Annotated in this window: 41 protein-coding genes; 10 read left to right on the top strand and 31 right to left on the bottom strand. The window is 69.0% G+C overall.

All coding sequences use genetic code 11. The features are described 5' to 3' along the window. Nucleotides 1–112 precede the first annotated feature (112 nt). The gene (glpK, locus tag AB4Y80_RS13845; RefSeq protein WP_442214911.1) at nucleotides 113–1,627 is read right to left on the bottom strand and encodes a glycerol kinase GlpK; all 1,515 of its coding nucleotides are present in this window, start codon (nucleotides 1,625–1,627) and stop codon (nucleotides 113–115) included. 51 nt (nucleotides 1,628–1,678) lie between these two features. Beyond that, nucleotides 1,679–2,419: an MIP/aquaporin family protein gene (locus tag AB4Y80_RS13840; protein ID WP_442214909.1), complete on the bottom strand. Its 741-nt coding sequence runs from the start codon at nucleotides 2,417–2,419 to the stop codon at nucleotides 1,679–1,681. A 291-nt stretch (nucleotides 2,420–2,710) separates the two neighbouring features. Here AB4Y80_RS13840 and AB4Y80_RS13835 point away from each other — a divergent pair, with 291 nt between their 5' ends. The 4 genes from AB4Y80_RS13835 to AB4Y80_RS13820 are packed head-to-tail and all read left to right on the top strand — an operon-like array spanning nucleotide 2,711 to nucleotide 6,700. Next, nucleotides 2,711–3,721 (top strand): sugar-binding transcriptional regulator, encoded by a 1,011-nt coding sequence (locus AB4Y80_RS13835; RefSeq protein WP_442214907.1) that lies wholly within the window; start codon nucleotides 2,711–2,713, stop codon nucleotides 3,719–3,721. A 47-nt stretch (nucleotides 3,722–3,768) separates the two neighbouring features. Beyond that, the gene (locus AB4Y80_RS13830; protein WP_442214905.1) at nucleotides 3,769–4,602 is read left to right on the top strand and encodes an aldo/keto reductase; all 834 of its coding nucleotides are present in this window, start codon (nucleotides 3,769–3,771) and stop codon (nucleotides 4,600–4,602) included. A gap of 53 nt (nucleotides 4,603–4,655) precedes the next feature. Then, nucleotides 4,656–5,606: an alpha/beta fold hydrolase gene (locus tag AB4Y80_RS13825; RefSeq protein ID WP_442214903.1), complete on the top strand. Its 951-nt coding sequence runs from the start codon at nucleotides 4,656–4,658 to the stop codon at nucleotides 5,604–5,606. A gap of 32 nt (nucleotides 5,607–5,638) precedes the next feature. Beyond that, the gene (locus tag AB4Y80_RS13820; RefSeq protein ID WP_442214901.1) at nucleotides 5,639–6,700 is read left to right on the top strand and encodes a glycosyltransferase family 4 protein; all 1,062 of its coding nucleotides are present in this window, start codon (nucleotides 5,639–5,641) and stop codon (nucleotides 6,698–6,700) included. On the opposite strand, the gene AB4Y80_RS13815 is transcribed toward AB4Y80_RS13820, so the two are convergent. From AB4Y80_RS13815 to pyrR, 13 genes are all read right to left on the bottom strand, one after another. Then, entirely contained in the window at nucleotides 6,693–8,837 is a 2,145-nt protein-coding gene (locus tag AB4Y80_RS13815) for a primosomal protein N' (RefSeq protein ID WP_442214899.1), read from the bottom strand. The genes AB4Y80_RS13820 and AB4Y80_RS13815 overlap by 8 nt on opposite strands. A 124-nt stretch (nucleotides 8,838–8,961) precedes the next feature. Then, the gene (metK, locus tag AB4Y80_RS13810; RefSeq protein ID WP_442214897.1) at nucleotides 8,962–10,164 is read right to left on the bottom strand and encodes a methionine adenosyltransferase; all 1,203 of its coding nucleotides are present in this window, start codon (nucleotides 10,162–10,164) and stop codon (nucleotides 8,962–8,964) included. A gap of 67 nt (nucleotides 10,165–10,231) precedes the next feature. Beyond that, the gene (locus AB4Y80_RS13805; RefSeq protein WP_442215019.1) at nucleotides 10,232–11,539 is read right to left on the bottom strand and encodes a bifunctional phosphopantothenoylcysteine decarboxylase/phosphopantothenate synthase; all 1,308 of its coding nucleotides are present in this window, start codon (nucleotides 11,537–11,539) and stop codon (nucleotides 10,232–10,234) included. 33 nt (nucleotides 11,540–11,572) lie between these two features. Beyond that, the gene (gene rpoZ / locus AB4Y80_RS13800; RefSeq protein WP_442214895.1) at nucleotides 11,573–11,830 is read right to left on the bottom strand and encodes a DNA-directed RNA polymerase subunit omega; all 258 of its coding nucleotides are present in this window, start codon (nucleotides 11,828–11,830) and stop codon (nucleotides 11,573–11,575) included. 33 nt (nucleotides 11,831–11,863) lie between these two features. After that, nucleotides 11,864–12,481, bottom strand: coding sequence for a guanylate kinase (gmk, locus tag AB4Y80_RS13795; RefSeq protein ID WP_442214893.1), 618 nt, complete (start codon nucleotides 12,479–12,481; stop codon nucleotides 11,864–11,866). Then, entirely contained in the window at nucleotides 12,478–12,798 is a 321-nt protein-coding gene (gene mihF / locus AB4Y80_RS13790; RefSeq protein WP_442214891.1) for an integration host factor, actinobacterial type, read from the bottom strand. The genes gmk and mihF overlap by 4 nt, the downstream gene beginning before the upstream one ends. Nucleotides 12,799–12,906: 108 nt before the next feature. Then, nucleotides 12,907–13,755: an orotidine-5'-phosphate decarboxylase gene (pyrF, locus tag AB4Y80_RS13785; RefSeq protein WP_442214889.1), complete on the bottom strand. Its 849-nt coding sequence runs from the start codon at nucleotides 13,753–13,755 to the stop codon at nucleotides 12,907–12,909. Further along, on the bottom strand, nucleotides 13,748–17,056 hold the full coding sequence (carB, locus tag AB4Y80_RS13780) for a carbamoyl-phosphate synthase large subunit (protein ID WP_442214887.1): 3,309 nt from the start codon (nucleotides 17,054–17,056) through the stop codon (nucleotides 13,748–13,750). The genes pyrF and carB overlap by 8 nt, the downstream gene beginning before the upstream one ends. Then, entirely contained in the window at nucleotides 17,056–18,291 is a 1,236-nt protein-coding gene (gene carA / locus AB4Y80_RS13775) for a glutamine-hydrolyzing carbamoyl-phosphate synthase small subunit (protein WP_442214885.1), read from the bottom strand. Before carA ends, carB begins: the two co-directional genes overlap by 1 nt. Nucleotides 18,292–18,293: 2 nt before the next feature. Beyond that, a complete protein-coding gene (locus AB4Y80_RS13770) occupies nucleotides 18,294–18,833 on the bottom strand; it encodes a PH-like domain-containing protein (protein WP_442214884.1) in 540 nt (179 codons plus the stop codon). Further along, nucleotides 18,833–20,161 carry a dihydroorotase gene (locus tag AB4Y80_RS13765; protein ID WP_442214882.1) on the bottom strand — a complete coding sequence of 443 codons (1,329 nt, stop codon included), beginning with the start codon at nucleotides 20,159–20,161 and terminating at the stop codon, nucleotides 18,833–18,835. Before AB4Y80_RS13765 ends, AB4Y80_RS13770 begins: the two co-directional genes overlap by 1 nt. After that, the gene (locus AB4Y80_RS13760) at nucleotides 20,158–21,177 is read right to left on the bottom strand and encodes an aspartate carbamoyltransferase catalytic subunit (RefSeq protein WP_442214880.1); all 1,020 of its coding nucleotides are present in this window, start codon (nucleotides 21,175–21,177) and stop codon (nucleotides 20,158–20,160) included. Before AB4Y80_RS13760 ends, AB4Y80_RS13765 begins: the two co-directional genes overlap by 4 nt. Continuing rightward, nucleotides 21,174–21,788, bottom strand: coding sequence for a bifunctional pyr operon transcriptional regulator/uracil phosphoribosyltransferase PyrR (gene pyrR / locus AB4Y80_RS13755; protein ID WP_442214878.1), 615 nt, complete (start codon nucleotides 21,786–21,788; stop codon nucleotides 21,174–21,176). The genes AB4Y80_RS13760 and pyrR overlap by 4 nt, the downstream gene beginning before the upstream one ends. Nucleotides 21,789–21,982: 194 nt before the next feature. On the opposite strand from pyrR, the gene AB4Y80_RS13750 reads away from it, so the two are divergent. Beyond that, complete coding sequence (locus tag AB4Y80_RS13750) at nucleotides 21,983–23,245, top strand: PrsW family intramembrane metalloprotease (protein WP_442214876.1); 1,263 nt, start codon at nucleotides 21,983–21,985, stop codon at nucleotides 23,243–23,245. Nucleotides 23,246–23,316: 71 nt separating this feature from the next. Here the strand turns inward: AB4Y80_RS13750 and nusB are convergent, their stop codons facing one another. The 14 genes from nusB to AB4Y80_RS13680 all read right to left on the bottom strand — a co-directional run bounded on the left by nusB (nucleotide 23,317) and on the right by AB4Y80_RS13680 (nucleotide 36,671). Beyond that, nucleotides 23,317–23,763 carry a transcription antitermination factor NusB gene (gene nusB / locus AB4Y80_RS13745; RefSeq protein WP_442214875.1) on the bottom strand — a complete coding sequence of 149 codons (447 nt, stop codon included), beginning with the start codon at nucleotides 23,761–23,763 and terminating at the stop codon, nucleotides 23,317–23,319. Then, on the bottom strand, nucleotides 23,763–24,326 hold the full coding sequence (gene efp / locus AB4Y80_RS13740) for an elongation factor P (protein WP_442214873.1): 564 nt from the start codon (nucleotides 24,324–24,326) through the stop codon (nucleotides 23,763–23,765). The genes nusB and efp overlap by 1 nt, the downstream gene beginning before the upstream one ends. 222 nt (nucleotides 24,327–24,548) lie before the next feature. After that, on the bottom strand, nucleotides 24,549–25,049 hold the full coding sequence (locus AB4Y80_RS13735) for a tetratricopeptide repeat protein (RefSeq protein ID WP_442214871.1): 501 nt from the start codon (nucleotides 25,047–25,049) through the stop codon (nucleotides 24,549–24,551). Nucleotides 25,050–25,051: 2 nt separating this feature from the next. Then, nucleotides 25,052–26,152, bottom strand: coding sequence for a 3-dehydroquinate synthase (gene aroB / locus AB4Y80_RS13730; RefSeq protein ID WP_442214869.1), 1,101 nt, complete (start codon nucleotides 26,150–26,152; stop codon nucleotides 25,052–25,054). Beyond that, on the bottom strand, nucleotides 26,149–26,727 hold the full coding sequence (locus AB4Y80_RS13725; protein ID WP_442214867.1) for a shikimate kinase: 579 nt from the start codon (nucleotides 26,725–26,727) through the stop codon (nucleotides 26,149–26,151). The genes aroB and AB4Y80_RS13725 overlap by 4 nt, the downstream gene beginning before the upstream one ends. Continuing rightward, on the bottom strand, nucleotides 26,727–27,926 hold the full coding sequence (gene aroC / locus AB4Y80_RS13720) for a chorismate synthase (protein WP_442214865.1): 1,200 nt from the start codon (nucleotides 27,924–27,926) through the stop codon (nucleotides 26,727–26,729). Before aroC ends, AB4Y80_RS13725 begins: the two co-directional genes overlap by 1 nt. Before the next feature lie 20 nt (nucleotides 27,927–27,946). After that, nucleotides 27,947–28,891 carry a shikimate dehydrogenase gene (locus AB4Y80_RS13715; protein ID WP_442214863.1) on the bottom strand — a complete coding sequence of 315 codons (945 nt, stop codon included), beginning with the start codon at nucleotides 28,889–28,891 and terminating at the stop codon, nucleotides 27,947–27,949. After that, nucleotides 28,892–30,100, bottom strand: a complete 1,209-nt coding sequence (mltG, locus tag AB4Y80_RS13710) for an endolytic transglycosylase MltG (RefSeq protein ID WP_442214861.1) — start codon at nucleotides 30,098–30,100, stop codon at nucleotides 28,892–28,894. Beyond that, nucleotides 30,097–30,705, bottom strand: a complete 609-nt coding sequence (gene ruvX / locus AB4Y80_RS13705; protein ID WP_442214859.1) for a Holliday junction resolvase RuvX — start codon at nucleotides 30,703–30,705, stop codon at nucleotides 30,097–30,099. Before ruvX ends, mltG begins: the two co-directional genes overlap by 4 nt. 10 nt (nucleotides 30,706–30,715) lie before the next feature. Continuing rightward, nucleotides 30,716–33,394 carry an alanine--tRNA ligase gene (gene alaS / locus AB4Y80_RS13700; protein ID WP_442214858.1) on the bottom strand — a complete coding sequence of 893 codons (2,679 nt, stop codon included), beginning with the start codon at nucleotides 33,392–33,394 and terminating at the stop codon, nucleotides 30,716–30,718. Nucleotides 33,395–33,436: 42 nt separating this feature from the next. Next, a complete protein-coding gene (locus AB4Y80_RS13695) occupies nucleotides 33,437–33,673 on the bottom strand; it encodes a hypothetical protein (RefSeq protein WP_442214856.1) in 237 nt (78 codons plus the stop codon). Between the two features lie 73 nt (nucleotides 33,674–33,746). Beyond that, the gene (locus AB4Y80_RS13690; protein WP_442214855.1) at nucleotides 33,747–34,121 is read right to left on the bottom strand and encodes a DUF948 domain-containing protein; all 375 of its coding nucleotides are present in this window, start codon (nucleotides 34,119–34,121) and stop codon (nucleotides 33,747–33,749) included. A gap of 135 nt (nucleotides 34,122–34,256) precedes the next feature. Beyond that, nucleotides 34,257–34,883, bottom strand: coding sequence for a 30S ribosomal protein S4 (rpsD, locus tag AB4Y80_RS13685; RefSeq protein WP_442214853.1), 627 nt, complete (start codon nucleotides 34,881–34,883; stop codon nucleotides 34,257–34,259). Nucleotides 34,884–35,111: 228 nt separating this feature from the next. Continuing rightward, nucleotides 35,112–36,671, bottom strand: a complete 1,560-nt coding sequence (locus AB4Y80_RS13680) for an AAA family ATPase (protein WP_442214851.1) — start codon at nucleotides 36,669–36,671, stop codon at nucleotides 35,112–35,114. Between the two features lie 30 nt (nucleotides 36,672–36,701). On the opposite strand from AB4Y80_RS13680, the gene AB4Y80_RS13675 reads away from it, so the two are divergent. Next, nucleotides 36,702–37,355 carry an acVLRF1 family peptidyl-tRNA hydrolase gene (locus AB4Y80_RS13675; protein ID WP_442214849.1) on the top strand — a complete coding sequence of 218 codons (654 nt, stop codon included), beginning with the start codon at nucleotides 36,702–36,704 and terminating at the stop codon, nucleotides 37,353–37,355. Between the two features lie 66 nt (nucleotides 37,356–37,421). Here the strand turns inward: AB4Y80_RS13675 and aspS are convergent, their stop codons facing one another. Then, on the bottom strand, nucleotides 37,422–39,191 hold the full coding sequence (aspS, locus tag AB4Y80_RS13670; RefSeq protein WP_442214847.1) for an aspartate--tRNA ligase: 1,770 nt from the start codon (nucleotides 39,189–39,191) through the stop codon (nucleotides 37,422–37,424). Between the two features lie 81 nt (nucleotides 39,192–39,272). Continuing rightward, on the bottom strand, nucleotides 39,273–40,625 hold the full coding sequence (hisS, locus tag AB4Y80_RS13665; RefSeq protein ID WP_442214845.1) for a histidine--tRNA ligase: 1,353 nt from the start codon (nucleotides 40,623–40,625) through the stop codon (nucleotides 39,273–39,275). A 238-nt stretch (nucleotides 40,626–40,863) separates the two neighbouring features. Here hisS and AB4Y80_RS13660 point away from each other — a divergent pair, with 238 nt between their 5' ends. The 4 genes from AB4Y80_RS13660 to AB4Y80_RS13645 all read left to right on the top strand — a co-directional run bounded on the left by AB4Y80_RS13660 (nucleotide 40,864) and on the right by AB4Y80_RS13645 (nucleotide 45,296). Next, nucleotides 40,864–41,646 carry a peptidylprolyl isomerase gene (locus AB4Y80_RS13660; RefSeq protein ID WP_442214843.1) on the top strand — a complete coding sequence of 261 codons (783 nt, stop codon included), beginning with the start codon at nucleotides 40,864–40,866 and terminating at the stop codon, nucleotides 41,644–41,646. Between the two features lie 119 nt (nucleotides 41,647–41,765). Then, the gene (locus AB4Y80_RS13655) at nucleotides 41,766–43,358 is read left to right on the top strand and encodes a DUF349 domain-containing protein (RefSeq protein WP_442214841.1); all 1,593 of its coding nucleotides are present in this window, start codon (nucleotides 41,766–41,768) and stop codon (nucleotides 43,356–43,358) included. A 103-nt stretch (nucleotides 43,359–43,461) separates the two neighbouring features. Continuing rightward, entirely contained in the window at nucleotides 43,462–43,869 is a 408-nt protein-coding gene (locus tag AB4Y80_RS13650) for a hypothetical protein (RefSeq protein ID WP_442214840.1), read from the top strand. Between the two features lie 305 nt (nucleotides 43,870–44,174). After that, nucleotides 44,175–45,296: an IS110 family transposase gene (locus AB4Y80_RS13645; RefSeq protein WP_442214838.1), complete on the top strand. Its 1,122-nt coding sequence runs from the start codon at nucleotides 44,175–44,177 to the stop codon at nucleotides 45,294–45,296. Nucleotides 45,297–45,597: the final 301 nt, after the last annotated feature.

Genomic DNA, 45,597 nt, shown 5'->3' with positions numbered 1-45,597 from the left:
GGGCAACCGTCGTCGAGAAGGGGCCCGGGGGCGGCTTCTCGACGACGGTTGCCCCGGCGAGCGGCGGGACCCCTTCTCGATGGCGGTTGCCAGGGCAGATCCGCAGCGGTTGCTACTTCACGTCGTCATCGACCCAGTCCATGGACTTGGTGACGGCCTTCTTCCACAGGCGCATCTGGCGGTCGCGTTCGGCGGCGTCCATGGTCGGCAGCCAGCGCTTGTCCTCGGACCAGTTCGCGGACAGCTCCCCCAGGTCCTTCCAGAAGCCGACGGCCAGGCCGGCGGCATAGGCGGCGCCGAGGGCGGTGGTCTCGACCACCTTCGGGCGAATGACGGGGACGCCAAGGATGTCGGCCTGGAACTGCATCAGGGCGTCGTTGGCGACCATGCCGCCGTCGACCTTCAGTTCGGTCAGGTCCACGCCGGAGTCGGCGTTGACCGCGTCGAGCACCTCCCGGGTCTGGAACGCGGTGGCCTCCAGCGCGGCCCGGGCGATGTGGTTCTTGTTCACGAACCGGGTCAGGCCCACGATGGCGCCGCGGGCGTCGGAGCGCCAGTAGGGGGCGAACAGTCCGGAGAAGGCCGGCACGATGTAGACGCCGCCGTTGTCCTCCACCGCGGCGGCCAGTTCCTCCACCTCGGGCGCGGACTTGATCATGCCCACGTTGTCGCGCAGCCACTGGATGAGGGATCCGGTGACGGCGATGGAGCCTTCCAGCGCGTAGTGCGGTGCCGCGTCGCCCAGCTTGTAGCCGAGCGTGGTCAGCAGCCCGTTCTTGGAGTGGACGATCTCCTCTCCGGTGTTGAAGATCAGGAAGCAGCCGGTGCCGTACGTGTTCTTGGCCTCGCCGGTCTCAAAGGCGGCCTGGCCAAAGGTGGCGGCCTGCTGGTCGCCGAGGATGCCGGCCACGGGGACCTCACGCAGCAGCTGGCTGCCGTGCACGGTGCCGTAGACCTCCGAGGAGGACTTGATGGCGGGCATCATGGACTTCGGCACGCCGAAGGCGGCCAGGATCTCCTCATCCCAGGAAAGCGTCTCCAGGTCCATGAACAGGGTGCGCGAGGCGTTGGTGACGTCGGTGATGTGGACGCCGCCGTCCACCCCGCCGGTCAGGTTCCAGGTGACCCAGCTGTCCGTGTTGCCAAAGAGCAGGTCCCCGGCCTCCGCCTTTTCCCGCGCGCCCTCCACATTGTCCAGGATCCACTTGATCTTGGTGCCGGAGAAGTAGGTGGCCAGCGGCAGGCCGACCTTCTGCTTGAACCGCTCGACGCCGCCGTCGGCCGCCAGCTCGTCGACGATGCCCTGGGTGCGGGTGTCCTGCCACACGATGGCGTTGTACACGGGCACGCCGGTGTTCTTGTCCCAGACGACGGCGGTCTCCCGCTGGTTGGTGATGCCGACACCGACGATGTCGTGCCGGGTCAGGTTGGCCTGGGCCAGCGCCGTGCCGATGACCTCGCGGGTGTTGTTCCAGATTTCGACGGCATCGTGCTCGACCCAGCCCGGCTTCGGGAAGATCTGCTCGTGCTCGAGCTGGCCGCTGGAAACAATGTTGCCGTCATGGTCGAAGACGATGGCACGGCTACTCGTAGTTCCCTGATCGATAGCGATTACATACTTGGACATCATTGCTTCCTTTGTTTGTAGAATCTGCTATTTATCTGCCGTAGGTTGTGGTCACTTCACCACGAGCGGCAGCCACTGGGCCATCAGTCCGCCGAGGGCGCCGCCAACCAGCGGTCCAACGATCGGAACCCAGGAGTAGCTCCAGTCGCTGGAGCCCTTGCCCTTGATGGGCAGCAGTGCATGGGCGATGCGCGGGCCCAGGTCACGGGCCGGGTTGATGGCGTAGCCGGTGGGCCCGCCAAGGGAGGCGCCAATGCCAACCACCAACAGGGCCACCGGCAACGGGCCGAGCCCGGTCACGCCGCCGCCGAAGTGGAGGATGACGAACACCAGCACGAAGGTGCCGATGACCTCGGTGACCACGTTCCAGCCGTAGCTGCGGATGGCCGGGCCGGTGGAGAACACGCCCAGCTTGGCGGCGGCATCTTGTTCGCCGTCAAAGTGCTGCTTGTACGCCACCCAGCAAAACACCGCGCCGAGGAATGCGCCGAGCATTTCCCCGCCAAAGTAGGTCAGCGTGGACCCAAACGTAATCGGAACCTCCGGGGCGTAGTTGGAGGCGCCGCTGGAGAGGATGCCCACGGTGACGGCCGGGTTCAGGTGCGCGCCGGACTTCGCGGCAACAAACACGCCGCACATCACGGCCAGGCCCCATCCCCAGTTGACCAGGAGGAATCCGCCGGCATTGCCCTTGGATCCCTTCAGCGCAACGTTGGCTACGACGCCGCAACCCAGCAGGGTCAGCATCATGGTTCCCATCACTTCGGAGAGGAACACAATTCCAAGAGACATCTTTGACTCCTTATCTTTATTTGATTATGCGCCGGACGCACCCTTTTGGCCCGCCCGCCTTGAGCCGCGTTGCCCGGGAGCCTTAGGCAATCAAGCTTTCCACGGGGCGCCGGGGCGCGGGGGCACTTTCGCGAGGGGGAGCTAGCCTGCCCGTGGTGCCGAGGATTCTCACTGTGACCCCCATCGAGTCCCGAGTCGTTGCGCGCCGGGCGTCTGTTCCCATTATTGTTGGAGCAATCGGAAAATATAGTCAACACGGTTGCACGAACGTGCAAAAAGGCGGTGCGGCCCATGCCAACGAAACCAACCAGGGCCTCGGATGCGCTCCGTGCTGCACAAATGTACTATCTGCAGGCCCAGACGATGGACGCCATCGCCCGGGAGTTGCGCACGTCCCGCTCCACCGTGTCCCGGCTGCTGTCCGCGGCCCGGGACAGCGGGCTGGTGCAGATTCAGGTCAAGACGCCCTCGGACCGGGCCCCGGAACTGGAGCGGGCCATCCACAAGCGGTACCGGGTAGACGTTCATGTGGTCCCCGTGGCGGACACGCTCAACGAGGTGGAGGTCCTGGACCGGGTCAGCATGCAGGCGGCCCGCACCATCGGCCCGCTGGTCGATTCGAACGCGGTCATCGGCGTCGCCTGGGGGTCAACGCTGAGCACCGTCAGCCGGCACCTGACCCGCAAGACCACCCACGGCACCGTCATCGTCCAACTCAACGGCGCCGGGAACACGCAAACCTCCGGCATCGCCTATGCCTCCGAGATCATCCGGCGGTTCGGCACGGCCTACGGGGCCACCGTCGAACAGTTCCCGGTTCCGGCCTTCTTTGACAAGGCCGAGACCAAGCGCATGATGTGGCAGGAACGCAGCGTCCGGCGCATCCTGGACCTGCAGGACCGCATGACCATCGCCATTTTCGGCGTCGGCTCCATAGACGCCGACCTCCCCAGCCACGTGTACTCCGGCGGCTACCTGGATGCCACGGACATCGCGGCCCTGGAGGCCGGCGGCGTCGCGGGGGACGTGGCCACCGTCTTCTTTCGCTCCGACGGCAGCGATGCGGGCATTGTCCTCAACGACCGCTCCAGCGGCCCCAGCCTGGCCAAGCTGCGCCAAGTCCGGCGGCGCATCTGCATCATCTCCGGGGCCAAGAAGATCAGGGGGCTGCGCGGCGCGCTGGCCGCCGGGCTGGCCACGGACCTCATCCTGGATGAATCCACGGCCCGGATACTGGTGGAACAGGAGAGCCCGTCCGCGGATCCCATCTTTGGCCTCCTGAACAGCCTGGAGGGCCTGTAGCCGCGCCGCATGCGTGCCGGGCCGCTTTGCTCGGTAGAGTCGTAGGCATGCATGCAGCACCCAAAAAGACGCTGAACAACGGCGTCCGGATCGACGCCCTCGGTTTCGGGGTCTACAAGGTCCCCCCGGCGGACTGTGCCGACCTCGTGGCCACAGCGCTCGACGCCGGCTATCGCACCGTGGACACGGCGGCCATGTACGGCAACGAGGCCGGCGTCGGGGCGGCCGTGCGCCGCGCCGTCGCCGCCGGCACGCCCCGGGAGGACATCTTCATCACCTCCAAGGTCTGGAACGACCGGCAGGGCTATGACGCCACGCTGGCCGCGTTCGACGAGTCCCTGGCCCGGCTGGGGCTGGACTACCTTGACATGTTCCTCATCCACTGGCCGGCCCCCGCCCGGGAGCTGTACATTCCCACCTACCGGGCCCTTGAATCGCTCTACCACCAGGGCCGGGTGCGCGCCATCGGGGTCAGCAACTTCGAACCCGAGCACCTGCGCCGCCTGCTGGAGGCCACTGGGGTGGTGCCCGCCGTCAACCAGGTGGAGCTGCACCCGTGGCTGGCGCAGCGCGAACTCCGCGCCCTCCACGCCGAGCTCGGCATCGCCACGCAGGCCTGGAGTCCGCTGGCCCGCGGCGCCCTGCTGGCCGACCCCGGGCTGGGCGCCATCGCCGCCGCCCACGGACGCTCGACGGCGCAGGTGGTGTTGCGCTGGCATGTCCAGTCCGGCCACCTGGTGATCCCCAAGGCCAGCAGCGCGGGACGGATCCGCGAAAACCTCAACGTGTTTGACTTCGAGCTGTCGGCCGGAGAATTCGCTGCCATCGAGGCCATGGACCGCGGGCAGCGCTCCGGCTCCAACCCCAACGACGTGAACTAGGGGTACCTGTGCGGAACAAGAGCGTGCGGAATAAGAGCGTGTGGAATAAGACCGTGCGGAGCACAACCCCGTGGTGGGGCAAGGGCGTGCCCGGCGGGGCCGGGCGTGCGCCGATCGCCGTGGACCTGGGCGCCCGGGCGGACGGGCACACCGTCTCAGTGGGCGGCGTCGTCGTCCGCTACTGGGACTACGCGCCGGTGGAGTGGACGCCGCAGACACGCACCATTGTCATGGTCCACGGCTTCCGCGGCGACCACCACGGGCTGGAGCGTGTGGTGGAGCTGCTCCCCCACATGCGCATCGTAATGCCGGACCTGCCCGGTTTTGGACAGTCCCCGGCATTCCCGGACGCGGCCCACGACATTGCCGGCTACGGCCGTTTTCTGGGCGACTTCCTGGATGCCCTGGCGCTGGGCCGGGACACGGTGCTGCTGGGCCACTCCTTCGGCTCGATCGTGGCCGGCCATTTTGCCGCCGCCCACCCGGGCCGGGTGTTTCCGTTGATCCTGGTCAACCCCATCGCCGCGCCCGCACTTGAAGGCCCGGCGGGTGTCCTGACCAAGCTGGCGGTTTTTTACTACCGGGTGGCGGCCAGGCTGCCGGCCGGGCCGGGAAACGCCCTGCTGCGCAACCCGCTGATCGTCCAGGCCATGAGCGTGGCCATGGCCAAGACCCGGGACCCGGCGTTGCGGGCGTTCATCCACGGCCAGCACCACGCCTATTTCAGTTCCTTTGCCGATCGGGACATGCTGCTGGAGTCCTTCCGGGCCTCGGTCGCCGGGACGGTGCGCCAGGTGGCCGAGCAGTTGACGCTGCCCACGCTGCTCATCGCCGGCGCCGAGGATGAAATTGCCACGCTGCCCAGCCAGCACAAGCTCATGGAGTTGCTGCCCCGGGGCGAGCTGGTGGTCATCGGCGACGTCGGCCACCTCATCCACTATGAAACCCCGCAGCCGGCGGCTGCGGCGATCCTCGATTTTCTCGAAAGGCACCCTCCCCTGTGATCGAGAGCCGGCCCGAAAGGCCCAAAATTGTCATGGATGCCCGGTTTACGCGCCTGGACCACCACGACGGCATCAGCCGCTACGGCGCGAGCCTCATCGCCGCCGTCGCACCGCACGCCGACGTCACCATGCTCATCAGCGACGTCCGGCAGCTGGCGCTGCTGCCGGACGTGCCCTCGGTGCTCATCCGCTCGCCGTTGTCCCCGCTGGAGCTTATCGTGGCGCGCACGGTCAACAAGCTGTCCCCGGACCTGGTGTTTTGCCCCATGCAGACCATGGGCAGCTGGGGGCGCAAGTACCCGCTGGTGCTGACGCTGCACGATCTTATCTACTACGAACACCCGGCGCCCCCGGGCTTCCTGCCGGCACCCGTGCGCGTGCTGTGGCGGCTCTACCACAAGGCGTACTGGCCGCAGCGGCTGCTGTTGAACCGGGCCAACGTGGTCGCCACCATCAGCCAGACGACGCTCGCCCAGATGCGCCGGCACCGGCTCACCCGGCGTCCCATCCGGATCGTGGGCAACGCGCCGCAGGGCGGGCGGGTGCCGCGCAATCCCGCCGTCGCACCGGAAAAGACGCTGACGTACATGGGCTCCTTCATGCCGTACAAGAACGTGGAGACGCTGATCGCCGGCATGGCCTGGCTGCCGGACTTCGCGCTGCACCTGCTCAGCCGGATCACCCCGGCGCGCCGGAGGGAACTGGAGGCGCTGGTGCCCGCCGGGGCGACGGTGGTCTTCCACAACGGGGTCACGGATGCCCAATACGACCAGCTGCTGCTGCGCACGACGGCGCTGGTGACCCTGTCCAGGGCCGAGGGCTACGGGCTGCCCCTGGTCGAGGCGATGGCCCTGGGCACCCCGGTGGTCGTGGCGGACACCGAAATTTTTCGGGAGGTGGGCGGCGACGCGGCGCACTATGTGCCGGCCGACTCCCCCGCCGACTTCGCCGCCGCCGTGCGGACGCTGGACTCCCCGGCCCACTGGGCGGAGCGTTCCGTGGCCTCGGTGGCGCGGGCCGCCACGTTCAGCTGGGACGCCTCGGCCCGGGAACTCTTGGCGATCGCGGCGGAGCTGCGGGCCGGAACTAAATGACGTCGACCCCGTCGCAGCGGACCTGGACCGGGGCACCCACCCGGCGCGCCGCATTGGCGGACTTTTGCGCCCGCAGCGCGGCCGTGATGCGGGCGGCCATGCCGTAGGGGAAGAAGAGCAGGGTCCGGTAGTCGGGGGCGTCCGGAACGTCCGCGGCCCCCCGGCCCTGGGGCGGGCCGGCAGCCAGCGGCGCCGGACCGATGACGCGCACCTGGGCGGGCAAGTCCAGGGCGGCGACGAAGGCCTTCACGTCGTCCTCACCCCCGGTCAGCGCGGCGACCCGCACGGCCGGGGGCAGCTGCAGCTCGTGCCGCAGCCCGAATTCCCGTTCCGCGTAGCCGGCCGGGTCCCAGCGGACCAGCGCCGCCACCTCCACCGAATCGTCGGCGGTCACCACGATCAAACCGCCGTCCCGGGCCGGGCGCACGAGCGCGGCGGCATTCATCCAGCGGCGCAGCGTGTCCTCGCCGGAGCGCAGCGACTCCCGCCGCAGCATCGCATCCCCATCCAGGAGCAGGGCCGCCGCATAGCCGTGGGCGGCCACCGGCTCCGCGCCGATGGTGGCGACCACGATGGCGGGCCGGTCCGGGACGGCCGCCTTGATGTGCTCGCCCGCCGAGGAAATCACCGGAACCGAGGGAAATGCCCGGCCCAGTTCCTCCGCCGTCCGCGCCGCCCCGACGGTAATGGCGCGCAGCGCGTGGCTGCCGCACGTCGGGCAACTGAAAGAGGTCTCGGCCCGGCCACACCACCGGCAGGAAAGCAAAACCTGCGCGGACCCCCCGGCCCGCGCTTGCAGGAGCGGGCCGGTGCAGTCGGTGCAGCGGGCCACTTCGCGGCATCGTTGGCAGGCCAGGGCCGGCGCGTAGCCGGTCCGGGCCACCTGGACCAGGACCGGCCCGGCCGCCAGGGCATCCTTGGCCACCTGCCAGGCCCGGTGCGGCAGCCGGGCCATGGCCGCCAGGGGGTCCCGGGCCTGTTCAAAGGAATCCGCGGTGCTGATGACCCGTGCCGTGGCCAGGCGGGCCGTGGGCCGCGCCGCGGCCAGCGACTGGGCCCACCCGGTGGCCAGCAGGCGCTGGGCCTCCGTGCTGCGGCTGTGGGCGGCCATGAGCACTGCGGTGTCTTCAATTTCGGAGCGCAGCAGCAGGACGTCGCGGCTGTGCTGGTACGGGGCCCTGCGCTCGATGTGCAGCTCGTCGCCGTCGTCCCAGCAGCAGACCAGGCCCAGCTCCCGGACCGGGGCGTACGCGGCGGACCGGGTGCCGATAACGATCTTGACCTCCCCACGCAGCACGCGCAGGTAGTTCTCATAGCGCTGGGTGGGGCCGTCGTCGGCCGTCAGGCGCACGTGGGAGTCCGCCGGCAGGACGTGGGCAAACGCCTTGTCCAGGAGGTCCAGCTCCCGGAGATCGGGCACCACCACGATCGCCCCGCGCCCCGATAGCTGGCAGTAGGCCACGGCCTGGGCGATCTGGTGGTGCCAGGAGCCGGGCCCGAAGCCGGTCAGGGCCGCCAGGACCCCCTTGGGCGATCCGCCCAGGGACAGCTGCGTGAGAAACGCCTCGGCATTGGAGTAGCCGGTGAACAGGGAGGCTCCGGGATGGGCGGCCGGCGGCACGGCCGGGGCCCCCGCCACAGGCGTGGCGGCAGCGGCGGCGGATTCGGCACCGGAGGCCGGGGCGGCGGCCAGATAGTCCTTCTCGACCCTGGCCACCCGCGGCGGGACGGCAACGCGCAGCACGTCGGCAACGGTGCCGCAATAGCGGCCGGCCACCCGGGCGGCCAGCTCAAGGATCTGCGGCTGCAGGACGGGCACCGGCGAATACACCCGGCTCAGGGGCACGAGGCGCTCGCTCTCGGAGGCGGCCACCCGCGCGGCCAAAAAACCGTTGAGGTCCTGGCCGGAAAACTTCACCCGCACCCGCACGCCGGGCAGGGCGGCGGCGTCGAGCTCCCGGGGCACCGAGTAGTCAAAGATCCGGTCCAGGTGCGGCAGCGGCGAGTCGATGACGACCTGCGCCACGGGCAGGGAGGGCGCCAGCTCCACCCCCGAGTGGGGGTCGGCGACCCGTTCGCGGCCCACAAAACCGCTGAGCAGGCTCAGCTGGATGCCCTGCTCGGGATGAGAGTCCATGGGGTCCTCCTCAGCCGTCGCGTGGATCAAATGGGATTCTTCTCTGCCACCAGCTAAGCACAGGGCGCGGACATTGTTGTCCGCGCCCTGTGCCGTTGTGGATAACTCGTGCTGCCCGACGCCGCTAGGCGTTGAAGAACGCCTTCAGGGCGTCCACCCGGTCCAGGTTCTCCCACGTGAAGTCGGGATCGTCCCGGCCGAAGTGGCCGTGCGCGGCCGTCTTGGCGTAAATGGGTCGCTTGAGGTCCAGGTCCCGGATGATGGGGCGCGGGCGCAGGTCAAACACGGCGTTGATGGCCGCCTCGATCTGCCGCGGGTCAACGGTTTCGGTGCCAAACGTCTCGACGTAGATGCCCACGGGGCGGGCCTTGCCGATCGCGTAGCCGACCTGCACCTCGGCGCGGCTGGCCAGACCGGCGGCCACCACGTTCTTGGCCACCCAGCGCACGGCGTAGGCGGCGGAGCGGTCCACCTTGGACGGGTCCTTGCCGGAGAAGGCGCCGCCGCCGTGGCGGGCCATGCCGCCGTACGTGTCAACGATGATCTTGCGCCCCGTCAGCCCGGCGTCGCCCACGGGCCCGCCCACCACAAAGGGGCCGGCCGGGTTCAGGTGTGTCTTGACGGCCGAGAGGTCCAGTCCGGAGGCGTCCATGACGGGCGCGATCACCAATTCCGCCAGGTCGTGGCGCAGCCGTTGAAGGTCCGTGCCCTCGGCGTGCTGGCTGGAGATGACGACGGTGTCCACCGAGACCGGCTTGTCGCCGTCGTAGCCGATGGTCACCTGGGTCTTGCCGTCCGGGCGCAGGTAGGACAGCAGCCCTGACTTGCGCACGTCGGTCAGCCGCTCGGACAGTCGGTGCGCCAGGTAGATCGGGGTCGGCATGTAGGAGGCGGTCTCGTTGCTGGCGTAGCCGAACATCAGGCCCTGGTCGCCGGCGCCCTGGGTGTCGTCCTCATCGACCGCCGTGCCCTCGCGGACCTCCAGGGAGTTGAAGACGCCGTCGAAAATGTCTTGCGACTGCTGCCCGATCGAGACGGAGACGCCGCAGCGGGCGCCGTCGAAGCCGTTGGCGGAGGAATCGTAGCCGATATCCAAGATGGTGTTGCGCACGATGGCCGGGATTTCCACGTAGGCGTCGGTGGTGACTTCCCCGGCCACATGGACCAGCCCGGTGGTGGCCATGGTTTCCACCGCCACCCGGGAATTGGGATCCTCGGCCAGCAGGGCATCCAAAATCGCATCGCTGATCTGGTCACAAATCTTGTCCGGATGGCCTGCGGTCACGGATTCGGAGGTAAATAGGCGCAAGGGGTTAGCTGAAGTCACTGGTCCACTCTACTAGTTTTTTCGTCCCGGCCCCTGGTGGCGGGGAACACGGATGGTCATGGACGTCCTAGTGCCGGCCGGCGGCGAGCCTGTCGGCAATGACCCGCACGACGGCGTCGGCCACCTCGCGCTTGGAGCCGGCCGCCTCGACGGGGCGGGCCCCGTCGAGGGCCAGGATGTGGACCTGGTTGCCGTCCCGGCCAAAGACCTGTTCGTCACCGGACTCCCCCGGGCCGACCTGGTTGACGACCAACAGGTCGCAGCCCTTGCGTTGGAGCTTGGCCCGGGCGTACTCCATGACGCCCCCGTTACCGTCGCCGGTCTCGGCGGCGAAGCCGACCACCAGCTGATCCCGGTTTTGTGCGGCCCGGTGGGCCACCACCTCGRCCAGGATGTCCGGATTGCGGACCAGTTCGATGACCGGATCGGCAACGTCGTCGCGCTTTTTGATCTTGCCGTCGGAGACGCTGGCCGGGCGGAAGTCGGCGACGGCGGCGGCCATGATCACCACATCGGCGCCGGCGGCTGCGGCCAGGGTGGCCGTGCGCAGTTCCAGGGCCGTCTCCACCGCCTGAACGGTGGCTCCGGCCGGGGCGGGAACGTCCATGTGGGCATGGATCAAGGTGACGCGGGCCCCGGCAGCCAGTGCGGCCGCCACGAGGGCGACGCCCTGCTTGCCGGAGGACTTGTTCCCCAGGAACCGGACGGGGTCCAGCGGTTCCCGGGTGCCGCCGGCGGTGACCACGACGTGCAGGCCGTCCAGGGTCCCCGGCGCCCGGGAAGGTCCGGCCGTGGCCCCCGTTGTTCCCGGGGCCCCTGTTGTTCCCGGAGCCCCTGTTGTTCCCGGGGCCCCGGGGAGCAGGGCCATGGCGGCGGCGAAGATCGCCTCGGGCTCGGGAAGCCGGCCGGGCCCGCTGTCCGGGCCGGTCAGGCGCCCCTCGGCGGGGTCAAGAACGTGGATGCCGCGGGAGCGCAGGGTCGCCACATTGGCGGCGGTGGCCGCGTGCCGCCACATTTCCGTGTGCATGGCGGGGGCGAACAGGACGGGACCGCGGGCCATCAGCAAGGTGGTGGTGAGCAGGTCGTCGGCCTGGCCGGTCGCGGCCCTGGCCAGCAGGTCCGCCGTGGCCGGGGCCACCACGATCAGGTCCGCCGATTGGCCGATCCGCACATGGTTGACCGACTCCACGGCGTCAAAGACGTCGTTGGTCGCGGGCCGCCCGCTGAGGGCCTCCCAGGTGGCGATGCCCACAAACCGCGTGGAGGCCTCCGTGGGAATGACCGTGACCTGGTGGCCGGCCTCGGTGAACAGCCGCAGCAACAGGGCCGACTTGTAGGCGGCGATGCCGCCCCCCACTCCCAGAACAATGTTCAGCGCGCTCACGCTCGACCGGTGTTCGTGCGGCCGCTAGACGGTTTCAACCGGTGAGGAGACCAGCAGGCCCTCGTCGATCTCACGGAAGGCGATGGAGAGGGACTTCTCGTTCAACTTGGTGTCCACCAGCGGGCCGACATACTCAAAGAGGCCCTCGTGGAGCTGGGCGTAGTAGGCGTTGATCTGACGGGCACGCTTGGCACCAAAGATAACCAAGCCGTACTTCGAGTCCGCGGCCTGCAGCAGGGAATCGATGGACGGGTTGATGATGCCTTCGGGTTGTGTAGTCAATTACTTCTCCAAAATCGTGTGGGTGGTGCCTGGTCAGTCAACGTGACTGGGGGTCAGACCCATCAGGGTAACGAGCTCAGCCGCGGCGCGGCGAACATCATCGTTGACGATGGTGTAGTCGAACTCCGGTTGGGCAGCAAGTTCCAGTTTAGCCGTTTCCAGGCGGCGGTGCTGCTCCTGGGCGGTTTCCGTGCCGCGGCCCACCAGCCGCCGGACCAGTTCGTCCCAGCTCGGCGGGGACAAAAAGACGAAATCGGCCTCCGGCATGGCCGCCTTGACCTGGCGGGCGCCCTGCAGGTCGATCTCCAGGAGCACGCACTTGCCGTCGGCCACGGCGCGTTCGACCGCGCTGCGCAGCGTCCCGTACCGGTTGGCCCCGTGCACGAGGGCCCACTCCAGCAGCTCGCCGCGGGCCACCAGCTCGTCGAATTGTTCGGCGGTCTTGAAGAAATAGTGCACGCCCTCCACCTCGCCGGGCCGGGCCGGGCGGGTGGTGGCGGAGACGGAGAGCCACACGTTGGGGTAGTTGTCCCGGATGAAGGTGGAGACCGTGCCCTTTCCGACGGCGGTGGGTCCGGCCAGGACGGTGACGCCGGAGCGCGGCTTGGTGCGGTCCGTGTGCTCGGTGGGGACCGTGGGGCCGGCGCTCAACGCCCGTCCCTCGTGAAGTCGCTCAGTGACCGGCGCTGGTGCACGCCCAGTCCGCGGACGCGGCGTGTTGGGGCAATCCCCAGCTCGCTCATAATCACTGTTGCACGTACCTTTCCAATGCCCGGGAGGGCTTCCAATAAGTCGGTGACCTTCATCCGGCCGATCGCCGGGTCGGCCTCGGCCGCGGCCAGCACGTCGGCAACGGCGATGCCGCCGGACTTGAGCTGTTGCTTGATCTCCGAGCGCACGTTCCGGGCGGCCACGGCCCGCTTGAGCGCCTCTGCGCGTTCCTCATTTGACAGTGGCGGCAAACTCACGACAAGACTCCTCATGGAACGAACGGGGGTCCGGTGCGGATGGGAACAGATGCACAGGGCTTCTAGACGAACCTATCCGCACACGGGTGCCAAAATCAATCCGGGGCCCTACAGTCCCCGCAGGGTTTCCTGCGTGGCGGCCCGCAACGCGGCCACGTCCGGCCCGGCGGCCAGGATGCCGCGGCTGGACGTGGCCAGGACCTGCCGGTACGCGACACCGAAGGTGGCCCGCAGGTCCGCCCCCGTGGCGCCCTGGGCGCCGAGTCCGGGCGCCAGGATGGGCCCGTGCAGCCCCGCGAGGTCAATGCCGAGCCGCACCAGGGCATCCCCGACGGTGGCACCCACCACGACGCCCACCGAGCCGAGCGTCTCCGCGGCGTAGCGCCGGTTTTCGGCGGCGGCCGCCGCCACGATGCCCCGCGCCACGGAATTGGGTCCGCCCGCGTGCTGCACGGAGGCCCCCTCCGGGTTGGAGGTCAGGGCCAGCACGAAGACGCCGCGTCCGGAGTTGGCGGCCAGCTCCAGGGCCGGGCGCAGCGACTCGAAGCCCAGGTAGGGGCTCAGGGTCACCGCGTCCGCCGCCAGGGCCGAACCGTCCCGCAGCCAGGCGTCGGCATAGCCGGCCATGGTGGAGCCGATGTCCCCGCGCTTGGCGTCGGCGATGGTCAGCACCTGCGCGTCCGCGGCCGCTGCCAGGAGGTCCTCCAGGGCGGCCAGCCCGGCCGAGCCGTGCCGTTCGTAGAGGGCGACCTGGGGCTTGATGGCGGCCGCCAGCGGGGCCACGGCCTCCAGCGTGGTCCGGGAAAACGCGCGCAGGCCGGCCGCGGAGTCCGCCAGCCCCCAGGCCGCCAGCAGCCCAGGATGCGGGTCGATGCCCACGCAGAGGGGGCCGCGGGCGAGCATGGCGGCGGCGAGGCGGGCCCCGAAGGGGGCCCGGCCGCCGGAACCGTCAGGCATTTTGCCGGGCCTGACCGGCCGCCAGGACCTTCGCGTGTTCCTGCAGGCTGGTCACATCCCACTCGTAGGTCCGCAGCGCCTCCATGGCCTGGACGGCCACGTTGAACTCGGCCACCGTAGTGATGCAGGGCCTGCCGTTGGAGACGGCGGCGGCACGGATTTCGTAGCCGTCGCCGCGGGCCTGCCCGCCGCTGGGTGTGTTGAAGATCATGTCGATCTCGCCGTTGTTGATCAGATCGGTGATGGTGGCCTCGCCGTCGGCGGAGCGGCCCTCGGCGATCTTGCGCACCGTGGTGGCCGCGATGCCGTTGCGGCGCAGCACGTCGGCCGTGCCGCCCGTGGAGACGATCTCATAGCCGAGGTCCACGAGGCGCTTGACGGCCATGATGATGGAGCGCTTGTCGCGGTTGGCGACCGAGACAAACACCTTCCCGGAGACGGGCAGGGCACCGTTGGCGGCGGCCTGGCTCTTGGCGAAGGCCGTGTCAAAGTGCTTGTCGATGCCCATGACCTCGCCCGTGGAGCGCATCTCCGGGCCGAGCAGGGAGTCGACCACGTGTCCCTCGGGGGTGCGGAAGCGGTTGAAGGGCATGACGGCCTCCTTCACCGCCACCGGGGCGTCGTCGGGCAGCGTGCCGCCGTCGCCGACCTCCGGCAGGATGTGGTGCACGCTGCGCAGGTGGGCGATCGAGACGCCCACGCCGATCAGGGCCGCGGCCTTGGACATCTGCACGCCCGTGGCCTTGGAGACGAACGGCACGGTGCGGGAGGCGCGCGGGTTGGCCTCGAGCACGTACAGGACGTCCGCGGCGAGGGCGAACTGGATGTTGATCAGCCCGCGCACGCCCACGCCCTCGGCAATGGCCAAGGTGGCCGCACGGACGCGGTCCTGGACGTCCTTGCCCAGGGTGATGGGCGGCAGCACGCAGGCGGAGTCCCCGGAGTGGATGCCGGCCTCCTCGATGTGTTCCATGATGCCGCCAAGGTACATGTCCGTACCGTCGTAGAGGGCGTCGACGTCGATCTCGATCGCATCCTCCAGGAACCTGTCGATGAGCACCGGGTGCGCCTGGGTGATTTCCGTGGCGTTCTTGATGTAGCGGGCCAGGCTGTCTTCGTCGTAGACGATCTCCATCCCGCGCCCGCCCAGCACGTAGGAGGGGCGGACGAGGACGGGGTAGCCGATCTCGTCGGCGATCGTCTTGGCGTCGTTGAAGGAGACGGCCGTGCCGTTCTTCGGGGCGATCAGCCCGGCGGCATCCAGCACGCGGGAAAACATGCCGCGGTGCTCGGCCAGGTCGATGGCCTCCGGCGAGGTGCCCAGGATGGGGACGCCGGCGTCGGCCAGCTGCTGGGCCAGCTTCAGCGGGGTCTGGCCGCCAAGCTGGACAAAGACGCCCATGACGCCGCCGGTGCGCTCCTCCGCGGCGATGACCTCCAGCACGTCCTCGAGCGTGAGCGGCTCAAAGTAGAGCCGGGTGGAGACATCGTAGTCGGTGGAGACCGTTTCCGGGTTGCAGTTGATCATGACGGTCTCGTAGCCGGCCTTGCGCAGCGCCATGGAGGCGTGCACACAGGAGTAGTCGAACTCGATGCCCTGGCCGATGCGGTTCGGGCCGGAGCCGAGGATGACGACGGACGGCTTGGCGTGCAGCCCGATCTCGTCCTCCTCGTCGTAGGAGGAGTAGTGGTAGGGGGTGTACGCGGCGAATTCGGCCGCGCAGGTGTCCACGGTCTTGTAGACGGGGCGGATGTTCAGGGCCTGGCGGACGCCGCGCACCACGTCCTCGGAGTTGTGCGTGAGCGCGCCGATCTGGGCGTCGGAGAAGCCGTGGCGCTTGGCCAGCCGGAGCATCTCCGGGGTCAGGGCGGTGGCCTGGCGGATGGTGGCGGAAATTTCATTGAGCAGCACCAGCTGGTCCAGGAACCAGGGGTCGATGCCGCTTGCCTCGTACAGCGCCTCGATGGTGCCCCCGCCCAGCAGGGCGCGCTGCACCTGGGACAGCCGTTCGGTGGTGGGGCGCCGGGCCGCCTCGATCAGCTCCGGCACGTCGAGCTCGTTCACGGAGCTGAAGTCCAGGCTGGAGCCCTTTTGCTCCAGGGAGCGCAGGGCCTTTTGCAGGGCCTCGGTGAAGTTGCGGCCGATGGCCATGGCCTCCCCCACGCTCTTCATGGTGGTGGTCAGCGTCGGGTCCGCGGCCGGGAACTTCTCAAACGCGAAGCGCGGCACCTTCACCACCACATAGTCCAGCGTGGGTTCGAACGACGCCGGCGTCTTCAAGGTGATGTCGTTGGGGATCTCATCGAGCGTGTAGCCCAGGGAGAGCTTGGTGGCGATCTTGGCGATCGCGAAGCCGGTGGCCTTGGAGGCCAGCGCGGAGGAGCGGGAGACGCGCGGGTTCATCTCGATGACCACCACGCGCCCGGTGTCGGGTTCGATCGCGAACTGGATGTTGCACCCGCCGGTGTCCACGCCCACCTCGCGGATGACGGCGATGGAGATGTCGCGCAGGTTCTGGTACTCGCGGTCCGTGAGCGTCATGGCCGGGGCCACGGTGATGGAGTCGCCCGTGTGCACGCCCACCGGGTCGAAGTTTTCGATGGAACACACGACCACGACGTTGTCGTTCTTGTCCCGCATCATCTCCAGCTCGTATTCCTTCCAGCCGAGGATGCTCTCCTCGAGCAGGACCTCGGTGGTGGGGCTGTATTGCAGGCCCTGGCCCACGATGCGTTCAAGGTCCGCGGGCGTATAGGCCAGTCCGGAACCGAGGCCGCCCATGGTGAAGGACGGGCGCACGACCATCGGGTAGCCCAGGTCGGTCGCGGCCTCGTAGGCCTCGGCCATGGTGTGGATGATGTGGCTGCGGGCCGACTCGGCACCGCACCGTTCCACCACGCCCTTGAACTTTTCGCGGTCCTCGCCCAGCTCGATCGCGGCGATGTTGGCGCCGATCAGTTCCACGTTGTACTTTTCCAGGATGCCGGCCTTGTCCAGCGCGATGGCCGTGTTCAGTGCCGTCTGCCCGCCCAGGGTGGGCAGGATCGCGTCGGGGCGCTCCTTGGCGATGATTTTCGCCACCACCTCGGGGGTGATCGGCTCCACGTAGGTGGCGTCGGCGAATTCGGGGTCGGTCATGATGGTGGCCGGGTTGGAGTTGACCAGGATGACGCGCAGGCCCTCCTCCTTGAGCACGCGCAGCGCCTGGGTGCCCGAGTAGTCAAACTCGGCGGCCTGGCCGATGACGATCGGTCCGGAGCCAATGACCAGGACGGACTTAAGATCTTCTCTCTTGGGCATTACTTGTTTCCCTTGGTGTCGTTCTGGGCGGTTTCGGTGCGGGCTGCTGCGCCCCGGTACGAGTCCATCAGCTTGATGAACCGGTCGAACAAGTACGCGGCGTCGTGCGGGCCGGCGGCGGCCTCGGGGTGGTACTGGACGGAGAAGGCGGGGATGTCCAGGCAGGAGAGCCCCTCCACCACCTGGTCGTTGAGGCTGATGTGGCTGACGAAGACGCGACCGAACCGCTCCTCGGGGGCCGAGGTGGTCCCCTCCAGCGGCGCGTCCACGGCGAATCCGTGGTTCTGCGAGGTGATTTCAACCTTGCCGGTGGTGCGGTCCATGACGGGCTGGTTCATGCCGCGGTGTCCGTAGCGCAGCTTGTAGGTGCCAAAGCCGAGGGCGCGGCCCAGGATCTGGTTGCCGAAGCAGATGCCGAAGTACGGCACGCCGTCGGCGAGGAAGCTGCGCAAGAAGGCCACCTGGCGGTCGGCCGTGGCCGGGTCGCCGGGGCCGTTGGAGATGAACACGCCGTCCGGGTTCAGCGCCTGGGCATCCTCGAAGCTGGTGTCCGCGGGTAACACGTGCATGCGCACGCCGCGCTCGGCGAACCTGGCCGGCGTCATGCCCTTCATGCCCAGGTCCAGGGCGACGATGGTGAAGATCGGCTCGCCGACCCAGCCGTGCTCGGACGGTTCGACGACGTAGGGACGGTCAACGCTGACCTCTTCGGCCAGGCGGGCGCCCGTCATGGACGGCTGGGCCAGGACCGCGGCGATGAGTTCGGGTTCGGGGCGGAGGGCGTCGGTGCCGGAGAAGATGCCGGCCTTCATGGCGCCGCGTTCGCGCAGGTGGCGGGTGATGGCGCGGGTGTCCACGCCCTGGATGCCTACCACGCCCTGACGGATGAGTTCCTCGTCCAGGGTTCCTTCGGAGCGCCAGTTGGATGGACGTCGGGCCGCGTCGCGGACCACGTAGCCGGCCGCCCAGATCCGGGAGGATTCGTTGTCGGCGGCGTTGATGCCGGTGTTGCCGATGTGCGGGGCCGTCTGGACGATCAATTGGCGGGCGTAGGAGGGATCGGTCAGGGTCTCCTGGTAGCCGGTCATGCCGGTGGTGAACACGGCCTCCCCCAGGGTGGTGCCCTCGGCGCCGTAGCTGGTGCCGCGGAAGATGCGTCCGTCTTCCAGGATCAGCAGTGCCGGGCTCTGGACTTCTTCATGCAGTGCCTCTAGGGGCATGGTTGCATCACTCATTCTCACTTGTTCTTTCCGTTGATGTCCGCGTCGGGTCGTTCTTGGTCGCCGCTTCCGGGCAGCAGCTGGGCCAGCGCCGCAAGCAGCGGGCGCTTCGCCTCCGCCGCCCGGGTGCGGAAGCCGGTGTCCACCGGGGTGCCGCCGAGCAGCCAGGTCAGGACCACCAGGCCGTCCTTCTCCACAAATTTTCCGGCCATCCCGCTTTGGGTGCCGACCTCGGTCAGGGCGTCCCGGGCGATGAAGATGTCCGCGGCGCCGCGGCGGTGCAGCACCACCCCGGCGCGGTGGACGGCCAGTTCGGCCGTGGTGCGGATCCCCAGCCCGTGCACTGCGATCCTCTCCAGCCAGTCGCCGGCCGCGGTGGTGACCACGTACTGGCCGGGAACGCGCAGCACGGCGGGGCCGAGGTCCGCGGGCAGCTCGGGCAGGGCGCTCACGCCGGCCTGGCGCCGGAGCTTGTTCCGCCAGCCCCACCCCATGAGGGCAAACACCGCCACGAGCAGCAGCAGCGTGAGGAGGACCGGAAGGGTGCGTTCGCCCATCAGTTGGCCTCGTTCCGGTCGGTGGCCCGGTAGGGCGTGTTGAGCCGGCCGTCCAGGACGGTGGGGTGGCCGCGGAAGAAGGTGGCCGTGACCTTCCCGGGCAGTTCCATGCCGGCAAACGGGGAGTTGCGGCCCTTGGTGGCCATCGCGGCCGGGTTGACCTGCCAGCGTGCCCCCGGGTCGACGAGCACGATGTTCGCCGGCTCCCCCGCCGCCAGGGGCCGGCCCTGGTCGGTGAGCCGGCCGATCGCGGCGGGCGCGGTGGAAGTGACGCGGGCAAAGTCCGCCCACGTCATCAGGCCGGTTTCGATCATGGTTTCCTGCACCACGGACAGGGCGGTCTCGAGCCCGGTCATGCCCATGGCGGCGGCGGCCCATTCGCAGTCCTTGGCCTCGCTGGGGTGCGGGGCGTGGTCGGTGCCCACGATGTCGATCGTGCCGTCGGCCAGGGCGGCGCGCAGGGCCGCCACGTCGTCGTCGGCGCGCAGCGGCGGGTTGACCTTGTAGACCGGGTTGTAGCTGCGGACCAGTTCCTCGGTCAGCAGCAGGTGGTGCGGGGTGACCTCGGCGGTGACGTTGATGCCGCGCGCCTTAGCCCAGCGGATGATCTCCACCGAGCCGGCGGTGGAGACGTGGCACACGTGCAGGCGGGAGCCGACGTGCTGGGCGAGCAGGACGTCCCGGGCGATGATGCTCTCCTCGGCCACGGCCGGCCAGCCGGTGAGGCCCAGGACGGCCGATACCTTGCCCTCATTCATCTGGGCGCCGGCGGTTAGCCGGGGTTCCTGCGCGTGCTGGGCGATCACGCCGTCGAACGCCTTGACGTATTCCAGCGCCCGGCGCATCAGGACGGGATCGCTGACGCAGATGCCGTCGTCGGAAAACACCCGGACCCGGGCGCGGGAATCGGCCATGGCCCCGAGCTCGGCCAGCTGGACGCCGGCCAGGCCCACGGTCACGGCGCCGACGGGGCGCACGTCCACCCAACCGGATTCCCGGCCGAGGGAGTACACCTGCTCCACGACACCGGCGGTATCCGCGACGGGTGAGCTGTTGGCCATGGCGTGCACGGCCGTGAAGCCGCCCAGGGCGGCCGCCCGCGTGCCGGTCTCCACGGTCTCGGCGTCCTCCCGGCCGGGTTCGCGCAGGTGCGTGTGCAGGTCCACCATGCCGGGCAGGGCGATCAGGCCGGCCGCGTCGATGACGGTGGCGCCGTCCGCGCCCAGGTTCGGCCCCGCGGCGGCGATGACGCCACCAACAAGCAGCAGGTCCGTGGCCGGGCCGCCCAGCACGGAGGCCGCACGGATCAGGTAACTGGTGGGGCTCATGAGTGGTCCTTTGCGAGTTGCCCGGCGGGCGGGGTGGGTGCGGAGGGGGTGTCCCTGAGATCGCCGGAGAGCAGCAGGTACAGCACGGCCATGCGCACGGAGACGCCGTTGCGCACCTGGGAGAGCACCGTGGAGCGGGGCGAGTCGGCGGCGGCGGAGGAGATCTCCAGGCCGCGGTTCATCGGCCCGGGGTGCATGATGATCGTGTCCTTGAAGTTCAGCGCGTCCAGCCTGGCGAGCCGGGCGTCGTCGAACCCCCACCGCCTGGCGTATTCGCGGGTCGAGGGGAAGAAGGAGGCGTTCATGCGCTCGGCCTGGACCCGGAGCATCATGATGGCGTCCACGCCGGCCTCGAGGGTGGTGTCCAGGTCGTAGCTGACCTTGCACGGCCAGGACTCGACGCCGACCGGCAGCAGCGTCGGCGGCGCCACCAGGGTGACGCGGGCGCCGAGCGTGCGCAGCAGCCAAACGTTGGAGCGGGCCACGCGGGAGTGCAGCACGTCCCCGGCAATGACCACGCGCATGCCGGCCAGGTCCCCGCCCACGGAGGACACCCCGGCCAGCTTGGACCAGTGGGCGCGCATGGTGAACGCGTCCAGCAGGGCCTGGGTGGGGTGGGCGTGAGTGCCGTCGCCGGCGTTGATCACGGCGGCGTCGATCCAGCCGGAGCCGGCGAGCCGTTCCGGCGCGCCGGAGGCCCAGTGGCGGACCACCACGGCGTCGGCGCTCATGGCCTCCAGGGTTTGCGCGGTGTCCTTCAGGGATTCCCCCTTGGAGACGGAGGATCCCTTGGCGCTGAAGTTGATGACGTCCGCGGAGAGCCGTTTCGCGGCCGCCTCGAAGGAGATGCGGGTGCGGGTGGAGTCCTCGAAAAACAGGTTCACCACGGTGCGCCCGCGCAGGGCCGGCAGCTTCTTGATCTCCCGCTCCCCCACGGCCGCCATCTCTTCTGCGGTGTCCAGGATGGCGATGGCATTCTCACGGCTGAGGTGTTCGGTGCCCAGCAGGTGCCTCATGCGCCGGCCTCGACGTCGGCGGCGCCTGATTCAATGACCACTTCATCGGGGGCGCCGGCGCCGTCAATTTCGGCCAGCCGGACACGCACCTTCTCGCTGGAGGAGGTGGGCAGGTTCTTGCCGACGTGGTCGGCCCGGATCGGCAGCTCGCGGTGTCCGCGGTCCACCAGCACGGCCAGCCGGACGGCCCGCGGCCGGCCCAGGTCAACAAGGGCGTCCAAGGCGGCGCGGATGGTCCGGCCGGAGTAGAGGACGTCGTCGACCAGGACGATGACCTTTTCGTCGATGCCGGAGACGGGAAGCTGGGTGCGCTGCGGAGCCCGCGTGGGCTGGTGGGCGAGGTCGTCGCGGAACATGGTGACGTCCAGCTGGCCGACGATGGCACCCGGGTTGATGCTCGGGTCGGTGGCGGYCAGTTTTGCGGCCAGCCGCTGGGCGAGGGGAAAGCCGCGCCGCGGGATGCCCAAAAGGAGCAGGTTTTCCGAGCCTTTGTTGGCTTCGAGGATTTCATAGGCGATACGAGTGAGGGCCCGGTCGATGTCTGCCGCGGTGAGTACCACGCGGGACGAATTGAACGGTGCTTCGTTGAACTGCGCTGTTGAGCTGCTCATTTTCTCGCGTCCCCCTTTCCCCGCCTCACTGGACGGAATTAAAAGGATGATTGCGCTTCAAAACTACCACAGGGGCGCCGGTCCCCTAGTCTTGATTCATGAGTGAACCCGCGCCAGGGCGGCCCCTTCCCGGGGGTGCGCCGCCGCCACCTTTGAGCACGCAGGGCGCCGCACCGGCCCCCGCACCGGGACCGGTGGCGACCGCACCGGCGTGGGCCGCTGCGGGCGCTGCGGCCGTCCGCGGCGGCGCCGTCATGCCGGCGCCGCGGTATTGGGCCCGCCCGGTCCCCGGCCCGGTCCGCAGGCGGCTGCTGCCCGGAAAAGTGATCAACATCATCTTGCTGTGCGTCCTGGGGCTCGTCACAATTGCCACCCTGACGGTGTTCGCCCTGTCCATCGGGGCCAACGTGTTCCTGATCTGCGGCGCCCTGGCGCTGATCCCGCTGGGAATCTGCGTGGCGACGCTGGTGTGGATCGACCGGTGGGAGCCCGAACCCAAGGCTGCCCTGCTGGCCGCGTTCTGCTGGGGCGCGGGCATGGCCGTGGTCACGGCGCTGGTCGTGGGCGGCTGGGTCCATCCCCTGCTGGCGGTCGGCGACGCTGCCGTGGACCCCGACGTCGTGGCCGCGGTGGCGCAGGCCCCCTTGGTGGAGGAACTGTCCAAGGGTGCGGGCGTGCTGCTGCTGTTCTTCCTGCGCCGGCGCTCCTTTGACGGCCCCATCGACGGGGTGGTGTACGCGGGCATGGTGGCCGCCGGGTTCGCCTTCACCGAGAACATCCTCTACTTCGGCCAGACCATCACGGCCGACGATGGCCCCGCCGGCGGGCTGATCGCGATCTTTGTGGTGCGCGGGCTCATGTCCCCGTTCGCGCATGTGATGTTCACCGGGGCCCTGGGCCTGTGCGTGGGCTACGCGGCCCGGCACGGCGGGACCGGGCTGGTCGTGGCCGCCTGTGCGGTGGGGCTGGTGCCCGCGATGTTCCTGCACGGGCTCTGGAACAGCACCTCGTTCATCGGCACCAACTTTTATGCCGTCTACATCCTGGTCCAGGTGCCCATTTTCGTGGGGTTCCTCCTGGGCATAGTGTTCCTGCGCCGGGCCGAGGCCAGGCTCACCCGGCGGCGGCTGGCCGACTACGTTCCGTCCGGCTGGTTCAGCCAGCCCGAGGTGCCGATGCTCGCCACGGCCGGCGGCCGCCGTCGTGCGCTGGCCTGGGCCCGGACGTTTGGCGCCGGAAAGACCATGGCGGAGTTCATCCGGCTGGCCACGCGCCTGGCGTTTACCCGGCAGCGGATGCTCGTGGACGCCCACCGCGCCCCGGGCAGCGCCGGGGCGGGGCGGTTCGCCGCCGCCGCGGCCCAGGAGATGGTGCTCCTGCACCAGGCCACCGCGGTCCGCTCCGAGCTGCTGGGCCGGCACTCCGCCGCCACCCGCCACCCCCCCATATGCACCTGACCCGCAATAGATGTCGAAAATTCGCGATTTCGCGCGAATTTTCGACATCTATTGCGGGTCAGGTGAGGGGGCTAGGCGAGGAGGGTCGGCTTGATCTGCTGCAGCCGGCCCAGCAGGCCGTTGATGAACTGCGGGGACTCGTCGGTGGAGAGCATCTTGGCCAGTTCCACGGCCTCGCTGACGGCCACAGGGTCCGGGACGTCGTCATTGTAAAGCAGCTCCCAGGCACCGATGCGCAGGATGATCCGGTCCACGGCGGGCATGCGTTCCAGCGTCCAGCCCTGCGAATACGTCTGCAGGTACTCGTCGATGCTCTCCTGCATCGCCGTGACGCCCTGGACCAGGTCCACCGTGTACACGTTGATGATCTGGTCCGTCTTCTCGCGGCGGCCGGTAATGGCCGACGCCGAACTCACGTCACGCTGTTCGGCCTCAAAGAGGATGTCCAGGGCCCGGCGGCGGGCCTTGCTGCGTGCGGAGTTTGGTTTGCCCGACTGGGGCGTTTTACTGCTTGCCACTACTCGCTGACACGTCCCTGGTAGCTGCCGTCGCGGGTATCGACCTTCACGAGCGTGTTGTTCTCCACAAACAGCGGGACCTGGATCTCGTAGCCGGTCTCCACGGTGGCGGGCTTGGTGCCGGCGGAGGAACGGTCCCCCTGCAGGCCCGGTTCGGTGTAGGTGATGCGCAGCTGCACCGACGGGGGCAGTTCGATGTACAGCGGGCTGCCCTCGTGCAAGGCGATGGTGACGTTGAGGTTTTCCAGCATGAAGTTGGTGGCCTCGCCCACCGTCGCGCCGGAGACCGTGAGTTGGTCGAAGTTGTGCGTGTCCATGAAGACGAAGTCTTCGCCGTCCTGGTACAGGTACTGGTAGTCGGCGCGGTCCACCGTGGCGGTCTCAATCTTCAGGCCGGCGTTGAAGGTCTTGTCGACAACCTTGCCGGACATGATGTTGCGCATCTTCGTGCGGACAAAGGCGCCGCCCTTGCCGGGCTTGACGTGCTGGAACTCAATGATGTTCCACAGTTGGCCCTCAAGCTTGAGAACGGTGCCGTTCTTGATGTCGTTGGTCGTTGCCACAATATCCTCTTACGTATCAGTTTGGACGCCTGTCCGTTGGGGCGAGACGTCCACGGTCCGCCACAACCCGCCACTTTCGCCGAAGGGGCTCGGGTTGCGGTGATGGGGTGGTAAGTGTTGTCAAAAATCCATTGACCATCCTACCTGCTGCGGCGGCACTGCGTGAAACCCGCGCCCCGGCAGGCCCGCCGCCGTGTCCCCGAACACGGCCGCGGCCCCGGCTCACTCCCGTTCGGCCAGGTCCAGGGCGCGTTTGAGGGAAACGGTGGAGGAGTAGATGGCGGACGCGTCCGCCCCCGCCGCCACGCGTTGTTCCAGGGCGATGGAGAAGCTCCTCGCCGCGGAGTTGTAGTTGGCGTTGCTGAAGTACACCTTGCCGAGCTGCTGGTGGATCCAGGCCTCCAGGGAGGTGTCGGCGACGCTGGGGATCAGCGCCTTGAGCACGCTCTCGGCCCGGTCATAAAGTTTCTTGGCCCGCAACACCTCCGCATCCAGGACCTGCAGCCGGACGGATTCGGGGTCGCCAAGGCGGGCATCGGCGGCCACCTCGGCGGCCTCGTTGACCAACCCGCGGGCGAGCAGCACGAAGACGTGGTCGGCGGGATCCGTGGAAATCTCCAGGGCCTGGGCGCAACTTTCCTCATCCACCACCTCCGGCAGCAGGGTGGCGGGGTTGACCGCGGTCCCCGGGAACCCGGCGGAGGGCCAGTCCTTCAGTCCCACGGCTAGGACGCAATCTCTTGGTAGGCGGCAAACAGCAAGGACGTGTCCGGCACGTCCAGGATGGCGGGGCGGCCGATTCCGTCCAGGACCACGAAGCGCAGCAGGTCGCCGCGGGCCTTCTTGTCCCGGCGCATGCCGTCCAGCAGCGCCTGCCAGCGGTCCTTCCGGTAGGTCAGGGGCAGGCCAAGCTGGTCCAGGATGCGGCGGTGGCGGTCGGCGTCGGCGTCGTTCAACCGGCCCACGCTGCGGGAGAGTTCGGCGGCGAACATCATGCCGACGGAAACGGCCGCACCATGGCGCCAGGAGTAGCGTTCGGCCAGTTCGATGGCGTGGCCGAGCGTGTGCCCGTAGTTCAGGCTCTCACGCAGGCCGGTTTCCTTCAGGTCCTCGGAAACCACCGTGGCCTTGACCGTGATGGCGCGCTCCACCAGCTCGCGCAGCACCGCGGACCGGGGATCCTGGACGGCCTCGGGGTTCGCCTCGATCAAGTCCAAGATGGCGGGGTCGGCGATGAATCCACACTTGACCACCTCGGCCATGCCGGAGATCAGCTCATTGGGCGGCAGCGTGTCCAGCGTGTCCAGGTCCACCAGGACGCCGGCCGGCGGGTGGAAGACTCCCACCAGGTTCTTGCCCTCGGCCGTGTTGATGGCCGTTTTCCCGCCGACGGCGGCATCCACCATGCCCAGCAGCGAGGTGGGCAGGTGGATGACCCTGACCCCGCGCAGCCAGGTGGCGGCCACGAAGCCGGCCACGTCCGTCACGGCGCCGCCACCGACGGCCACGATCGCATCCGAGCGGGTGAAGTCGTTTTGGCCCAGGACCTGCCAGCAGAAAGCGGCGACCTGAACGTGCTTGCCTTCTTCGGCATCGGGTATTTCGGCCGTCAGGGTGGTGAACCCGGCGGCGGCGAGGTCGTCCCGGACGGTATCCCCGGTCAGGCGCAACGCCCGGGGGTGGATGACCAGCACACGTTTGACGCGTTCGCCCAGCAGGGCCGGCAGCTCGGCCAGCAGGCCGCGGCCAACGACGACGTCGTAGTTGTCCGTGGGGGCCGTGCCGGTGACCTTGATGATGGTGTTTCCTGCATTTACTTCATTCACGGTGCGCTGTTCTCTTTTCTTGATTCCTCGGCCAGGATGTCGATGAGCTGCGCGACTAGCTCCGGCACGCTGGAATGGGTGACGTCCTTGGTGATGGTGGCCAGGCGCTCATACACCGGGCTTCGGGCGGCCGTCAGGCGGGTCCAGGCGGCCACCGGGTCGGCGGCCAGCAGGGGGCGGCCGGAGCCGCGCAGGATGCGTTCACGCACGGTGTCCAGCCGGGCCCGCAGGTAGATCACGGTGGCCCGGGTCAGCAGCTGCTGCGTGCCGGAGTCCAGCACCGCCCCGCCGCCCAGGGAGATGACGACGGGCGCAAGCGGCTCGACGTCCAGGACCTCGGCCACCGCGCGGGCCTCCARCCGCCGGAAGTGGTGTTCGCCGTGCGAGGCGAAGATGCGCGGGATCGGCCCGTTCTTGGCCACGATGCGCTGGTCGGTGTCGATGAACTCCAGGTGCAGCACCTTGGCGAGTTCGGCGCCCACCACGGATTTGCCCGCGGCCATGGGCCCAATCATGACAATGGGCCGTGCCGGCCGGAAACCCGGTTCCCCGGCAAGCGCCCTGCCCGTGGTCATCAGTGCTCCAGGGTGTCCAGGTTTGCCGGGATGGCGGCCAGGTAGCCCTGAAGGTTCCGCCGGGTCTCGGTGATTGAGTCGCCGCCGAACTTCTCCAGGAGGGCGTCCGCGAGCACCAGGGCGGTCATGGCCTCGGCCACCACGCCCGCGGCCGGGACGGCACACACGTCGGAGCGCTGATGGTGCGCCTTCGCCGGCTCACCGGTGGCGACGTCGACCGTTTTCAGGGCGCGGGGCACGGTGGCGATTGGCTTCATGGCGGCGCGCACGCGCAGCACGTCCCCGATGCTCATGCCGCCCTCGATGCCGCCGGCCCGGTTGGTGGTGCGCACAATCCGCCCGGACGCGTCGCGGACGATTTCGTCGTGGGCGGCCGAGCCGCGGCGGGCGGCGGTGGCGAAGCCGTCGCCGACCTCCACGCCCTTGATCGCCTGAATGCCCATGAGCGCGGCGGCCAGCCGGGAGTCAAGGCGCCGGTCCCAGTGCACGTAGCTGCCCAGTCCCGGCGGCAGGCCGTAGGCGAGCACCTCTACAATGCCGCCGAGCGTCTCGCCTTCCTTGTGGGCGGCGTCGACCTCGGCGACCATGGCCGCCGACGTGGCGGCGTCAAAGCAGCGCAGCGGGTCCGCGTCCAGCGCGGCCACGTCCCCGGGGACGGGAAGCGGGGCGTCGGCCGGTGCGGCGACGGCGGCAATCTGCACGGTGTGGCTGACCAGGGCGACGCCGACGGCGGCCAGCACCTGGGCGGCCACGACCCCAAGAGCCACCCTGGTGGCGGTCTCGCGGGCGCTGGCGCGCTCCAGGACGGGGCGGGCCTCGGCGAAAGCGTACTTTTGCATGCCGGTGAAGTCGGCGTGGCCGGGGCGCGGGCGGGTCAGCGGCGCGTTGCGGGCCTGGGCGGCCAGCTCCTGCGGGTCCACCACGTCCGCGGACATGATCTGCTCCCATTTGGGCCACTCGGAATTGGCGATCTGGATGGCGACGGGACCGCCCTGGGTCAGGCCGTGGCGCACGCCGCCGAGAATGGTCACCACGTCCTGCTCAAACTTCATCCGGGCGCCGCGGCCGTAGCCGAGCCGGCGCCGGGCCAGGGCATCCTGGATAAGGGTGCTGGAGAGTTCCACCCCGGCCGGGACGCCCTCTATGATTCCCACGAGTGCCGGGCCATGTGATTCTCCGGCGGTTAACCAACGCAACATGCTCTCCATCCTGCCATGATCTACCGGTGGGGCTGGCGTCGAGGCAGGCCAATTGCGTCGCACATCACATTGATGACGTCCTCGGCGCGCCCTGTTGCGCCGGGTCCGCCGGCCGCGGTGAACAGCCGTACCTGCTCGGCAGCCTGATAGAGCAGCATCTCGATGCCGGCCACCACGGTCCCGCCGCCCGCCGCCCAGGCTGCGGCGAGGGCGCTGGGCCAGGGGTCGTAGGCGACGTCGAGCAGGAAGCGCCCGGCCGTCCCGGCGGCATCGCCGAGCTCGCGGGCCAGGGCGTCGGCTCCGTGCGGCGGCAGGGTGGAAATGACGACGTCGTAGCCGGGGAGTGCGGGCGCGGCCGCCGTGAAGGGCGCCAGGCGGGAGGCGACGCCCAGCTGCCGGGCCACCTCCTGCGTGCCGGCCGCCCTGCCGGGGTCCCGGACATACACGTCGATGGCCGCGGCCTCGAGCTCGGCCAGGGCGGCCACAGCGGAGACGGCCGTGCCGCCGCCGCCCAGGACGGCCGCGCGGGGCCGCTCCCCCGCGCCGGCGTGACGCAGCGCCTGGACAATGCCGGCGACGTCGGTGTTCGCGCCCACCAGCTTAAGGCCGCCGTCGGCCAACCGGGTGACGGCCACGGTGTTCACGGCCCCCAGCACCCGCGCGACGGGCGTGAGCTCGTCGAGCAACGGCACGACCGCGTTCTTCAGGGGCATGGTGACCGAGAGGCCGTACCAGTCGCCGTCGGAGCGGACTCGCCCGATGAATCCCGCCAACTCGGGCACGGTGACGTCCAGGGCCGCGTAGGAGTAGTTCAGGCCGAGCAGGCCGTACGCGGCCCGGTGCAGCGCCGGCGACCTTGAATGGCCGATCGGGTGTCCCAGGACGGCGCCGCGCAACGCAGGGGAACCCGCCGTGGCGCCGGGCAGCGGCCCGGTCCCCGCGGGGACGGGTGGAAGAGCGGGCATTTACTTGCATTCCCCCGGGTTGGCGTCGCACCAGGCCGTGTACTTGGCCACGTTCTTCAGGTGCTCGGCATAGGTGGTGGCGTACAGAGTCTCGCCGCTCTTGAGGTTGACGGTGACCCAGAAGTAGTACGGGTTCCCGTCCGGATGGGCGGCGGCCTCGATCGCCTTGGCGCCCGGGGACCCGATCGGGCCGACCGGCAGGCCGCGGTTGGCGAAGGTGTTGTACGGATTGGACTTGTCCGCCTTTTGGGCGTCGGTGATGTTGTAGGTCTTGATGCCCAGCCCGTAGGCGACGGTGGCGTCGGATTCCAGCCGGCCCCCGGTTTCACCGTTGGGGTTGTTGATGCGGTTCTCAATGGCACCGGAGATCTTTGCGTAGTTCGCGGCATTGCCCTCGAACTCGATGATGCTTCCGATCGTGAGGATCCGGTACTGCTCGGCGGGGTCGGTGACCTCGGCGGCGGCAAGGTTTTTCTTGGTGGCCTCAACCATTTGCTTCAAGATGGCCTGGGCGTCCAGTTCGACCGGGAAGCGGTACTCCCCCGGTGCCAGGTAGCCCTCAAGGTTCTTGGCGGCCGGCGGGAGGCCGAACAGGGCGGGCTGCTTGGCCAGCCGTTCAAAGTCGGCCTTGTCAAAGCCGGTGCTCTTGGCCAAAACGGCCAGGGTTTCGCCTAATCGGAGGTTTTGGGCGACGGCGGCGTAGTGCACCTTGGCGGCGTCTGCGGCGAGTAGGACGGTGACGGCGTCTGCGGCCTTCATTTGCTTGCGCATCGCGAAGGAGCCCGGCTGCAGCGAACCGGTGCCGTTGGCGGCGGAAAGGGCGTCCAGGAAGGCCTGCTCGCTGGCGACGACATCGCTGGTCTTCAGTTCCGCGGCCACGGTGCGTCCGGTCGCCCCGTCCGGGATGACGATCTGCACGGAACCGGTGCCCGGCCCGGGGTAGTCGGCGGCGCTGAGCCCGCCCAGCATGGGCCGGATGGTCTGGACAACAAAGAACACCACGCAGGCAAACAGGGCCACCACCACGAAGAAGACGACGGTGCGCCGGCGCTTGCGCACCCGTTTGGACACCCGGGTGCTGCGCCGGGACGGCAGCGGGGCGGGTTCCTCATGCCCCTCGGGGGCGAACTGCTCCGCCCACAGGACCTCGTCGGCGTGCTCGCTGGCCGGCAGGGGGGCCTTGGGGTTCTCCCGGGACAACCCGTTCACAGGTCCCTCTCCCGGCCGGAACCAGCGGAACCGGCGGATGGTGCGCTGTCATTGCTGGTGATGGCGGAATCCTCTTCTTCTCCAACGGCGCCGGCTGTCCCCACTGCGCCCGGCCGAGGCGGCTTGACCAATTCCCCGACGTTGGTGTTCCGTGCTTTTTGCATGTCCACAGCGTGTTGCAGGATGCCCACTGCGGCTACTTGATCTACCACCTTACGATGTTCACGGCTGTTCATGCCAGCCGCGTGCAGGGCGTGGTGGGCGCTGACGGTGGTCAACCGCTCGTCAACGAGCCGCACGGGGACGTCCAGCCCGCCCGCCTGGAGGGCCGCCGCGAGCAGTGCCGCGTAGCTGCGGGCCATCTCCGCCGACGTCTTTTCCGCGCCCTTGAGTGTTCGGGGCAGCCCGACGAAGATCTCCACCGCGGCCCGCTCGGCGGCCTCGCGGACCACCACGCGAATGTCCGAGTTTCTTTTGGCGTCGCGGGAGAGGGTCTTGACCGGGGTGGCCAGTATCCCGTCCGGGTCGCACACGGCCAGGCCGACGCGGACCAGGCCCACGTCCACGCCCAGCTTGACGCCGTGAGGATAGCTGTGCTGCGCCACGCCCGGGGACCTAGCGGTTCGTGACGGCGTCGGTGACGGCGGCCAGGGCGGCCGGGATGGCCGTCACATCGGTTCCGCCGCCCTGGGCGACGTCGGGCTTGCCGCCGCCGCCGCCGCCGAGGATTCCGGCGGCCAGCTTGACCAGCACACCGGCCTTGACGCCGGCGTCGCGGGCGCCTTCGTTGGTGGCGACCAGGATCACGGGGCGGTCGTTGCCGGTGCCGGCGACGGCCACCACGGCCGGGGTCGAGCCGAGGCGCTGTCGCAGGTCCAGGGCCAGGGCGCGCAGGTCATCGGGGCCGGAGACGCGGCCGGCGTCATGGGCAATCACCTTGATCCCGTTGGCGTCCACGGCGGTGCCGGCGAGGTTGCCGGCGGCGGCGCTGAGCTGGTCCTTGCGCAGGCGTTCAAGCTCCTTCTCCGCCAACTTCAGCTTCGCCAAGGTGGCGGCCACCCGCTCCTGGAGCAGATTTGCGGGCACTTTGAGCGTGTCGGTCAGCGAGCTGACCAGGGCGCGCTCGGCGGCCAGGTGGCGGAAGGCGTCCATGCCCACGAACGCCTCCACGCGCCGGTTGCCGGAACCCACGGACTGCTCCCCGAGCAGGGTCAGGGACCCGATCCGGGAGGTGCTTTCCACATGGGTGCCCCCGCACAGCTCGCGCGACCAGGCGCCGTCGATCTCCACGACGCGTACTTCCCGGCCGTAGTTTTCGCCGAACAGCGCGGTGGCGCCGAGCTTCTTGGCGGCGTCCAGGGCCATCACCGTGGTCTGGACGCGGAAGTTGTTGCGGATGGCGATGTTGGAGACCTCCTCGATCTCCGAACGGGTGGCGGTGCTCAGGCCCTCACCCCAGGAAAAGTCAAAGCGCAGGTAGCCGGCCTTGTTGAAGGAGCCGCGCTGGAGCGCCTCCGGGCCCAGGATCTGGTGCAGGGCCGCGTGCACAATGTGCGTGCCGGTGTGGGCCTGTTCGGCGGCGTGCCGGCGTTCCCGGTCGACGGCGGCGTGCACCAGGGCGTCGGTGGGCAGTTCGCCCTCGCGCACGATCGCCTTGTGCACGCTCAGGCCCTTGACGGGCCGTTGCACGTCCAGGACCTCGACGACGAAGCCGTCGCCGGTGATCAGGCCGGTGTCGGCGGCCTGCCCGCCCGCCTCGGCGTAGAACGGGGTTTCGGCGAGGATGAGGGAGACCTCGTCGCCGGTGGAGGCGTGGGCGACGGCGGCGCCGTCGGCGAGGATCGCCCGGACCCGGGACTGGCCGTCGAGCTCCGTGTAGCCGGTGAAGACGGTCTCGCCCTGGGCCAGCAGCTCGTGAAAGACGCTGAGGTCGGCGTGTCCGCTCTTCTTGGCGCGGGAGTCCTTCTGGGCGCGCTGGCGCTGTTCGAGCATGAGCGCGCGGAACCCGGCCTCATCGACGGCCAGCCCGGCCTCGGCGGCCATTTCCAGGGTCAGGTCGATCGGGAAGCCGTAAGTGTCGTGCAGGGCAAACGCCTCGGCGCCGGAGAGCGGCGTGTTGGCCGCCTTGGACTCCTTCACGGCGTCCTCGAGCCGGGCGGTGCCGCTGGCGATGGTGCGCAGGAAGGAGCGTTCCTCCGCGTAGGCGATGCGCCCGATCCGGGCAAAGTCGGTCTCGACGATCGGGTAGGCGCCCTTCATGGCGTCCCGGGAGACGGGCATCAGCTCGGGCAGGCAGGCCTGCTCGACGCCGAGCAGGCGCATGGCGCGCACGGCACGGCGGATCAACCGGCGCAGCACATAGCCGCGGCCCTCGTTGGAGGGGGTGACGCCGTCGGAAATCAGCATCAGGGCCGAGCGGATGTGGTCGGCCACGACGCGCAGGCGCACATCGTCCACGTGGTGGGGGTCCGCGGGATCCTCCGTGGAGGTGTATTCCTTGCCGGCCAGTGCGGCGGCCTTGTCCAGGACGGGGCGGACCTGGTCGGTTTCGTACATGTTCTCGACGCCCTGGAGGATCATCGCCAGGCGCTCCAGGCCCAGGCCGGTGTCGATGTTCTTGTTCGGCAGTTCGCCCACGACGTCAAACTCGGTCTTCGAGGTGACGTTGTCGATCTGGTACTGCATGAAGACCAGGTTCCAGATTTCAATGTAGCGGGTCTCATCCGCCGCCGGTCCCCCGTCCACGCCGTATGCGGGGCCGCGGTCGTAGAAGATTTCCGAGCAGGGGCCGGCGGGGCCGGGCTGGCCGGTGGACCAGTAGTTGTCCCTCTTGTCAAACTTTTGGATCCGCTCGGCGGGCAGGCCGATCTTGTCCCGCCAGATCGCCAGCGCTTCCTCGTCCTCCTCGTACACGGTGACCCACAGCCGGTCGACGGGCAGACCGAAGCCGCCCTGGTCCACGGGGGTGGTCAGCAGTTCCCACGCGTAGGGGATGGCGGTTTCCTTGAAGTAGTCGCCAAAGGAGAAGTTCCCGCACATTTGGAAAAATGTGCCGTGCCTGACGGTCTTGCCGACCTCGTCGATGTCACCGGTGCGGATGCATTTTTGCACGCTCGTGGCGGTCTTGTACGGGGGCACTTCGCGGGCGGTCAGGTAGGGGATGAACGGCACCATGCCGGCCACCGTGAACAGCAGGGAGGGGTCGGAGGACACCAGGGATGCGGACGGCACGGGGGTGTGGCCCTTGCCGGCGAAAAAATCGACCCAGCGGCGTGCGATCTCATGTGACTTCATGAACCTGGTGGCTCCTTCGTAGTTCCAAAAAATGTGGTGAAATTAGTGCCGTGGCCCGACGGGGCGCTCCGGGTCCAGGCCCAGGGCGGCGCGCAGCTCGGTCTCCCGCTGGTCCATGCCGGAGCGGAGGGCGCCGGCGAAGTCGTGGACGGCGTCGGAGGCCCGCCCCACGGCCCGGTTGAGGCCCTCCGGGCCCAGGGCGCCCTTGGCGGCGGCCAGCTTGCGCGCGGCCACCACGCCGAGGGTGATGCCGACGCCCAGCCAAAAAATCTTCTTCATCGTAAGTTTCTCTCCAACACCTGTGAATTGTCATGCCCTCAGCCGGGGAAGTGGGCGGCTGCCGGTAGGGATGCTAGCGGCTGCGCCGGGCCCGGACGGGTTTGTTGCGGCCGCTCAGGGCCTCGCGCACGCCGTAGGAGAACGCGGCAATCTTGATCAGTGGCGAGCCGATGGTGGCGGCGACCAGCGATGACAGGGCCGAGATATTGGCGGTGGCGTCGGAGATGTTGTTGGAAATCCCGTCCACCTTGGTCAGTTGCGTGTTGGTGGTGGCAACCGTGGCCGTGACCTCATCGATCAGGGGCGTGGTGCCCTCGCCGATCGACTTGATGGTCACCCGGATCTCGTCAAAGACTTTTCCGAGCTTGAAAATTGGCACCGCGAGCAGCGCAACCAGCACGGCGAACACTCCCGCCGCGATCAGTCCTGCAATGTCTCCGCCAGTCATGGAGGGCCGCCTCATTTCCACGTCGCTGTTTGTGTCCCCTTGGTACCTTACCCACAAAGCAGCCCGCGGCGCGTGCCGCGGGCTGCTTTGCAGGTCTGCGGCCGGAGCGATCCGGCCGCACTCATGCCGGAATTCTTAGCGTGAGTAGAATTCGACGACCAGCTGCTCTTCACAGGTTACGGGAACCTCGGCGCGCTTGGGCTTGCGGACCAGGCGGGCCTGCAGGCTCTCCAGCTTCACATCCAGGTAGGCCGGGACGGCGGGGAGCACGTCGCGGTGAGCGCCGGCTGCAGCTACCTGCAACGGGGCCATGGTCTGGCTGCGCGGGTGCACGTGGATCAGCTGACCCTCGGCAACGCGGAACGACGGACGGTCCACGCGGGCGCCGTCGACCATGATGTGGCGGTGCACAACCAGCTGGCGGGCCTGGGCGGTGGTGCGGGCGAAGCCGGCACGCAGGACCAGGGCATCCAAGCGGGTTTCCAGGATCTCGACCAGGTTCTCACCGGTCATGCCCTTGGTGTGCTTGGCTTCCTCGAAGGCACGGGTCATCTGTGCCTCGCGGATGCCGTACTGGGCGCGCAGACGCTGCTTTTCACGCAGACGAACCGCGTAGTCGCTGTCCTGCTTCTTGCGGGCGCGGCCGTGCTCACCGGGGCCGTACGGACGGCGCTCGAGGTACTTGGCTGCCTTCGGAGTCAGAGCAATGCCGAGGGCCCGCGAAAGGCGGGCCTGCCGGCGGGCACGTGTGTTGTTAGCCACTTGTGTCCTTCCAATATTTGCAATAATTAGTGTCCTGGCCTCCATTGTGGAGAGTTGGGGCTATTGCCGCCCATCGCTACAGCACCTGGGCATGCCCGCCGCGGAGAAAACGCACGTGTCCCCGCACGAGGTGCGAAGTCAAACGGATTCTTCCGGTGGTGGTGGGCATGGAGCCAAGGCTTGCCAGTGCGCCATCAACTCTACCACCTGCCCCGCGAGCGGCCCGACCTACCGGCCCGACGCCGGAGACCCCGTACTGGCGCCCGTGCCGGCGCCCGTACTGGCCCCCGTCCCTCGGATGATGGCGCGCAGCCGCTCCAGGCGCACCACCAGGTCCCGTTCCAGTCCGTTGGCCGTCGGTTCGTAGTAATTGCGCCCCACCAGGTCGTCCGGCGGGTACTGCTGGGTGGCGACCGAGTGCGGCGAGTCGTGCGAGTAGATATAGCCCCTGCCGTGCCCCAGCGCGGCCGAGCCCGCATAGTGGGCGTCGCGCAGCGGCACCGGCACCATGGTCCCCCGGCCCGCCCGGATGTCGGCGATGGCGGCGTTGATGCCGTTGTAGGCCGCGTTGGACTTCGGCGCCGTGGCCACATGCACCACGGCCTCGGCCAGCACGATGCGGGCCTCGGGCATGCCGATCAAGGCCACCGCCTGGGCCGCGGCCACCGCGGTTTGCAACGCGGTGGGGTCGGCCATCCCCACATCCTCGGCGGCCGAGATCATGATCCGCCGGCTGATGAAGCGCGGGTCCTCCCCTGCCTCGAGCATCCTTGCCAGGTAGTGCAGGGAGGCATCGACATCCGATCCCCGGATTGACTTGATGAACGCGCTGATGACGTCGTAGTGCTGGTCCCCGGCACGGTCGTAGCGGACGGCCGCGGCGTCGATGGCGCGTTCGGCAATGCCGAGGTCCACCGTCACCGGCCCGTCGTCGGCCCCGTTTGTGGAGGCCATCTCGGAGAGCGCCACCCCGGCCGCCGCCTCCAGCGTGGTCAGGGCCCGGCGGGCGTCGCCGCCGGCCAGCCGGACCAGGTGGTCCAGGGCCTCGTCGGTGAGCGTGACCAGCCCGTCCAGCCCGCGCGGGTCGGTGACCGCGCGCACCACCAGCCCGCGGATGTCCGCGCTCGTCAACGGCTTGAGTGTGAGCAGGATGGAGCGCGAGAGCAGCGGGGAGACCACTGAGAACGACGGGTTTTCGGTGGTCGCGGCAATCAGCACCACCCACCGGTTCTCCACCCCGGGCAGCAGCGCGTCCTGCTGGGCCTTGTTGAAGCGGTGGATCTCATCGAGGAACAGCACCGTGGTGCGCCCGTGCAGGTCCCGGTCGGTGAGGGCCTGGTCCATGACCCGGCGCACGTCCTTGACCCCGGCCGTGATGGCGGAGAGCTCGACGAATTTCCGGCCCGGACCGCGCGCGATCACATGGGCCAGGGTGGTCTTCCCGGTCCCGGGCGGTCCCCACAGCATGACGGAGGCCGGTCCCGCCGGGCCGCCGGAGGTCCCGCCGCCGGCCAACAGCTGCAGCGGCGAGCCGGGCCCGAGCAGATGTGCCTGCCCCACCACCTCCTCGAGGGTGCGCGGGCGCATCCGCACGGCCAGCGGGCTGCGCGGGCGCGAGGACTTCCCTGCCGTGCCGCCGCCAAAGCCCAGCCGGCCCGCGCCGTCGTCCGCCACGTCGGAGGCACTGTCAAAGGCGCTATCGGAGGCACTATCAAAGCCGGTGTCGGAGGCACTATCAAAGCCGGTGTCGGAGTCACTGTCAAAGGCGCTGTCAAAGAGGTCGCTCACCCCTCTAGGCTAGCCGGTACGCTTGCAGGCGTGACTGCCCCGACCCGCACCGCCCTTGTCCCCGCCGTCCGCCTGCACGGCTGGGTCGATCGCCTCTCCGCCGCGCACCAGGGTCTGGACGCCGTCCAGGACACGGACGACGGCGTGGTGTTGCGCCTGCGCGACGGTGCGGTGGCCCGCATCTCCCCGCCCTGGTCCGACGACGGCCGGCCGGGGCGCGGCGCGGACCTGCTGGAACGGCTGGTGTCCCTGGCCTCCCAGGAACGGTCGCTGGGCCTGGTGCTGGTGCGGCGCGGCGGCTACGCCGTGGGCGCGGCGGTGGGGGGAACGCTGCTGGCCCACAAGTGCGGCACGAAGTATGTGCAGTCGCGGACGGCGGCGGGCGGCCAGTCGCAGCACCGGTTTGCCCGGCGGCGCGTCAACCAGGCCGAGGCCCTGGTGGTCAAGGCCGCCGAGGAGGCGGCGCGGATCTTTGCCGGACACGGCTTTGAATACTTGGCCACGGGCGGCGACAAGGCCCTCATCGACGCGGTGCTGGCCGAGCCCGCCCTGCGCCGGTACGCCGCCCTGCCCCGGCTCGCCCCGCTGCCCGTGACCGACCCGAACATGGCCGTGCTGACCCGGGCCGCGGCGGACTTTTGCGCCCTCCGCATCCACGTCACCGACGCCCCGCCGTCGAAGTAGCCGGTCCGCACCGAAACTCGCCCACATCCGGGCGWKTTTCGGTGCGGACCGGCTACCTCGGCGCGGCTACTTGGTGTCCACCTCGGGCTTGAAGTCCACGCCGGCCTCCTTGCGCTGCTGCGCCGTGATCGGAGCGGGGGCCGCGGTCAAGGGATCGTAGCCGCCGCCGGACTTCGGGAACGCGATGACGTCGCGAATGGAGTCGACGCCGGCGAGCAGGGACACGGCCCGGTCCCAGCCAATGGCGATTCCCCCATGCGGCGGGGCGCCGAACTTGAACCCCTCCAGCAGGAAGCCGAACTTGGTCTGCGCGGCGGCCTTGTCCAGGCCCATGAGCTCGAACACCCGCTCCTGAACGTCGCGGCGGTGGATACGGATGGACCCGCCGCCGATCTCGTTGCCGTTGCACACGATGTCGTAGGCGTAGGACAGCGCGTTTTCCGGGTCGGTGTCGAAGGTGTCCATGAACTCGGGCTTGGGAGAGGTGAAGGCGTGGTGCACGGCGGTCCACTGGCCGCTGCCGACGGCGACGTCGCCCGAGGCTACGGCCTCCGAGGCCGGCTCAAACATCGGCGCGTCCACGATCCACACAAAGGCCCAGTCAGACGGGTCGATCAGGCCGGTGCGGTGGCCGATCTCCACGCGGGCGGCGCCGAGCAGGGCCCGGGCCGGGGACTGGTCGCCGGCCGCGAAGAAGATGCAGTCCCCGGGCGTGGCCCCGACGGCAGCGGCCAGCCCGGCCCGCTCGGTGTCGGTGAGGTTCTTGGCCACGGGGCCGCTCAGTTCCCCGTCCTCCTTGAACAGGACGTAGGCCAGGCCCCTGGCGCCGCGCTGCTTGGCCCATTCCTGCCAGGCGTCGAGCTGGCGGCGGGGCTGCGAGGCCCCGCCCGGCATGACCACGGCCCCCACGTAGGGGGCCTTGAACACGCCGAAGTTGGTGTCCTTGAAGAATTCGGTGAGGTCGCTCAGTTCCAGGCCAAAGCGCAGGTCCGGCTTGTCCGAGCCGTAGCGCTCCATCGCGTCCCGGTACGTCATGCGCCGGATCGGCAGCGGGATCTGCACGTCGATGAGCTTCCACAGCGCGGAAACAACCTTCTCGCCCAGGGCGATGATGTCGTCCTGGTCGACAAACGACGCCTCGATGTCCAGCTGGGTGAACTCGGGCTGGCGGTCGGCGCGGAAGTCCTCGTCCCGGTAGCAGCGGGCGATCTGGTAATACTTTTCAAACCCGCCAACCTGCAGCAGCTGCTTGAACAGCTGGGGCGACTGCGGCAGTGCATACCAGGAACCGGGCGCCAGGCGGGCCGGCACCAGAAAGTCGCGGGCGCCTTCGGGCGTGGAGCGCGTGAGCGTCGGAGTCTCGATCTCGATGTAGCCCTCGTCGTGCAGCAGCTCCCGGGCCACGCGGTTGGCCTCGGAGCGCAGGCGCAGATTGCGCTGCATGGCCGGCCGGCGCAGGTCCAGGTAGCGGTGCTTCAGGCGCGCCTCCTCCCCCACCTCCACGTGTTCGTCGAGCTGGAACGGCAGGGGCGCCGCCTCGTTGAGCACGACGACGTCCTCGGCCATCACCTCGATCTCGCCGGTGGCGAGCTGCGGGTTTTCATTGCCCTCGGGGCGCCGCGAGACCGTCCCGGTGATTTGCAGGACGTATTCATTGCGCAGGGAGTGGAAGACCTTTTCCTCGCGCACCACCACCTGGGCCACTCCCGAGGCGTCGCGCAGGTCCAGGAAGGCCACGCCGCCATGGTCCCGGCGGCGGGCGACCCACCCCGACAGGGTCACGGTTTGTCCGATGTGCGAAGCCCGCAGGGAGCCCAGGTCATGTGTGCGCAGCACAGCATTCCTTTCAATGGAGGGGACGGCCCAGATCAAGGCCGAAAGAGACTTTGTAACGAGTTTACCGGCGAAGGAGCCGGTTCAGCGCCCGGCAATGATGGCCGGCTTGAGGTCCACGGCCGGCGGCATCCAGGCGGCGGGGTCGGCGGGGACCTGCTCGCCGCTGCGGATGTCCTTGACCTGGTGGGCGCCGTCGGCGTCGGTGAACCAGACGTAGGGGATGCCGCGGCGGTCGGCGTATTTGATCTGCTTGCCGAATTTCTCCGCCTTGGCGGCCACTTCCGTGGAGATTCCCCGGGCCCGCAGGGCCGCGGCGACTTCCTGCGCGGCGCTCCAGCTGTCATCATCGGCCAGCGTGACCAGGACGGCGGTGGGCACGCTGCGGGAGGCGGAGGCGAACTCCTGGCTGAGGATCCGGGACACCAGGCGGGTCACACCGATGGACAGCCCGACGCCGGGGAACTTGCGGTTGCCCTTGGACGCGAGGGCGTCGTAGCGGCCGCCGGAGCAGATCGAGCCGAGGGACTCGTGGCCCACCAGCACCGTCTCGTACACGGTGCCGGTGTAGTAGTCCAGGCCGCGGGCGATCGAAAGGTCCGCCACGACGGAGCCGGGGGCGCGCTGGACGGCGGCGGCAATGACCTGTTCGAGCTCGTTCAGGCCCTCTTCCATCAGCTCGTCACTCACGCCCAGGGCGCGCACGGCGGCCACAAAGGAGGTGTCCTCGGTGCGGATGGAGGCCAGGGCCAGGGCCTTGGCGGCCTGGTCATCGGTGGCGCCGAGCTCGGACTTGAGCAGCTGCGCCACGGCGGCGGCGCCGATCTTCTCGAGCTTGTCGATGCTGCGCAGCACCCCGGCGGTGTCACTCAGGCCGATGCCGCGGTAGAAGCCCTCGGCGAGCTTGCGGTTATTAATGCGCAGCTTGAAGGCCGGGATGGGAAGCGCGGAAAGGGCCTCGGCAATCACCAGCGCAAGTTCCACGTCGTAGCGGAAGGGCAGTTCGCCGTCGGCCACCACATCGATGTCCGCCTGGGTGAACTCCCGGGCGCGGCCCTCCTGCGGGCGCTCCCCGCGCCAGACCTTTTGGATTTGATAGCGGCGGAACGGGAAGGCCAGGTAGCCGGCGTTTTCCACCACGTAACGGGCGAACGGCACGGTCAGGTCAAAGTGCAGGGCCAGCTGGTGGGGGTCCTCCTTGCCGGCGGCCGCGGCGGCATTGCCGTCATCGTCCTGCAGGCGGGAGAGCGCGTACACTTCCTTGTCGATCTCACCCTTGCGCAACAGCTGGCCGACGGTCTCCACCGCCCGGGTCTCCACCGAGCCGAAGCCGTGGAGCTCAAAGATGCGGCGCAGGGTGTCCACCACATGCTGCTCCACCAGCCGCTCCTGAGGTAGCCACTCGGGGAAACCTGACAGGGAGGCGTTGCGTGCCATGGATGGAGATCTCCTCTGGATGCGGTGCCACACGGACGGCGCGCGGGCCGCGCCGGAGCGCACGGGTACGTAAGGTGTTCGGTGCGGACTGCCTCAATGACGCGTCCGGGAAGCGGATACATGGGTAAACTTAGCTCCCGGCAGCCATTTTATAAGGTTTGGCGGGCCATCCCTAACTTGCCCCCGGCGCCTGCGTTGCGCGGGAGCCCAGCGCAGTGAAACCGAAGGAGAGGCACCGTTGACCACCAGCAAGAAGACGGACCGCGAGTCAAAGGCACGCAGAGCCCGGATGGAGGCCAACGTGGCGCTGCACCAGGCCACGGTCAGCCGCCGCAAGCGTGACAACATCATCGCCGCGGCCGCCATGGCCGCCGCCATCATCGTTGCCGTGGTGCTGGCCCTGACGGTCTTCGCCGGGCCCAAGGACACCACGGCCGCCCCCAACGCCACCGCCTCCGCCACCGCCTCGCCGACGCAGGGCAACAGCCCGGCGGTACCCAACGCCGACACCGCGCGCGGCAAGACCTTCACCGGCACCCTGAGCCTGAACGGCAAGCCGATGGGCGTGTCCCTGGACGGCACCAAGGCCCCCCAGGCCGCCGCCGTGTTCAAGTCGCTGGCCGACTCCAAGTTCTTCACCGGCAAGACCTGCCACCGCCTGACCGACGCCACGGACTTCGGCGTCTTGCAGTGCGGCTCCCTCAATGGTGACGGCCAGGGCGACCCCAACTACCAGTGGGGTCCGGTGGAGAACACGCCCGCGGACGGCCGGTACCCCGCCGGCACCATCGCCGTCGCCCGCGCCGCCAGCACCTACAGCAACGGCACCCAGTTCTTTATTGTCTACAAGGACACCGTCCTGCCGCAGACCACCGGCGGGTACACGATCCTCGGGAAGGTCACCAGCGGCCTGGACGTGGTCGCCGGGATCGCCAAGGCCGGGATCACCCCGGGCGCCAATGGGGCCGGTGACGGTGCCCCCACGACGAAGGTGACGATAGACTCGTTTACGCTGAAGTAAATGAACAGGGCCGTGAATTCCCTGGCGACCGCGCTTCCCCAGGCGGCACCGCGGCAGTACCCGGCCACATCGAACAAGCAGGACTTGCCCGATATCCATCAAGCGAAAGACTTTTAGCGGTGACACACAGTCAACAATCCGACGAAACAACGGCCGTCCCGACTGAGCAGGTTGTCCCTGAGCAGGACATCCCTGAGCAGGTTGTCCCTGAGCAGGACATCCCTGAGCAGGCCGTAGCCGAGGAGCCGTCGACGCCGGACTCCCCCGACACGCCGTCGGCCCCGGCCGAGGCGGCGCCGGCCGAAGAGCCCCCGGCCGCGGCGACTTCAGCCAGCCCGGCCCCGGCCGCGCCCGCGAGCCCGGTCCCCTCGCCGGCAGCGTTTGCCGCCCGGCCCAAGGCCCCGGCACCGGCGGCCACTCCCGCCCCGGCGGCACCGGCCGCGGCGGCCCCGGCCGTGAACCTTATCGAGGCTGCAAAGTTCGGCCGGGCCGAGGAAGACGGCCACGTCTTCCTGCTCCTGGACGGTGAGGAGTTCCCGGTGGGCCAGTACCCGGGGGCCAGCACGGAGGAGGCCCTGGCCTACTTTGCGCGCAAGTTTGAGGACCTCACCGCGCAAATCACCTTGCTGGAGCAGCGCGTGGACGCGAAGGCCGCCACGACCGACATGACCAAGACGGTCGATCACCTGCGCGAGCAACTCGGAGAGCGGAACGCCGTTGGCGACGTCAACGCCGCGGTGGCCCGCCTGGATGCGCTCGTAGGCCGGATCAAGGAGCTGCAGGTCGCCGAACGCGCCGCGCACGACGCCGCCCGCACCACCGAACTGGCCGCCCGCGAGGCCATTGTGGCCGAGGCCGAGGCCATTGCCGGCGGTGACCCGGCCACCATTCAGTGGAAGGTCAGCAGCGCCCGCATGAACGAACTCTTTGAGTCGTGGAAGCTGGCGCAGAAAACCGGCATGCGCCTGGGCCGGGCCACGGAAGAGTCGCTGTGGAAGCGTTTCCGCAGCGCACGGACCATCTTTGACCGCCACCGCCGCGCGTACTTCTCCCAGCTGGATAACAACAACGCGACGGCGAAGAGCGCCAAGCAGGCCCTGATCGCGGCCGCCGAGGAGCTCTCCAGCTCCACCGAGTGGGGCTATGCGGCCGGCGAGTACCGCCGCCTGATGGATGAGTGGAAGGCGTCCCCGCGCGCCAGCCGCAAGGATGACGACGCACTGTGGAACCGGTTCCGCGCCGCCCAGGACAAGTTCTTCACCGCCCGCCAGGCCGCGAACAACGCCCTCGACGACGAATTTGGCGCGAACCTGGTGGTCAAGGAAGCCCTTCTCGTGGAAGCGGCGGCCCTGCTGCCCATTAAGGACCTGGCCGCCGCCAAGAAGGCGCTGCAGTCGATCCGGGACCGCTGGGAGGAAGCCGGCAAGGTGCCCCGCGCCGACATGCAACGCGTCGAGGCCGGGCTGCGCAAGGTCGAGGACGCCGTCCGCCAGGCCGAGGATGACAACTGGCGCCGCAGCGACCCCGAGGCCAAGGCCCGGACCAGCAGTGCGTTGAGCCAGCTGGAGGCCACGATCGCCGGGCTGAAGGAAGACCTGGCCGCCGCCGAGTCGGCCGGGGACGCCCGCAAGGTGGCCAAGGCCTCCGAGGCGCTGGCGGCCCGCGAGCTGTGGCTCGAGCAGGTCCAAAAGGCCGCGGAGGACTTCTCCTAGCCTCCCCTGTCAAGTTCGCTGGGCCGAAGGCCCCCGGGCCGGATTGTCCACAATCCGGCCCGGGGGCCTTTTACCTGACCCGAAAGAGGGCCACGCTGGACCCATGTCCTCTGTAGGAATCGACCCCGCCGCGGCGCTGGCGCGCGCCCCGGAGGTCCTGGTTCCAGGCGATGGCTTCACGCTGCCCGAACTTCACGCGATGCGGCTGGACGGTGTCCTGGCCCGAGTGTACGGACAGGCGTTCCGGCCCGTCAACACCCCTGAAACCCCCGGGCTGCGGGCCGCCGCGTTGGCCGCGGAGCTGCCGCCGGCACTGGCCAACCGGGCGGCCATCGGCCGGATGGCCGCGGCCTGGGTCTACGGCTGTGCCCCGCCGCCGCCACGCATCGCCCTGCTGGTCAGCAGCCGGCACCGTAGCACCGCTGCACCGCCCTTCAGCGGCTGTGCGGTGCATGAGGTGGCCCTTGACCCGCTGGACGTGCTCCGACTGGGCGGCGCACTGGTCAGCTAGACGATATGAGGTGGGGGTGGTTTGGGTTTGCTGCCCGTCCGGGGAGGCCATTGTCGCCGGGCGGTCCCGTGGCGCCGGCTTGATCATGGCGGGTGTCCGTCGTGTTGGAGGCGGCCCCGCGGGGCCTATGGCCCGGCGGGGATGGCCTTGTAGCCGGACGGGCAGGGACCGGGCTGCCGTTGGCGAGGGCCGGGGCCTTCTGTGTCACAGGGTCCGTGGGTTGCCAGTGAACAACCTCCTTGGCATTGCGGCCTTCGGAGCGTTGCATTGGTAGTGCCACATGTGAGTTTTGGGAGGTCCCGGCTATGTTTCAGCATACGTTTATTGGGTTGGATGTTCACGCAGTTTCTGTTGTGGGATGCGCGTTTAACCCTGACACCGGTGAGCTGGTGAAGATGGCCATGGACTCGGACCCGGCCATGGTCCTGGACTGGGTTCGCCGCTTCGAGCCACCGGTGAAGGCCGTGTACGAGTCGGGCCCAACCGGGTACGTGCTGGCACGGTACCTGCGCGAGGCCGGGATCGACTGCGTGGTCGCGGCGTCCTCGAAGCTGCTGCGGGCCCCGGGCGACAAGGTCAAAACGGACAAGCGCGACGCCCGTCTTTTGGCGGAGATGCTCGCCCTGGGCCAGGTCACCGAGGTCCGGGTCCCGACGCGGGAGCAGGAAGACTTGCGCGATTTGTCCCGGCTACGGGCCACGGCAGCCAAGAACCTGGCCCATGCCCGCCAGCACGTGAACGCGCTCCTGCTCCGCCACGGCATCCGCTACCCGGAAAAGACGAAATGGACCCAGGCCCACCAGGCATGGTTGCACCGCCAGCACTTCGACTCCGAGGTGCTGCAGTTCACCTATGACACCGACGTGGAGGAAGCCGAACTACTGGCCGCCCACCTCAAGCGCATCGACCAACGCGTCGCGGCGGTCGCCAAGGCCTGCCAGTACGCCCCGATCATCGAGGCGTTGATGTGCCTGCGCGGCATCCACGTCACGGGCGGGTTCGGGCTCGCCACCGAGATCGGGGACTGGACCCGGTTCACCGGATCCTCCATTGGCTCCTATGTCGGGCTCGTGCCCAGTGAACAGTCCTCGGGCCAATCCCGGCATCAGGGACCGATCACCAAGGCCGGCAGCAAGTACGCCCGCAAGTTATTGGTGGAGGCGGCGTGGCAACACCGGCGCCCCTATGCGCGGCCCGGGCTGCGCCTGCTGCGGCAGCTGGAACTGGTTGGCCCGGACACCCGGRTCCGCGCCCTGGAAGGCAACCACCGCCTCCCCCACAAGTGGGAAGTCTTCGACGCCCGCAAGAAACGCTCCGTGACAGCCAACACCGCGATCGCCCGGGAACTCGCCGGCTGGTGCTGGTCCCTGGCCGCACCCCTCCAGCGCAACGAGCACGAAGTCCGGGGACCCATGACCGCCGCGTGATAAACGTGCCTTCCGGGTAAGTGGTGGGCGTGGCGTGGCAGCACTTTGGGGCCAACTCGAGACGCAGCTATGAACAAGCGGCCCATTCCGCTGACGCTCGATGCTAGACAGCGATACGCCCCAGCCGAACAATCGTCATGCGGTACCCAACCCGCGCATATCAGCCTGACACTGCAGTCGAAAACAAGACTAGCCAGCACGACCACCACACCCGGACAGCACCCAAACCAGCGGCCCCCACCAGCAACGCTGGGAGCCGCACAACTATGCCCCTTGACAAACCTTCCTACATATCAGCTGC

The sequence above is a fragment of the Specibacter sp. RAF43 genome, from assembly GCF_052114065.1.
In the GTDB taxonomy this organism is placed as follows: Bacteria; Actinomycetota; Actinomycetes; order Actinomycetales; family Micrococcaceae; genus Specibacter.
Note: the sequence above shows the minus strand (reverse complement) of the source record. Positions and strands in the feature narration are given on the sequence as shown.

Excerpts from the sequence above, each read along its gene's own strand:
- AB4Y80_RS13760 (WP_442214880.1), bottom strand. The coding sequence starts at position 21,177 with ATGAGGCACCTGCTGGGCACCGAACACCTCAGCCGTGAGAATGCCATC.
- glpK (WP_442214911.1), bottom strand. The coding sequence starts at position 1,627 with ATGTCCAAGTATGTAATCGCTATCGATCAGGGAACTACGAGTAGCCGT.
- aroC (WP_442214865.1), bottom strand. The coding sequence starts at position 27,926 with ATGTTGCGTTGGTTAACCGCCGGAGAATCACATGGCCCGGCACTCGTG.
- AB4Y80_RS13690 (WP_442214855.1), bottom strand. The coding sequence starts at position 34,121 with ATGACTGGCGGAGACATTGCAGGACTGATCGCGGCGGGAGTGTTCGCC.
- pyrF (WP_442214889.1), bottom strand. The coding sequence starts at position 13,755 with ATGCCTGACGGTTCCGGCGGCCGGGCCCCCTTCGGGGCCCGCCTCGCC.
- AB4Y80_RS13840 (WP_442214909.1), bottom strand. The coding sequence starts at position 2,419 with ATGTCTCTTGGAATTGTGTTCCTCTCCGAAGTGATGGGAACCATGATG.
- AB4Y80_RS13815 (WP_442214899.1), bottom strand. The coding sequence starts at position 8,837 with ATGGACTCTCATCCCGAGCAGGGCATCCAGCTGAGCCTGCTCAGCGGT.
- AB4Y80_RS13715 (WP_442214863.1), bottom strand. The coding sequence starts at position 28,891 with ATGCCCGCTCTTCCACCCGTCCCCGCGGGGACCGGGCCGCTGCCCGGC.
- AB4Y80_RS13835 (WP_442214907.1), top strand. The coding sequence starts at position 2,711 with ATGCCAACGAAACCAACCAGGGCCTCGGATGCGCTCCGTGCTGCACAA.
- carA (WP_442214885.1), bottom strand. The coding sequence starts at position 18,291 with ATGAGTGATGCAACCATGCCCCTAGAGGCACTGCATGAAGAAGTCCAG.
- hisS (WP_442214845.1), bottom strand. The coding sequence starts at position 40,625 with ATGGCACGCAACGCCTCCCTGTCAGGTTTCCCCGAGTGGCTACCTCAG.
- AB4Y80_RS13820 (WP_442214901.1), top strand. The coding sequence starts at position 5,639 with ATGGATGCCCGGTTTACGCGCCTGGACCACCACGACGGCATCAGCCGC.
- alaS (WP_442214858.1), bottom strand. The coding sequence starts at position 33,394 with ATGAAGTCACATGAGATCGCACGCCGCTGGGTCGATTTTTTCGCCGGC.
- AB4Y80_RS13650 (WP_442214840.1), top strand. The coding sequence starts at position 43,462 with ATGTCCTCTGTAGGAATCGACCCCGCCGCGGCGCTGGCGCGCGCCCCG.
- AB4Y80_RS13830 (WP_442214905.1), top strand. The coding sequence starts at position 3,769 with ATGCATGCAGCACCCAAAAAGACGCTGAACAACGGCGTCCGGATCGAC.
- carB (WP_442214887.1), bottom strand. The coding sequence starts at position 17,056 with ATGCCCAAGAGAGAAGATCTTAAGTCCGTCCTGGTCATTGGCTCCGGA.
- AB4Y80_RS13770 (WP_442214884.1), bottom strand. The coding sequence starts at position 18,833 with ATGGGCGAACGCACCCTTCCGGTCCTCCTCACGCTGCTGCTGCTCGTG.
- AB4Y80_RS13765 (WP_442214882.1), bottom strand. The coding sequence starts at position 20,161 with ATGAGCCCCACCAGTTACCTGATCCGTGCGGCCTCCGTGCTGGGCGGC.
- AB4Y80_RS13695 (WP_442214856.1), bottom strand. The coding sequence starts at position 33,673 with ATGAAGAAGATTTTTTGGCTGGGCGTCGGCATCACCCTCGGCGTGGTG.